The following is a 57,671-nucleotide window of genomic DNA, read 5'->3' as shown; positions in this document are numbered from 1 at the left end:
TTCGCGGTACCAGCAATCATTGCCTCTTCGCAAATGACCGCTACCGTCCTGAAACGAATCGCCCTCAGTTCACCTGCCGGGCGCAAGCTGGCCCTGTTCCCACCGCCAGTAGCATTACCGGAGATCGTTTTTCATCTTATCTGGCATCGTCGTGGCAATTTGAATCCGGCTCAACAATGGTTCAGGGAGGTGATTGAGTCCGTTGCGCTGGTGGTATGACAGACCAGCAGCAATCGGCCCGAGCTGCCGCTCGTAAGAATTGCCCATGAACGCTTCATTCAAAGCGAACATCGGGGGAAGAGCACCTTACTTCCCCAAAGTTTCGACCACTCCGTCAGCGACACCAATCAGGTGCGCGTGGTTGATGTTCATTGGCATGAGATTAGGGATGAGGGTAGAGATATTGTCTGGTAGTAAGCGGTAGTGGCTACTTCGGGGATGCTGAGCGCAAGCGACTACTGCCATCAGACAGGGTAATTTATTTCATTGTCACTGCTGTCATGCTAGGTCAGTCTTTTCGTAAACTATGCTTTCGATAAACCAGACGGCTTCGCCCGAAGGCGTCTGTACCGCTACTTCATCCCCCTCTTGCTTTTTCAGAAGAGCGCGAGCCATTGGCGAGTCAATCGAGATATAGTCGTTTCGGTGATAGATTTCATCGTAGCCGACGATTCGGAATCGCTTGCTTTCGCTTTTGTCATTTTCAATCTCTACCCAGGCACCAAAGAACACTCTCCCTTCTTGTTCCGGGGCATAGTTGACTACTCGAACATCCTCCAACCGCTTCCGAAGGTATCTGATCCGACGGTCAATTTCTCGAAGGAGCTTCTTATTGTATTGATAATCTGCGTTCTCACTTCGATCACCAAGGGAGGCAGCCCAAGCTACCTTTTGAGTGATCTCCGGACGATAGATGCGCCAGAGGTGATCCAACTCCTCTTTTAATGCGTTGTAGCCGGTGCGAGTGATGATGTTAGTTGGCAATACTAGCTCCAAAGTAATTAGGGCTGGCCTACTTTCACAGGTCAATGCGTTCGCAATGCCAGGGGGCCATAATTCATGTCAGATCGGGTGCCTGCGCAGGAACTGTAAGCTGAGGCTAACATGCAGGGGCTTGGTCGTAACAACCTAAGCCCATTCGTGCCGAAGTTTGCCTGGCGCTTATAGCGCAAAGTTCCAATGAAAGACGCTGCGAGGGAGAGGGTTATGCCAAAACCCCGGGAGGCCTAATCAATAAATATGGTCGTGGCGTCGGCCCACTTCTTGAGTTAAAGATGCTCAGGGCTTTCTCCATAGCCTTAAGGTGCCAGGCCAGAACAGTTATTCATCATTAGGCCCAGAATGTCGCTCCGTGACCCGCGTTTCAGATTATGTTTGCTGTGAAACTATCTGAATTCAGGTCTTCCAACGCGTCGCGCTCGCCGTCTGTGAGCTTGAAGGTCGCGGTGGAGGCAGACCGCCCATCAACCTCATATACCCTATTTCGGGGCAGTAACTCCCGGGTCTTTCGTTGCTCAGACTTTTGCGCAAGCGTCAGAGTACATGCGGGTAGTTGTATTCGCCCGAGCAAGAAAGTCGGGTCTATTTCGGTGATTGAATCGAATCGAAATCGAAAACGAACAGGGCGCTTTCCTGGGGTGGGTGAAATTTATGGGCGGATGGATTACATCTCCATCGATTCACCCACGGCCCGCGCCCTGCTCAAAAAAGTCGGCGACGATGTGATCGTGCCGACTCCGGGTGGTCCCATGAGTTGGTGGATCAACGTGATTGAGTATCTGAAATAAGCGTTAGCGGTTTAACGCTCGTACCAGGCAAGCATGTATGCAGTTTTTTACGATTGAGCTGCGCAGGGTCCAGTCGGTGTTGATGATGTGGAAACCCTGGATGTAGCTGTTCTCATCAACGGATTCAAACCACTCATCGATGGACGGACTGAAGTCATCTGGAGCGATGACGTACTTGGCGCATTGGATGGAGCGCAAGTAGTAATCGGACTTAGGTGCGTTGGCGCGGGTATCCATGAAGGCTTTCAAGGTCGTCGTATTCGGGAAGTTCTCTCCTATCCATTGGTGTTGAACGCTAGGCCAGAACTGCGGTGAGAGTCTGCCAGAATAAGCCAGCACAATATTTTTACCCGGGTGTTTGTACCAAAGCTGACTGACGCTTTGTTTGCGTAAATCCCAAGGAATCACTCGATGACCAATGCTGTGGGTGATTAATTGGTTGAGCTCGACGTGAGCGTCCGGGGTGAAATTTTTGAGGGTGTGGAAATCCAGAATGATGATCTCTCTCGCGGTATCACCAGCTTTTTTCACCCCGTTTAAAAACTCATTGAGTGGCTCGAAGATGTCAGTCGTCAAGGTCCTGCCGGTATAGGTGACATGAAAAAGTGTGAAGCGTTTTGGATGGCCAACCTCATGTTGCGGAAGGAATTCTACCCTCAAATCAAGCACGCGTACGCCGCCCTTCACTTGATCGATAGGAGATACATCCTGAGTCGTTTCGAAAAAATAACCACCCGGTGCCATCTTATCGGCAGCAGAGTCATGGGAGCCGGGAAGTATCAATTGATCGATGCGCAGCGTGGCAAAGGCCGCGTTCTGTCCCATCCAACTGTGCAGACGGGTGTTGGGGTTCACGTTCATTGTTCAATCATCCTTGATTGGGGTTTTAGGCAAACAGTCAGTTGTTTTCAAGCTGCAATCAGCTTGTGTCTTGACTCGTTCAATATTATTAAAATTGCCTAAAACTGCAATGATCCCTCCGTAGGAAAACGACATCACATAGTTGCGTTGCCCTCAGCGCATGTTGTAGTCCGGGAATATGACCTCCCGGACTTCAGATAGGCGCTTTTTAGTCAGCCTTCCCGCAGTACAGTCAACGGACTGACGTTCAATGCACGGCGGGTGCCGAATACACCTGCACCGCCCACCAGCGCCGCGCCAATCACCGGCAACAACAGCAGCCAAGCGTGTGGGTGCCATTGCAAACTGAAGGCGTAACGGTAAAGCGCAAAACTTACCAATTCGCAACCCAACGCCGCCAACACACCGCTTGCCGCACCTAATAAACCGAACTCAATGCGTCGCGCCTTGATCAGTAGCGCTCGCTCGGCGCCCAGCGCCCGGAGCAGGGCGCCTTGGCGGATACGTTCGTCAAGAGTCGCTTGTAGGCCGGAAAATAACACCGCAAGCCCGGCCGCAAGGACAAATAACAGCACGTATTCCACGGCTATCGTCACTTGGGCGAGGATGCTGCGTAGTTGCTCCAGTAAGGCTTCGACCTGAAGGATGGTGACCGCCGGAAACGCGCGTGATAGCTCGACGATTTGTTGGTCGTTACCCGGTGCCAGATAAAAACTGGTGAGGTAGGTGGTCGGCAGATCCTGGAGCGTGCCCGGTTGGAATATCATGAAAAAATTCGGCTGAAAGTTATCCCAGCTGACGTCGCGCAAGCTGGTGACCTGAGCTTCGCGTGTCATACCACCGACCACGAAACTCATGTGATCGCCGAGTTTAAGCTTTAGGCTTTCGGCGAGTTTGGATTCTACTGACACACCAGGGATTTTGTCGGCGGCGACGTTGCCGTCGGCTGTCCACCAGGTGCCAGCACTCAAGCTATTGCCTTGAGGCAACTCGGCAGCCCAGGTCAAGCTGAGGTCTCGTTCGGTGGCGTTTTCGCCCCGGGAGTCCTTGCTGACAATGTTGCGTACGGGCTCCTCATTAATGCTGACCAGGCGCCCAGGGATAATTGGGTACAGCGGCGACGCGTGAGTAGAGAGACCCGCTATGCGTTGGGTAAAGTTGTCTTTGTCCGCTGGCAGGATGTTGAGTACAAAGTAATTGGGTGCATCTTTGGGTAGCTGATTTTGCCAAGTGTCGAGCAACTCTCCACGCAGCAGCGCTATCAGCGCCATGGACAGCAGAATCAGTCCGAACGCCAGGGTTTGCCCCGCGGCGGCCAGCGGATGACGCAGCAGTTGCCCTAAACCCAATCGCCAAGGCAACGATGCACCGGCCAGTAGACGACGCAAGCTTTGCAGCGCCAACAGCAACGCGGCCCCCAGCAACACGGCGGTGATAATGCCTCCGCCGAGCAGGGCAAAGGTCAATATGAGGTCCAGGCTCAGACGCCACATGATCAAGCCTAACGCCAGTAGCGCTGCGCCATATACCAGCCATGAACTGGCCGGAATGGGGAGCATGTCTCGACGCAGCACCCGCAGCGGCGGAACCCGGCCAAGTGCAGCCAAGGGCGGTAAAGCGAAACCGGCGAGAGCCACAAGACCAGTGCCGATCCCGGCAATGGCGGGGAGTACCCCTCCTGGGGGGACATCGGTCGGTAGCAGATCCTGCAGCAGCGCAAATAAACCCAACTGCGCAAGCCAGCCTAATAAAGCGCCGCTGAGGCTGGCCAGAAGACCGAGTATGGCTAATTGAAGGCTAAACAACACCAGCGCTTCATTGCGTGACAAGCCCAGGCAACGCAGCAGTGCGCTAGCGTCAAAGCGCCGAGCAGCAAAGCGTGCGGCTGAGAGCGCCACCGCCACGCCAGACAACAACACGGCAACCAAGCTTGCCATGTTCAAGTAACGCTCGGCCTTGCCCAGCGCCCCGCCGATTTGCCGATTACCGTCGCGGGCATCCAACAGGCGTTGATTGGGGGCCAGTCCCGAGGTGATCTGTTGACGGTAGACTTCCAGCGAATTATAGCTGCCGCTCCATAATTCCTTGTAACTGACCCGGCTGCCAGGCTGGACGACGCCTGTGGCGGCGAGGTCTGCCAAGTTGATCATGACGCGTGGCGTCAGACTGTAAAAATTTCCGGCGCGGTCAGGTTCATAGGTCAGCACTCGGCTTAGGCGCAGGGTTTTTGAGCCGACGTCGATGTTGTCGCCGACTTTCAAATTCAATGCCGCAAACATCCGCGACTCGGCCCAGGCTTCGCCCGGTTGAGGTCTACTGCCCGGTTTTTCTGCTTGATAGGGTGCGGCGGCGCTTTTCAGCTCGCCGCGCAACGGGTATTCGTCGTCCACGGCTTTTACGCTCGCCAACTGAATACCGGCATCGGTGGCGATTACGCTGGAAAATTCGATGACTTGAGCGTGGTCCAGTTTTAGCGTTTTGCCGGCTTCAATCTGAGCAGGTAGCGCAGGGCTGGTGCCTTCGAGAATCAAATCAGCGCCTAAAAACTCGGTGGCTCGCAGCAGCATCGCACCGTTCAGGCGGGCACCAAAGTAGCCGATGGCAGTGCTAGCCGCCACCGCAATTAATAAGGCAAAGAACAACACCCGCAACTCTCCGGCACGTGCGTCACGCAAGAGTTGTCGTGTGGCAAGGCTTAGCAGACGTAGAAGCGGCAAACGTGCCATCAAGGCTCCAGAGGGGCGACCAATCGGCCACCTTCGAGACGAATCAGGCGTTGGCAGCGGTGAGCAAGACGCTCGTCGTGCGTCACCAAGACCAAGGTCGTGCGCCGCTCCTTGTTCAGTTCGAACAACAGATCGCTGATCCGTTCACCTGTGTGGCTGTCAAGATTGCCGGTAGGCTCATCAGCGAATAATACGTCGGGATCGGCAGCAAAGGCGCGGGCGATGGCTACGCGTTGCTGCTCGCCGCCTGATAGCTGACGCGGCGAATGGGTCAGTCGCTGGCCCAAGCCTACCCGCTCAAGCAACAGTCGAGCCTGCGCACGCGCATCTTTGCGGCCTTCCAACTCCATAGGCAGCATGACGTTTTCCAATGCATTGAGGCTGTCGAGCAACTGAAACGACTGGAACACAAAACCCACATGTTCAGCACGGATGCGGGCGCGCTGATCTTCATCCAGTTCGCTGAGGTTACACCCCGCCAGCGTCACCGTGCCAGCGCTGGGCAGGTCCAGTCCGGCTAGCAAACCGAGGAGGGTAGATTTGCCAGAACCTGAGGCGCCAACAATCGCCAAGCTGTCGCCCCTGTTCAGTTCCAGGGAGAGTTCGTGCAGGATAGTCAGGTCACCTTCTGTGCTGGGGACCACTTTGGTGAGGTTCCAAGCACTAAGAATACTTTCGCTCATGGAGAATCCGATGCGTGCGTGGCTTTTATGTGCTGGCCTGGGTTTGTTGTTGATCTCTCAAGGAGCTGCGGCAGGCACTGTTCTGATCGTTGGGGATAGTATCAGCGCAGCTTTCGGGCTGGATACCCGCTTGGGGTGGGTATCGTTACTGGATCAGCGTCTGCGTAAAGAGGGGATTACCGATAAAGTAGTCAATGCGTCCATCAGCGGCGACACCAGTGCGGGAGGGCAGGCACGGCTTCCAGCGCTGCTTTTAGAGCATAAACCCCAGTTAGTTATTCTGGAGTTGGGCGGCAACGACGGCTTGCGCGGGCAGCCACCAGCTAATTTGCAACAAAATCTTTCGTCGATGATCGATAGCGCTAGAGCCTCGGGTGCCAAGGTCCTACTGCTCGGCATGCGTATACCACCCAATTATGGCCCGCGTTACACCGAGGCATTTGCGGCGGTGTATGGCAATTTAGCGAAGCAGAAAAAAGTCGCTCTAGTACCGTTTTTTCTTGAAGGTGTGGGCGGGATCCCGGAGCTGATGCAGGCCGATGGCCTGCATCCTGCGGTCGCAGCTCAAGGCAAGTTACTGGACAATGTTTGGCCGACGCTAAGACCGCTGCTTTGATGCTGTTCTAACTGCAGGCTTTGGGCTAAGGTGTCGCCCCGATTTGGAGCGCCCGATGCCTCGTCCCGCTTGGTCTTTATTTGCTTACCAACTCATCGAACCTGATGACCAGCTTGACCTGTTCGCGTGTCAGGAGGCGCGAGTACATCTGGTTGCGCGACAGTTGGAGTTAGGCGGCACGATTGACCGAACCTTGTGCGGAACCTTGCTGCCTGCGCATCCACGCTGGCTAGGGGTCAATCGAGTGAGTCTGCGGGACGAGCGCCTGTGTTCGCTGTGTCGCGCGATCCTTGAAGCACAGAAACGTGGCACGCGACCAATCTGGCCAGAACTGCGTTTTAGTCAATAAATAGGGCATAAACGGTTAATCGTTAGGCAACTCCCGATTTCAAGGGTGGCAGTGTACAATTGCGCTACTTTTCCGTCGCATACACCAAGGATTTTCCGGATGTTGTCGCGTATTCCCGCCGTCGCCCGCTGTTTTTTGCTTGCTGCGCTTTGTGCGGCGGGCCCTGTCGCTGCATTAGAATTCCCTCTCCCACCGCCTGGCGAAGACATCGTGGGTCAAGTACAGACCATCACCGCCAAATACGAAGACACGTTTGCCGACCTTGGAACTCAGTACGATTTGGGTTACCTGGAAATGATCGCAGCCAACCCAGGCGTCGATCCGTGGTTACCGGGTGCAGGCACTCAAATTGTGTTGCCCACCCGCTTCGTGCTGCCTCCCGGCCCCCGTGAAGGGATAGTGATTAACTTGGCTGAGTATCGGTTGTATTACTATCCGAAAGGCAAAAACGTTGTCGATACCTACCCGCTTGGTATCGGTCGTGAGGGGTGGGGGTCGCCGGTCGCAGTCACCAAGATTACGGCAAAAACGCCGAACCCGACCTGGACCCCACCGGCCTCGGTTAAGGCTGAGCACCTGGCGGACGGTGACCCATTGCCTAACGTGGTGCCGGCAGGTGCGGATAATCCTTTAGGGCCGTTCAAGTTCGGTCTGGGTCTGCCTGGTTACTTGATTCACGGCTCTAACAAGAAATTCGGTATCGGCATGCGTACCAGCCACGGTTGCTTCCGCATGTACAACAACAATGTGCTGGAGTTAGCCGGCATCGTGCCAATCGGCACCACCGTGCGGATCATGAGCGACCCTTACAAGTTCGGTGTGAGTGCCGGCAAAGTCTACCTTGAGGCGCACGCGCCCCTTGACGGCAATGGCAATCCATCTGCGGATGACAAGCACACCGCAGTGATCAACGCGCTACTTAAGCGTGACGACCTGGCTGCAAATCTGCAGATGAATTGGGATGTCGTGCGGGACGTGGTCGCTGCTGAGAACGGTATGCCGGTTGAAATAGCGGTGCCGGGCAGCAGTGCGATAGTCTCAAAGGCTCCAACCGTGGCGCAATAGTTAGTCCTTTAGAAAGCCCGCACGCACCGCCATGAATATCAAGGCTGAGCGGACGGGCTTTTTAGTGTCTGGGCTAAAGTCCAGACCCTAAAAAGCCGATCCAGAACTGGATCGGCTTATCAATAATCTCGAGAGATTATTACTTGCGGCTAGCCTTGTCCAACATACGCAGAGCGCGCTCGTTGGCTTCGTCAGCAGTTTGCTGAGCTTTTTGAGCAGCAGCCATAGCTTCATCAGCCTTACGATAGGCTTCATCAGCACGTGCTTGCGAACGAGCTGCTGCGTCTTCAGTAGCAGTCAGACGAGCTTCGGTTTCTTTGGATACGCTGCTGCAACCGGTGGCCAATACTGCAGCCAGAGCCAGAGCAGAGAATTTCAGAACGTTGTTCATCGTGTTCCCCTTAAAGGACTTTCTAAAAATAGCCATCTCTCGAAAGTGAGAAAATGACCGGCGTACATACTACCCATTGTTTGTAGTAAGTAAACTGAGGAAGCGCAAGAAGTGGACAAATTTCTCAGGTTTGAAACTATTGCGTCCCACTTCTCCACGTTTTTGAAAAATGTTCGCCAGCACCGCATCAACTTCCAGTCGCTGTTCACGCTCGGGTCAAGGCTCAAGCGCACCCTTTACCGACGATTAAAAAGGATAGTTGATTTATTGTCGAGTCTATTGTGCCTGGCAATTGTTGATTATCCCTGGCCCTTCACAAGTCTGCTTCTATGCGCACAATTAGAGGTGACTTTTTCATCGCGGGCTCGTCTCAAACTCAGCAGCCGGCTATGAGCCTCAGAAGTGTCAGCATCATCCGGTGTAATTGTGACTATTGCAGTGTGGTTCCGGACTTTTTGTCGGGCCATTTGCAAGCTGCTTGAGCAAACACAGCAATGACGCCTACTATTTGGGAGTGCTTGTGTTGGTAAGTAACCAGTCCGATTTCGGTATCCATAACCAGCACAGGTGGCGTAGAGGTTCCTTCGCCGGAAAAACATCGGTAAGGTAGAGGTCTAATTTCAAGACCCGCGAGGAGTAGTGATGAGCGAGGCGTTGTCCATCCACCATGACCAGGCCGGTCATCAATTCGAGACCAACGTGGACGGTCATCGTGCTTACCTGACCTATATGGATCTGGGTAAGCAGACTCTGGATATCTATCGAACCTTCGTGCCAAACGCGCTTAGAGGTCGGGGTATTGCTGCCGCTTTAACCGAGCAAGCGCTCGCGTACGCTGACAGCGTGGGTTATACGGTGATTCCTTCATGTTCCTATGTCGAGCGCTACATGGAACGCCATCAGCGCCACATGGCCAAAATCTGATCGGCTATTGAAGCAGTTTGTTATGCCACAACGAAAAACGCCGAGCATATGCTCGGCGTTTTTGTGTGCGCTGCAAGACCACTTGGAAAGTTATCCGCGTTGGCGCTGTGGCAGCACGTCCTTGAGTTTTACGTGCATGCTGCGCAGAGTTTTCTCAGTGCTTTCCCAATCAATACAGGCGTCCGTAATTGACACGCCGTATTGCAGCTCTGCCAAATCTTTGGGTATAGACTGCGCGCCCCAGTTGATATGGCTCTCAACCATCAAGCCGATGATCGACTGATTACCTTCGAGAATCTGGTTGGCGACGTTTTCCATAACCAGCGGCTGCAGCGCCGGGTCCTTGTTAGAGTTGGCGTGGCTGCAATCGACCATGATGTTTGGACGAATGCCCGCCTTGTGTAGCGCTTGTTCGCACAGCGCAACGCTGACCGAATCGTAATTCGGTTTTCCGTTGCCACCGCGCAACACCACGTGACCGTAAGCGTTGCCTTTGGTGGTGACGATAGACACACCACCTTCCTGATTGATACCGAGGAACCGATGTGGGCTGGAGACCGATTGCAGTGCGTTGATCGCTACTGTCAAACCCCCATCAGTGCCGTTTTTAAAACCAACAGCAGAAGACAGCCCTGAAGCCATTTCGCGGTGAGTTTGCGATTCAGTAGTGCGCGCACCAATGGCCGACCAGCTAATCAAATCCTGTAGATACTGTGGGGAGATGGGGTCAAGCGCTTCGGTGGCGGTTGGCAGGCCCATTTCCGCCAGATCAAGTAATAGCTGACGACCAATGTGCAAGCCATCTTCGATTTTGAACGAGTCATCGAGATACGGGTCGTTAATCAAACCTTTCCAGCCGACGGTCGTGCGCGGCTTTTCAAAGTACACGCGCATCACCAGGTACAAAGTGTCGCCGACTTCGGCAGCCAATGCTTTAAGGCGGTTGGCATAATCGTGAGCGGCTTTGATGTCATGAATAGAGCAAGGGCCGATCACCACGAACAGGCGGTGATCCTTACCGTCGAGGATGTTGCGGATCACCTCGCGGCCTTTGGTCACCGTATGCAAGGCAGCGGCAGAGAACGGAATTTCGCGCTTGAGCTGATCCGGCGTGATCAGAGTCTCGTTGGAAGAAACGTTGAGGTCGTCAATCGGTAAATCAGCCATCGTGTTACTCATCAGGTCACGGGTGCCGGCCCCCAACGATTCCCCGTGCGGCGGAGCCGAGCATGATTGAGTGCGACGGGGGAGGAACCTTAGCGCGTTACTCGGTTGTTCGACAATGGGTAAACGCGGGTTTTATGCCGTTTTCAGTGATGCGAGCTACCTCGACCTCATCGGCAATTCGACCTCACCAGAGAAGATTCGATGCCAAATCTGTGAGATCTGGCGGGCCTACAAATACCCCTCCGTCGTTTATTTGCATCACCGCCGTCAACCATTTTACAAATGAGGCAGCGAAAACGGATAGTGTGTATTCCAACTTCAGAACTTTCTGTGTGAGCCCATTGGAACTGACAGATTTCGATATAGACCATCGTTTACTTGCGCTGCCGGGCGTTTCACTAGTGATTTTTACCGCGGCAGGTTGCGCTAGTTGCCGTTGGGCGCGACGTGAGTTGCCTGTCTTCAACTTGCCCATAGATCGTTTATGTTGGATTGATGCTGCGGACAACGGCGGCGCGGTACAGCGTTATCAGGTGTTTGGTTTGCCCGCAATGTTCGTGGTCCGAGACGGCAAATTCTATGGAGAGTTGCAATCACGGCTTACCGTGACCGAGCTGAGCGCAGGAGTGCAGCAGGCACTTAACTTGAATTCTGACGAACTGCCTTGATAGGAGTGCGCATGACGACTGAAACGGAAAAGCTTAGGATTGGCATCATTGGTACCGGAGCCATTGGTGGGTTTTACGGTGTGATGCTGGCACGCGCCGGGTTTGATGTGCACTTTCTGCTGCGTGGCGAGTTCAATGTGGTGCTGGAAAAAGGTCTGACAATCAATAGCGCCGAGCATGGCGTTTTAACGCTCAATCCCGTTCAGGCATATTCCTCGGCTGCGGATATGCCGCCTTGCGACTGGCTGCTGGTGAGCACCAAAACCACCGATAATGCCAGTCTTGCTCCCCTGATCATCCAGGCTGCAGCGCCTGGCGCTAAAGTGTTACTGCTGCAAAACGGTCTGGAGGTTGAGGACAGCTTGCGTCCATTGCTACCGGATTCACTGCATTTGCTAGGCGGGTTGTGCTTTATCTGTGTGCATCGCACTGCGCCTGGCGTTGTGATGCATCAGGCGTTTGGTGCGGTCACGCTTGGCTATCACAGCGGTTCAGTGTCCGATCCGGCCGCCGGGCAAATGATTGCCGAGCAGGGCGCTGAATTGTTTCGCAAGGCCGGTCTTGAGTCGCGCACGATGGCCAACGTGCATTTGGCGCGTTGGCAAAAACTGGTTTGGAATATTCCTTATAACGGTTTGTCGGTATTACTAAAGGCCAGTACTGCTGGGCTGATGGGTGATCCAAATAGCCGCGATCTGGTTCAGGCGCTTATGAATGAAGTCGTGCAAGGTGCGTTGGCGTGCGGGCAGATGTTACCTGACGGTTACGCCGAGCAACTGTTTGCCGCGACAGAGAAGATGCCCGATTACTGGCCTAGCATGTATCTCGATTATCAGGAGAAGCGACCATTGGAGCTGACTTCGATTTACGAAAGGCCTCTTTTGGCGGCGCTGACTGCGGGACATGACATGCCTAAAGTTCGGGCGCTCCATCAGGCGTTAGCATTTATTGATACGCATAACGGCTGAATCACCCAGGGGGCGACATGACCATCGGGCTAAGCAACAAATTGGTATTGGCCATTTCTTCGCGTGCACTTTTTGACTTGGGCGAAAGTCATGCGGTTTATGTGGCCGATGGGGTGGAAGCGTATCGGCAATATCAAATCGAGCACGAAGAGGAGATTCTCGAACAAGGTGACGCTTACTTGTTGGTGGAAAAACTTTTAAGCCTTAATGGGCAGTTAGATAAAGCCCGCGTCGAAGTGATCCTGGTATCGCGCAACAGTGCTGATACCGGCTTGCGGGTGTTCAATTCGATTCAATATTACGGCCTGGATATTACCCGGGCAGCTTTCGTTGGCGGACGCAGCCCTTATCCATACCTAGCTGCATTTGGCTGTCACCTGTTTCTCTCGACCCACGCCGATGATGTGCGCAGCGCGCTGGATGCCGGTTTTGCCGCCGCCACCATTTTGTCGGGAGGAGCACGGCGTGCCGCAAGCTCTGAGTTGCGTATCGCTTTCGACGGCGATGCGGTGTTGTTCTCCGATGAGTCAGAGCGAATTTATCAATCCGCAGGGCTGGAAGCGTTTCAGGCGAGCGAACGGGAATCAGCACGTGAGCCGTTAGGAGGCGGTCCATTCAAGCCTTTTTTGGCGGCACTGAATCTGTTGCAGCGCGAGTTCCCTGAGAATGCTTGCCCCATTCGCACGGCGCTGGTGACAGCGCGATCTGCGCCGGCCCATGAGCGAGTGATTCGCACCTTGCGCGAGTGGGATATTCGGCTGGATGAGTCGCTATTTCTCGGCGGCCTGGAAAAGTCAGCGTTTCTAGAAGCGTTCGCGGCAGACGTTTTTTTTGATGATCAACCAGGGCATTGTGAAAAGTCCCGGGAGGTTGTAGCGACGGGCCACGTGCCACACGGGATCAGCAATGAGCTAAAAATCTGACCATTGACGCCTCATGAGGTAACAGCCGTCGCAGTCGCTAACGCACTGCTAAGCTGAGTCAATCTCCGCCATATTGGCACTCGAGGAGGTCATATGATTCGCTCCATGCTCTATGCCACTGACCTCGGTATTTATGCTCCGTACGTCTTACAACATGCGTTGGCGCTGGCTAGAACATTTAACGCTGAGTTGTATGTCATCCATGTTGTCGAGCCTATGGGATTGTTCGCGGAGTCAGTCTTGCAGAGCTATCTTGATGAGGCAGCCTTGAAGGAGTTGCGCAGTCAGGGGCTGAATACCGTCATGCAGGGTATCGAACAGCGGGTGCTGGATGGTTTTCGGGATGAGTTGGGTGAAGGGCATCAGGATCTGGCGCTAATTCGCGCAGTTCTGGTCATTCAGGGAGACCCATCAAACATGATATTGGAACAGGCTCAGAAGCTGGCAGTAGATTTATTGATTGTTGGCAGCCACAGTCACGGCGCTCAAGGCGACACCCCTTTGGGGCGTACAGCCGCGAAGGTTCTGCAGCTATCCGAAGTTCCGGTGTACATGGTCCCGATGCTCCAGCGTCGGGTACGTTAGCGAACTCGCGTGATCCGACTTTCAAAATTGATAGAAAAGTTCTAGCTTTATTCTTCTGACCTTTAATATAGTTATATACCGTCGCTGACGACCGTGGCGTCTACTGCTTTGAGGGACACATATGAAGCTTCAACAATTGCGCTACATCTGGGAAGTGGCGCACCACGACCTCAACGTTTCTGCCACTGCTCAGAGTCTGTACACCTCTCAGCCGGGCATCAGCAAACAGATCCGTCTACTCGAAGACGAACTGGGTGTTGAAGTATTTGCTCGCAGTGGTAAACACCTGACGCGCGTGACCCCGGCCGGTGAACGAATCATCACAACTGCAGGCGAGATCTTGCGCAAGGTCGAGAGCATCAAGCAGATCGCTCAAGAATTTTCCAATGAGAAAAAAGGCACGCTGTCGATTGCCACCACCCACACCCAAGCTCGTTATGCGTTACCTCCGGTGATCAGCAATTTCATCAAGCAATACCCAGACGTGGCGTTACACATGCATCAAGGGTCGCCGATGCAGATTGCCGAAATGGCCGCTGACGGCACGGTAGATTTTGCTATTGCTACTGAAGCGCTGGAACTCTTCGGCGACTTGGTAATGATGCCTTGCTACCGCTGGAACCGCTGTGTCGTTGTGCCTCATGGCCACCCGCTGACCAAGGTCTCGAAACTCACTCTTGAAGTCCTCGCCGAATATCCTATTGTCACTTATGTGTTCGGTTTTACCGGACGTTCGAAGTTGGACGAGGCGTTCAGTCACCGGGGGCTGACTCCGAAAGTGGTGTTTACGGCGGCCGATGCCGACGTGATTAAAACTTACGTGCGCTTGGGCCTTGGCGTTGGAATCGTGGCGAAAATGGCGGTAGATGCCAAGCTCGATAGCGATCTTGTGATGCTGGATGCCAGCGATCTTTTCGAAGCCAGCGTAACCAAGATTGGCTTCCGTCGCGGTACGTTTTTGCGCGGTTTCATGTGCGACTTTATCGAAAAATTCGCACCTCACTTGACGCGGGAAGTGATGGCAAAAGCGATTCAATGTCATAACAAGCAGGAGTTGGAAGAACTGTTCGCCGGGGTGGAATTGCCCGTGCATTGACAGCTCCGGCCGGATATGAATTTTGTAGGGCTTACGTGTTAGCGAGGCGATGTGCATAGCGCCACTGCATTGAGCTTCTCGCCAACAAGTTGGCCCTACAAAAATTGCAGCAACTTCTTACACCTTGGCAATCAAATTTCCAGAATGCAGCCCGCATTCTTTTTGCGTGGCTTCTTCCCACCACCAGCGGCCTTCACGCTCATGTTGATTTGGTAGTACCGGGCGGGTGCAGGGTTCGCAGCCGATGCTGATGAAACCGCGCTCATGCAAGCTGTTATATGGAAGCTCCAGCATACGGATGTAGTTCCAAACTTCCTCGCTGGTCATCTGCGCCAGCGGGTTGAATTTATACAAAAGGCGCTCCGGCGTCGAAAACGCGCTGTCTATTTCCACCACCGCCACGTCACTGCGCGTGCTCGGACTCTGGTCCCGGCGTTGGCCTGTAGCCCAGGCGTTGACCCCGGAAAGTTTACGACGCAACGGCTCGATCTTGCGGATACCGCAGCATTCGCCGTGCCCATCTTTATAGAAGCTGAACAACCCCTTCTCTTTGACAAACGGCTCGAGCGCCTTCTGATCCGGCGCCATCAGCTCGATGTCTATTTTGTAGTGCTCGCGGGTATGTTCAATAAAACGATAAGTTTCCGGGTGCAGACGACCAGTATCGAGACTGAAGACCTTGACGTTTTTATTCAGCTTCCAGGCCATATCCACCAGCACCACATCTTCGGCACCGCTGAATGAGATCCAGACGTCGTCGCCAAAATGCTCAAAGGCCAGTTTTAAAATATCCTGCGCAGACTTTTTGGCGTAAGTCTCAGCGAGGGCGGCGACATCGAAGGGTTGGCTCATCAGGCGGCTTCCTGTAGTGGTGGCGCTTGGCGCGCTCGTATGGGCGCGATAGTAACAAAAACCCTCCATTAGTTCCCGGTTTGACGGGCTGGCGTCGCCGTGATCAAGCCGTTAGAGTGCCGCTTGTTTTGAAGTCGCCGGATGAAGTGGCCTAATTGAAGTGCTAGGAGTGATCTGTGGAAATTGCCTGTCTCGACCTTGAAGGTGTGTTGGTCCCTGAAATCTGGATCGCATTTGCCGAAAAAACCGGGATCGAGTCGCTGAGGGCGACTACTCGGGATATTCCCGACTACGACGTGCTGATGAGGCAGCGTCTGCGCATTCTCGATGAACACGATTTGAAACTCTCCGATATTCAGGCCGTGATTGCGACCTTAAAACCATTGGACGGGGCCGTCGAATTCGTCAATTGGCTGCGTGAGCGCTTTCAAGTGGTGATTCTATCCGACACGTTCTATGAGTTTTCACAGCCGTTGATGCGTCAGCTGGGCTTTCCCACGCTGCTGTGTCATCGCCTGATTACGGACGAGACAGATCGGGTTGTGAGCTACCAGTTGCGTCAGAAGGATCCAAAGCGTCAGTCAGTATTGGCTTTCAAGAGCTTGTACTATCGGGTGGTAGCGGCGGGTGATTCCTACAACGACACCACGATGCTCGGCGAAGCGGATGCAGGGATTTTGTTCCATGCGCCCGAGAACGTGATTGGAGAATTCCCGCAATTCCCGGCGGTGCATACGTTTGAAGACTTGAAAAAAGAATTTATCAAGGCATCGAACCGCGAGTTGAGTCTGTAAGACGTCTTCCCGAATGAGTCGGTCCCACAGGATGATCTGAACCCGGTAGGACCGAATATTCGCGAAAGTGCCAGTGAACCAACCAGCGTTCAAAGCTCCTGCAACGTCGTCAACAATATCCGCACTTTAGTTATCGATTCCTCATATTCCGCCTCGCAGTCTGAATCGGCCACGATTCCGCCGCCGCCCCAGCACGACACGGCCCCGTCTTTAGCCAGCAAGCTGCGAATAGCGATGGAACTGTCCATCTGGCCGCGTACATCCAGGTATAGCAACGACCCGCAATACACCCCACGGGGCGTAGGTTCCAATTCGTCAATGATTTGCATGGCCCGAATCTTAGGGGCTCCGGTAATGGAGCCACCGGGAAAACTGCCTGAAATAAGATCCAGCGCGTCGTTGCCCTCTGCCAGCTCCCCGGTAACGCTGCTGACCAAGTGATGCACATTTGGATAAGTTTCCAAGCTGAACAATTCCGGCACTTTCACCGATCCAATACGACACGTTCGCCCCAAATCATTGCGCAGCAGGTCGACGATCATCACGTTTTCCGCCCGATCTTTGGTACTGACTAATAACTCGGCGGCGTAGGCCGCATCTTCAGCAGGATCAGAGCCGCGGGGGCGGGTGCCTTTGATCGGGCGCGTTTCGACGTATTTGCCAGTGACACGGGCGAATCGTTCCGGCGAAAGGCTGAGCACAGCATTGTTCTCGGGTAGAGCCTGGAAACCGGAAAAAGGTGTTGGGCAAGCGCTACGCAAGGCGCAATAGGCCGCCCATGGATCTCCTGCATAGGTCGCTTGAAAACGCTGGGCGAAATTAACCTGATAGCAATCCCCGGCCTGAATGTAGGTCTGGATACGCAAAAACGCGCTGCGGTAATCATCGGCGCTTAGGTTGGCCTCAAACGGGGATGTGAGCGTGAAGGCCCTTGGTTCTGGGACGAATGGCTCGGCAAAAAGCGCCAATAAACGCTGACGTTCTCCGACAGCCACCGTCGGATGGAAAACCAGTTGGCTAGTGCACAGCACGTGATCGCTCATCAGGGCCCAGGTATAAACACCCAACCGTGCATCAGGTAGTTGTAGGTCATTGTGGGCGTGCGCGGGTAAGGGTTCCAACCGTCGGCCGAAGTCATAGGCGAGATACCCCATAAGCCCGCCCGCGAACGGCAGCTGCGATTCTTCGGGTAATTCGGCGTGACCCAAGGCGGCGAGACTATCGCGCAGGCGCTGGAGAAAGTCGCCCCCGGTTTCGTTGGGTTGCGGGAGCAATTCCGCGCAGGGCCAAGCGCTGAGTAAATCGAAGCGTCCCCGGTTGGCGGTCGGTCGACCGCTGTCGAGCAGCATTGCACCCGGTGCATGGCGCACACGTGAGAAATACTCAGCGGGGTCGGGGCAATAGGGCAGTGGATGTACGGCGCAAATGGGCATGCGTAGAGAATCAGTCAGCGGCTTGGGGCCGGGATTGTAATCTTCCCCAGAGCCGGCTCCTAGAGGGCAGCTGCCGGTACATGACCGAAAAGCTCTTGTACAAAGCGCACGCGCTCTTGCGGTGACTCATGCTCTTTGTTCAATGCGAGTTGGGCCAGACGCTCTTCGACGGCATGGGCGCGATGGGTCAAGCCACAGTCGTTGGCAATCTGAATGTTCAGACCGGGACGGGCGTTAATTTCCAGAATAAGCGGGCCCTTGTCCTGATCCAGTACCATGTCGACACCAATGTAGCCTAGCCCGCAAAGTTCATAGCAGCCTGCGGCAAGCTTCATGAAGCCATCCCAATTTGGAAGCTGCACGCCGTCCACGGCATTAGCAGTGTCGGGATGTTTGCGGATGATGTTGTTGAGCCAAGTGCCATGCAGCGTTAAACCCGTCGCCAAATCGACACCTACCCCAATGGCGCCTTGATGCAGGTTGGCTTTGCCGTTGGACTGACGTGTCGGCAACCTCAGCATGGCCATGATGGGATAACCCATCAGTACGATGATCCGGATATCGGGTACACCTTCAAAGCTTATGCTCTTGAAAATCTGGTCCGGCTTGACCCGGTATTCGATCAGTGCGCGATCTCGATTGCCACCCAGGGAGTACAGGCCTGTGAGAATGCTGGAAATCTGATATTCGATTTCTTCACGGCTGATGATCTTGCCTGAGACCGTGCGAAAGCGCTCTTCGAAGCGGTCGGCAATTACTAGAATCCCGTCTCCTCCTGCGCCTTTGGCAGGCTTGATTACAAAGTCGTCATGATCGCCGATGATGTCATCCAAGCGCGATATTTCCTTCTCGGTGGAAATCACCCCATACATTTCGGGCACATGAATACCCGCCAGGATTGCCCGCTCCTTGGTCACGATCTTGTCGTCAACAATGGGGTACAGGCTACGTTTGTTGTACTTGAGTACGTAATCCGCATTGCGACGGTTAATACCCATGATTCCACGGGTTTCAAGGGCCTGCCAGGTCTTCCAGAGGCCGATCATTTAACCTGGTCCTTCTCGTCCTTGAGTTCTTTACCAAGGAAAGCTTTGAAACGGATCAGCTCAGTCAGACGGTAGCCGCGATAACGCCCCATGGACAGCATGAAGCCCACCAAAATCAGCAGCATGGCGGGAAAGGTAAACACGAAATAAATCAGCTCCGGCACACTCATGATGATGTGCGCCAGGGAGGCGGCGAACAGTGTCCCGATGGCGACTTTCATTGCGTGGCCGCTGCCGCGCTCTTCCCAAGTAATCGATAACCGTTCGATGGTCATGGTCAGAATCACCATTGGGAAAAGTGCCACCGATAAGCCACGCTCCAGACCCAGTTTATGACTGAACAAACTGATCGCGGCAATCAGCACCACAACGAAGGTGAGTACCACAGACAACCGTGGCAGCATTTGCAGTTTCAGATGTTCAAGGTAAGAGCGCAGCGACAAGCCTAACGCAGTAATGATTGTGAACAGGACAATACCGAACCCCAGTTGTGTCTCGCGAAACGCCAGCGCGATCAGCACCGGCGTGAAGGTGCCTAGGGTTTCAAGGCCAACCAAGTTGCGCAGGATTAAAATAACCAGCACGCCAATCGGGATCATCACCATAATCATGAATGTCTGCTGGGTTTGCAGTGGCAATCCGTAAAGCGAATAGCTGAGAAAGTTGGCATCGGTATTGGCGTCTGTCATCTTCGCCAGGCGAATGGCGTTCATTTCACTGTTATTCAAGGTGAATTTGACCGTGACTTTTTTCCCGCCCTCGACGCTGATCAGGCTTTCGTCGCCAATCCACCAAAGCAGTCGGTCCGGCGGCATGCCCTGCTCGCCGGTGTCCGGGTTGAAATACAGCCAGGCCTTACCGTTAAAACTTCGTAACCACAGTTCCGGGGTTTGTGGCTGCCCGGCCACTAGAAGTAGCGTATGGATTTTTTCAATGGGGACATGGGCAATCGACAGTAGTAACTCGGTGATTCGTGCTTTGTTTAAGGTGGTGGTGTCACCCCCTAGCAATAGCTTCACGTTATCGTCGCTGAGGTTGTTGACCCGCTTTATGGCTTCAGTGATGAACGTCTCAGTGTCCGCAGAGTGCTGGCGAATGGGCGCAAGCAAGGCTTCAGCTGCGATTTTTTCTGGACCTTCGATGGCGATGCTGTCCCGAAATGTTGGGCCTTTGATCTTGAGTTTGTCGCTAATGTAACGTTTGGTTAGCACCAGGCGGTAATACAGGGTCTGGTTGCCAGTAGCCCGACGGGCCGACCAGGTCACTTTACGGTTGCCGTCTACGCGGTTAACGCTGAAGCCGTAATTGTTGGAGATGAAGCTCTCGTTGAGGCTGACGTAATCGTGGCTCAGCGGCGGCACGAACATTTGAATCTTGACCGGGTCTTTGGGGTTGGCGATGAACTCGACCTTGGCGTCGATGTTCCACAAGTTGTCGGTTTCGTTTTCAGTCACCGGAATGCCAAGCACAAAAATTTGATACGCGGTGATCGCTATCCCGAGCGCCACCAGCACGGCGATCAAAATTTTTAGATGAAGGGTGATAGAGCGCATCAGTATTACTCTGCAGTATGAGCGTCGGTAGCGCAGGCAGGTTTGCCGGCTGCGTATTTCAGACTAGGGTCAACCAGCGCATCAAAATGCTTCAGTGCTTCTGAGCCAATCAAAAGCGGGTATTGGAATGCACTTCTGTCAGTCAAGTTCACTTCGATGGTTCGTGACGCAGTACCCATGCACACAGCGAGGCTGATAACCGGGCGCGCCGTATATTTCTTGTCATCGTCAGAATCGTAGTCACTGGCACGGCGCTTAATCTTGCTGACCCGCGCCAATGGTTTTTCAATCGGATGTGTATGGGCGTCATCAATCGCCAGATAGAAGCGCACCCAGCGCTCACCATTACGTCTAAACCGTGTGATATCCCGAGCGCTCAAGGAAGCGGTTTTGGCACCGGTATCGAGTTTTGCGGCCACTTCCAAATCAATATCGGAAAGGGCTGCGTACTCGTTGAGGCCGTACAGGGTCTTATCAGCGGCCAAGCTAACGCAGGGCAGTGCTAAACAGAAGAAAAGAAGAGGTTTGAGTCTCATAAGTCCTGGCAATAAATGACGAACACTTGCAGCAACATTTGCGCAACCTCGCTGGCCTGAGATGCGGTTAAGGCGGGCCGTGGAACCGGTTCCAGTCGGTTAATGCGGGCGGCATTCTAGCATGAAGGTTTTAGCTTTTTCGCTAAGTACCTAAGCAGCAGGTGTTGTAGGAAATTTCTTCGGCAGTAAACGCTATGTTAGACGATTGTCGACAGTATCTTATTATTTGTTGACGTATACAGGCTTATTGGCTAGTTTTAACGCCAGTCGCGACCAAGGTGTTGACAATATGTTGGATGCAGTCGAAACAGCAGGCGCGGTGCAGGACGATTCCGAAACGTTATCCGAGAACGTCTTCCGACGCATCCAGGCGGCTATCGTTAAAGGCGATATCGCGCCGGGCAGCAAAATTTCCGAGCCCGAACTGGCGCGCACCTATGGCATCAGTCGCGGCCCCTTGCGTGAGGCTATCCATCGCTTAGAAGGTCAGCGGCTGTTAGTGCGTACTCCCCACGTGGGTGCTCGGGTGGTTTCCCTGAGCCATGCCGAGCTTATCGAGCTGTACGAGATTCGTGAATCGCTGGAAGGCATGGCGTGCCGCCTTGCCGCTGAACGCATGACCACTGAAGAAATCGATGAGCTGCGCCGGGTGCTCGACACCCATGAGCGTGACGCGGCATTCCAGGCGGGTGTCGGCTACTACCAGCAGGAAGGGGACTTCGACTTTCACTACCGGATCATTCAGGGCAGCGGCAACCAGACCCTGGCCCAGATGCTCTGCGGTGACATGTACCAACTGGTTCGGATGTACCGCATCCAGTTTTCCGCAACGCCCAATCGCCCGCGTCAGGCGTTTGCCGAACACCACCGAATTCTAGATGCCATCGCCGAGCGTGATGGCGAATTGGCCGAACTGCTGATGCGCCGCCATATCGGCGCATCGAAACGTAATATTGAGCGCCATTATCAGGCCGCTCCCCCATCGACCGCCCGAGGTGAAAAATGAGCAATAAAACTACTCCCGGCCAGCGTTTCCGTGATGCCGTTGCCAGTGAACATCCACTGCAAATCGTTGGCGCCATCAATGCTAACCATGCCTTGTTGGCGAAACGCGCTGGTTTCAAAGCTATTTATCTGTCGGGTGGCGGTGTGGCAGCAGGTTCGCTGGGCTTGCCAGACTTGGGCATTACCGGTCTGGACGATGTGCTGACTGACGTGCGTCGCATCACCGATGTTTGCGATCTGCCGCTGTTGGTCGATGTCGATACCGGTTTTGGTTCGTCGGCGTTCAACGTGGCGCGCACGGTTCGGTCAATGATCAAATTCGGCGCTGCGGCTATCCATATCGAAGACCAGGTCGGCGCCAAGCGCTGCGGCCATCGTCCGGGTAAAGAAATCGTTTCACTGCAAGAAATGGTCGACCGCATCAAAGCGGCGGTTGATGCCCGTACCGATGACAGCTTTGTGATCATGGCGCGGACCGATGCACTGGCTGTTGAAGGCTTGGAATCGGCATTGGATCGGGCTGCGGCCTGTATCGAAGCCGGTGCCGACATGGTGTTCCCGGAAGCGATCACCGAGCTGGACATGTACAAACTGTTCGCCGCTCGGGTAAAGGCGCCGATTCTAGCCAACATCACTGAATTTGGCGCGACGCCGCTGTTCACTGTCGACGAATTACGCTCTGCCGATGTTTCGCTGGTTCTGTACCCGCTATCTGCATTCCGCGCCATGAACAAAGCGGCTGAAAACGTTTACGGCGCGATCCGCCGTGATGGCAGCCAAAAGAACGTGGTGGACACCATGCAAACCCGCATGGAGTTGTATGACGCCATCGATTACCACACCTTCGAGCAAAAGCTCGATGCGTTGTTTGCCAACAAAAAGTGATCCTGATGTCGATCCAGGCCTAACCTTGTCTGGACGGCAATTGCCATGCAGTTCGATGGTGCTCCCCAATAATTTCAAGAGTGGAGAAAGCAATGGCTGAAGCAAAAGTATTGAGCGGCGCTGGCCTGCGTGGTCAGGTTGCCGGCCAAACGGCCTTGTCGACGGTGGGCCAGGAAGGCGCTGGGCTGACGTATCGCGGCTATGACGTTCGCGAACTGGCCGCTGAGGCGCGGTTCGAAGAAGTGGCTTATCTGCTGCTCTACGGCGAATTGCCGACCCACACCCAATTGGCTGCTTATATGAATAAGCTGCAAGGTCTGCGTGATTTGCCGCATGCTTTGAAGGAAGTGCTGGAACGCATTCCTGCCGATACCCACCCTATGGACGTGATGCGTACCGGCGCGTCAATGCTCGGCACGCTGGAGCCTGAAGCGAGCTTCGACCAGCAGCTTGACAGCACCGACCGTCTGCTCGCGGCGTTCCCGGCGATCATGTGTTACTGGTACCGTTTCAGCCACGACGGCGTGCGCCTCAATTGCGTGACCGAGGAAGCCTCCATCGGCGGCCACTTTCTGCACCTGCTGCTGGATAAAAAGCCTAGCGAACTGCACTGCAAAGTCATGGATGTGTCACTGATTCTGTACGCCGAACATGAGTTCAATGCCTCAACTTTTACCGCTCGGGTCTGTGCATCGACCCTGTCGGACCTGTATTCCTGCGTGACAGCGGCCATTGGCACCTTGCGCGGTCCGTTGCATGGCGGCGCTAACGAAGCGGCCATGGAAATGATCGAGCGGTTTAGCTCGGCTGAAGATGCGGTCAAAGGCACGCTGACCATGCTGGAACGCAAGGACAAGATCATGGGCTTTGGCCACGCGATCTATAAGGAGTCCGATCCGCGCAATGAGGTGATCAAGGGTTGGTCGAAGAAGCTTGCTGACGAATCCGGCGATACCGTGCTGTATCCGGTCTCCGAAGCCATCGACAAAACCATGTGGGAACAGAAAAAGCTGTTTCCGAATGCCGACTTCTACCATGCCTCGGCTTACCACTTCATGGGCATTCCGACCAAGCTTTTCACGCCAATTTTTGTCTGCTCGCGCCTGACTGGCTGGGCAGCGCACGTTTTTGAACAGCGCGCTAATAACCGCATCATCCGTCCGAGCGCCGAGTACATCGGCGTCGAGCAGCGCAAGTTCGTGCCAATCGAACAACGCTGATCAGGAGTAGGGGGAGTGGACACCGGTTTCACCACTCCCTGATTTTTTGTCCCCCGACCCTTTGAACAGCCCGTGATCGAGTCCCCATTGCCATGAACAGTGAATACCGCAAATCCCTGCCCGGCACCCGCCTGGATTTTTTCGACACGCGTGCTGCGGTTGAGGCCATCAAGCCGGGGTCCTACGACACGCTTCCGTACACCTCTCGCGTGTTTGCCGAGAACCTGGTGCGCCGCTGTGACCCGGCTACGCTGAAGGCATCGCTGGGTCAGTTGATTGATCGCAAGCGTGATCTCGACTTTCCGTGGTTCCCGGCGCGGGTGGTGTGCCACGACATTTTGGGCCAGACCGCGCTGGTCGACCTCGCCGGTTTGCGTGACGCGATTGCTGCCCAAGGTGGAGACCCGTCGTTGGTCAACCCAGTAGTGCCGACGCAGTTGGTGGTTGACCACTCACTGGCGGTCGAACACGGTGGTTTCGAAAAAGACGCTTTTGAAAAGAACCGCCAGATCGAAGATCGTCGCAACGAGGACCGGTTTCACTTCATCAACTGGACCAAAAAAGCGTTCAAGAACATCGACGTGATTCCACCGGGCAACGGCATCCTGCACCAGATCAACCTGGAGCGAATGTCACCGGTGATTCAGGTGCTCAACGGCGTGGCGTTCCCGGACACGCTGGTCGGAACCGATAGTCATACGCCCATGGTTGACGCATTGGGCGTGATCGCCATCGGTGTGGGCGGCCTTGAAGCTGAAAGCGTCATGCTCGGCCGAGCTTCGTGGATGCGCCTGCCGGACATCATTGGTGTGGAACTCAGCGGCAAGCCGCAGGAAGGCATTACTGCTACCGACATTGTTCTGGCGCTGACAGAATTCTTGCGCAGTCAAAAAGTCGTGTCCTCCTACCTGGAGTTCTATGGCATCGGCGCCGCACACCTGACCTTGGGCGACCGTGCAACGATTTCCAACATGACCCCGGAGTTTGGCGCCACGGCGGCCATGTTCTACATCGATAAACAAACCATCGATTACTTGAAACTCACCGGTCGCGATGACGAACAAGTGCGTTTGGTCGAACTATATGCCAAAGAATCCGGGCTTTGGGCTGACAGCTTAAAGAGCGCCGAATACGAGCGCGTGATCTCATTCGACCTTTCTAGCGTGGTGCGTAACATTGCCGGGCCGTCGAATCCACACAGCCGCGTTCCTACTTCCGAACTGGCTGCCCGCGGCATCAGCGGCATCGTCGAAAATGAACCCGGCCTGATGCCGGATGGCGCGGTGATCATTGCCGCGATCACCAGCTGCACCAACACCAACAACCCGCGCAACATGATTGCCGCCGGGCTGCTGGCGCGTAACGCGAACCGCTTGGGCCTGACCCGTAAGCCGTGGGTGAAAACCTCCCTGGCGCCAGGTTCCAAAACCGTAACGTTGTACCTGCAAGAAGGCGGGTTGCTCTCGGAACTGGAACAGCTGGGCTTCGGTGTCGTGGCCTATGCCTGCACCTCGTGCAACGGCATGTCCGGCGCGTTGGACCCGGTCATTCAACAGGAAGTGGTGGAGCGCAAGCTCTACGCCACCGCCGTGTTGTCCGGTAACCGCAACTTCGACGGGCGGATTCACCCTTACGCGCAGCAGGCATTCCTTGCCTCGCCGCCGTTGGTCGTGGCCTATGCCATTGCCGGCACCATCCGTTTTGACATTGAAAAAGATGTACTGGGCATCGACCCACAGGGCAATCCAGTCACCCTGAAAGACATCTGGCCGGCCGACGAAGAAATCGACGCGGTGTTCAAGACCAGCGTCAAGCCTGCGCAGTTCAATCAGGTGTACATCCCTATGTTCGCCATCCAGGAAGACGACGGCATCAAAGTCGGCCCTCTTTATAACTGGCGCCCGCAGAGCACTTACATCCGCCGTCCGCCGTATTGGGAAGGCGCACTGGCCGGCGAGCGCACCCTCACGGGCATGCGCCCACTGGCGGTGTTGCCGGACAACATCACCACTGACCACCTGTCGCCGTCCAACGCCATCATGCTCGACAGCGCGGCGGGTGAGTACCTGGCGAAAATGGGCTTGCCGGAAGTCGACTTCAACTCCTACGCCACCCACCGGGGCGACCATTTGACCGCGCAGCGTGCGACGTTTGCTAACCCTCGCCTGCGCAACGAAATGGCGATCGTCGACGGCAAGCTCAAGGAAGGCTCACTGACGCGCATTGAGCCTGAAGGCCAAGTGACGCGGATGTGGGAAGCCATCGAAACCTACATGGAGCGTAAGCAGCCGCTGATTATCATTGCCGGCGCTGACTACGGTCAGGGCTCGTCCCGGGACTGGGCGGCCAAAGGGGTACGTTTGGCCGGAGTAGAAGCCATCGCCGCAGAAGGTTTCGAGCGTATTCACCGGACCAATCTGGTGGGCATGGGCGTATTGCCGTTGGAGTTCAAACCGGGTGTCAATCGCACCACGTTGGGTATCGACGGCAGCGAGACCTTCGACGTGATCGGCGAACGTATTCCACGCACCACGTTGACCTTGGTGATCAATCGCAAGAATGGCGAGCGAGTCGAGGTGCCCGTCACCTGCCGCCTCGACACTGCCGAAGAAGTATCGATCTACGAAGCGGGCGGCGTGCTGCAACGTTTTGCACAAGACTTCTTAGAATCGGCCACGGCTTAAGCCAACAGGACACCACTTCATGGCTCATGCACCGCAAATCAAGATAGCCGCCACCTACATGCGTGGCGGCACCAGCAAAGGCGTGTTCTTTCGCCTGCAAGACCTACCCGAAGCGGCGCAGTTTCCCGGCGCGGCGCGGGATGCACTGCTGCTGCGGGTAATCGGCAGCCCCGATCCGTATGACAAGCAAATCGACGGCATGGGCGCGGCAACATCGAGCACCAGTAAGACAGTGATCCTGTCGAAAAGCCTCAAAGCGGATCACGATGTCGATTACTTGTTCGGTCAGGTCTCCATCGACAAGCCATTCGTGGACTGGAGCGGCAACTGCGGCAACCTGTCTGCCGCGGTCGGTCCGTTTGCCATCAGCAATGGTCTGGTCGACGCCATCCGTATCCCGCAGAACGGCGTGGCCATTGTGCGCATCTGGCAAGCCAACATCGGCAAGACGATTATTGCCCACGTGCCAATGACTGACGGCGCAGTGCAGGAAACCGGTGACTTCGAACTCGACGGCGTGACCTTTCCCGCCGCCGAGGTGCAGCTCGAATTCATGAACCCGGCAGCTGAGGAAGACGGAGCGGGGGGGGCGATGTTCCCCACCGGCAATCTGATCGACGAACTCGAAGTGCCCGGCGTTGGCACGCTGAAAGTAACGATGATCAATGCCGGCATTCCGACGATTTTCGTTAATGCTCAAGCCATCGGTTACACCGGCACTGAATTGCAGGGCGACATTAACAGCGACCCCAAGGCACTGGCGATGTTCGAAAGCATTCGTGCCCACGGCGCGCTTCGCATGGGGCTGATCCAGCACCTCGACGAAGCCGCCAAACGCCAGCACACGCCCAAGGTCGCGATTGTCGCGGCGCCTGCCGATTACACTGCGTCCAGCGGTAAACCCGTGGCGACCGGTGATGTTGACCTGTTGGTGCGGGCGATGTCCATGGGCAAACTGCACCACGCGATGATGGGCACGGCGGCCGTGGCTATCGGCACGGCGGCGGCGATTTCCGGTACTTTGGTCAACCTCGCTGCGGGTGGCATTAAGCGCAGCGCCGTGCGTTTTGGGCACCCTTCCGGCACTTTGCGCGTCGGCGCCGAAGCCACCCAGGAAAACGGCGAATGGAAAGTCACTAAAGCCATCATGAGCCGTAGTGCTCGGGTGTTGATGGAAGGCACGGTTCGAGTGCCACCGGGGCAAGCTTCAAGCTGCAAGCTATAAGATGACGCGCGGTGCTCTTGCTTGCCGCATGTAGCTTGTCACTTGAACTTTGCTATTTCCAACTAAGCGGAGAACTTGCAATGAGCGCCAACGTTGAACTGAACAACCGTCCTGACTACGACAAGGTCCTGCAGGACATTGCCGACTATGTACTGGATTACAAGATCGATTCCGACGAAGCGCTGAACACCGCGCGCAATTGTTTGATGGACACCTTGGGCTGTGGGTTGTTGGCGCTGCGTTTTCCGGAGTGCACCAAACATCTGGGACCGATCGTTGAAGGCACGGTTGTACCGTATGGCGCCCGTGTGCCGGGCACCAGTTTTCGTCTGGACCCGGTCAAGGCCGCCTGGGACATCGGTTGTATTGTGCGTTGGCTCGATTACAACGACACCTGGCTGGCAGCGGAGTGGGGCCATCCTTCCGATAATCTCGGCGGAATTCTTGCCATTGCTGATCATCTTTCGCAGAAGCGGGTAGCCAACGGCGAGGCGCCGCTGACGATGCGCGCGGTGTTGGAGGCGATGATCATGGCCCATGAGATTCAGGGCGTGATTGCGTTGGAAAACTCCTTTAATCGTGTTGGCCTTGATCACGTGTTGCTGGTGAAAGTGGCCTCAACGGCGGTGACCGCCAAACTGATGGGGGCCAATCGAGAACAACTGTTGGTCGCGCTGTCCCACGCGTTTGTCGACGGTCAGGCGCTACGGACGTATCGACATGCGCCGAACGCCGGCTCGCGTAAATCCTGGGCGGCGGGCGATGCTTCGAGTCGAGGGGTGCGTTTGGCTGACATTGCTATGCGCGGCGAGATGGGCATTCCGGGCGTATTGAGCGCGCCGCAATGGGGTTTTTACGACGTGCTGTTCAGTCACACCAACAAAGACCTGGCGCTTAAGGCCGAGGACAAGCGCCAATTTAGCCTGTCCCAGTCCTACGGCAGCTACGTGATGGAAAACGTGCTGTTCAAAATCAGCTTCCCGGCAGAGTTTCACGCGCAAACCGCGTGTGAAGCGGCAGTGTCCCTGCACCCGCAGGTGAAGAATCGTCTGCATGAGATCGATAAAATCGTTATCACTACCCATGAATCAGCGATTCGAATTATTTCAAAACAGGGCGCCTTGGCCAATGCGGCGGATCGTGACCATTGCATCCAGTACATGACCGCTGTGCCTTTAGTGTTTGGCAACTTGATTGCCGAGCAATATGAGGATGACTTTCATGCGGCTCACCCGATAATCGATGAGTTGCGCGAGAAGATGGTGATCGTCGAAGACCCGCTTTACACCCGTGAATACCTCGAAGCCGACAAACGTTCAATCGCCAACGCGATTCAGGTTTTTTTCACGGATGGCACCAGCACCGAGAAGGTGGTTGTGGAATACCCAATTGGCCACCGTCGCCGTCGGGCGGACGGCATTCCATTGCTGGAAGACAAATTCAAAGCCAACCTGGCGACACGGTTTACCGCTCAGCGCAGCGCTGAAATAGTGGCGCTATGCAAAGACCAGGCGACGTTAGAGGCGACACCGGTGAATAGGTTTGTGGATTTATTTGTTATTTAATCGGTTGCCAACTTGTTGGCTAGGCGTCAGGTCTGACATACCGCGTCGGGCCTTCTCGCCAACACGTTGGCTCCTACCGAGAAAATTATTTGAATCTGCGCTCCACGCCTTTTTCAACGAGGATTTTCGCGGAGATTTCTTCTACCGAAAAATGCGTGGAATTTATATGCGGGATATTTTCACGACGGAACAGGCTTTCTACTTCCCGTACTTCGAACTCGCATTGCGCGTAGCTGGAATAACGGCTGTTGGGTTTACGCTCGTGGCGAATGGCGGTGAGACGATCCGGGTCGATGGTCAGACCGAACAATTTGTTGCGATGTTCCTTGAGCGCAGCGGGTAATTGCAGGCGCTCCATGTCGTCTTCGGTCAGCGGATAGTTGGCGGCACGAATGCCGAATTGCATTGCCATATACAGGCAGGTAGGGGTTTTTCCGCAGCGTGAGACGCCGACCAGGATCAAGTCAGCCTTGTCGTAATAATGAGTACGAGCGCCGTCGTCGTTATCGAGGGCGAAATTCACGGCTTCGATGCGCTCCATATAGTTTGAGTTGTGACCAATGGAGTGGGATTTTCCCACTGAATAGGACGAGTGTGAACTAAGCTCCAGCTCTAACGGGGAAAGGAATGTCGAAAAAATATCGATCATGAAGCCGTTAGATGTCGCCAGTATTTCGCGAATTTCCTGATTGACGATGGTGTCGAAAATGATGGGTCGCAGCTCATCCTTATCGGCGGCGGCGTTGATTTGTTGTACCATTGCGCGCGCCTTTTCGACACTGTCGATATAAGGACGCGTGAACTTGCTGAACGTAATGTTTTCGAATTGAGCCAACAGGCTTTGGCCGAGGGTCTCAGCGGTGATACCTGTGCCGTCGGAGATAAAGAAGGCAGATCGTTTCATTTGCGCCGGGGCCTTAAGCTGATGATGAATGTTAGATATGATAGGCCCGCTGGCGGTCCTTGAGAGCCGGCATTTTCACTCATTTTGCAGGTCCAGGCCACACACGCTCGAGACCGCTCCTGTAGTTTCAGCGCCCTGAGCTTTTCCCAACACAGTTAGTGGAGAGATCACCTTGGTAGAGTACGTAGTTTCCCTCGATAAGCTCGGCGTCCATGATGTAGAGCACGTGGGGGGCAAGAACGCATCCCTCGGCGAGATGATCAGCAACCTCGCGGGCGCCGGCGTTTCGGTTCCCGGTGGCTTCGCCACTACGGCTCAAGCGTATCGTGATTTTCTTGAGTTAAGCGGTTTGAACGATCAGATCCATGCCGCGCTTGATGCGCTTGACGTCGATGACGTCAACGCATTGGCCAGGACCGGTGCGCAAATCCGCGCCTGGATCATGGAAGCCGAGTTTCCCGAGAAGCTCAACGCGGAAATTCGCACGGCTTTCGCTGAATTGTCTGCCGGTAATCCCAACTTGGCCGTAGCTGTGCGATCTTCAGCCACCGCCGAAGACTTGCCGGACGCCTCGTTTGCCGGCCAGCAAGAAACCTTCCTGAATATTCGCGGCGTTGAAAACGTCATCCGTGCGGCCAAGGAAGTATTTGCGTCGTTGTTCAACGACCGTGCCATTTCTTATCGTGTGCACCAAGGCTTCGATCACAAGTTGGTCGCCTTGTCGGCGGGCGTGCAGCGCATGGTCCGGTCTGAAACCGGTACGGCCGGCGTGATGTTCACCCTGGACACCGAATCCGGCTTCCGTGACGTGGTGTTCATCACCGGTGCTTACGGTCTGGGCGAAACCGTTGTCCAGGGAGCGGTTAACCCGGACGAGTTCTACGTTCACAAAAATACCCTCGCAGCCGGTCGCCCAGCCATCTTGCGCCGCAACTTGGGCAGCAAAGCGATCATGATGATTTATGGCGACGAAGCCAAAGCCGGTAAATCGGTGAAGGTTATCGATGTCGCCCCCGCAGATCGCGCACGCTTTTGCTTGAGCGATGCGGAAGTCAGCGAGCTGGCCAAACAAGCGATGATCATCGAAAAGCACTACAAGTGCCCGATGGACATTGAGTGGGCCAAAGACGGTGACGACGGCAAGCTGTACATCGTTCAGGCCCGTCCTGAAACGGTGAAAAGTCGGACCTCGGCCAACGTCATGGAGCGTTACCTTCTTAAGGAAACCGGCACGGTGCTGGTGGAAGGTCGCGCCATTGGCCAGCGCATCGGCGCGGGTAAAGTGCGGATCATCAAAGATGTGTCCGAGATGGACAAGGTTCAGCCGGGCGACGTGCTGGTGTCCGACATGACCGACCCCGATTGGGAACCGGTCATGAAGCGCGCCAGCGCCATTGTCACCAACCGTGGTGGCCGTACTTGCCACGCGGCGATCATCGCTCGCGAGCTGGGTATCCCGGCAGTCGTGGGCTGCGGCAACGCGACTGAATTGTTGAAAGACGGGCAGGGCGTCACTGTTTCTTGTGCAGAAGGCGATACCGGGTACATCTTCGAAGGTGAGCTGGGCTTTGACATCAAGAAAAACTCTGTCGATGCCATGCCTGATCTGCCGTTCAAAATCATGATGAACGTCGGCAATCCTGACCGTGCCTTCGATTTTGCCCAGTTGCCCAATGCCGGTGTCGGCTTGGCGCGACTGGAATTCATCATCAACCGCATGATCGGCGTGCATCCCAAGGCGTTGTTGAATTACGCCGGTTTGCCGCAGGACATCAAAGACAGCGTTGACAAGCGCATCGCTGGCTATGACGATCCGGTAGGTTTCTATGTGGAAAAACTGGTCGAAGGCATCAGCACCTTGGCCGCAGCGTTCACGCCGAAGAAAGTCATCGTGCGTTTGTCGGACTTCAAGTCCAACGAATACGCCAACCTGATCGGCGGCAAGTTGTACGAGCCGGAAGAAGAAAACCCAATGCTGGGTTTCCGTGGCGCATCGCGTTACATCAGCGAAAGTTTCCGCGATTGCTTCGAGCTCGAATGCCGCGCCCTCAAGCGTGTACGCAACGAGATGGGCCTGACCAACGTCGAAATCATGGTGCCGTTCGTGCGGACCTTAGGTGAAGCGAGTCAGGTCATTGACCTGCTGGCCGCTAATGGCCTGACACGCGGTGAAAATGGTCTACGCATCATCATGATGTGCGAATTACCATCCAACGCGATCCTGGCTGAAGAGTTCCTTGAGTTCTTCGACGGCTTCTCGATTGGTTCCAACGACCTGACCCAGCTGACGTTGGGTCTGGACCGCGACTCGGGGATCATCGCGCACCTGTTTGACGAGCGTAACCCCGCAGTGAAAAAGCTGCTGTCGAACGCGATTCAGGCGTGTAACAAGGCCGGCAAATACATCGGCATCTGCGGTCAGGGACCATCCGATCACCCGGATCTGGCTCGTTGGCTGATGGATCAGGGCATTGAAAGCGTATCGTTGAACCCGGATTCGGTATTGGAAACCTGGTTCTTCCTCGCCGAGGCGCAAGCGCCGGTCTGATGTGAAACGCTAAAGCGCTGACCCACTTCGGTGGGTCGGTCATTTTTCAGCAGGGCGGTTTCCTCGAAGCCGCCTTTTTTGTGCAAGAGCAATATGCAAAGCAGCAGCGACCTCTTTCCTGTGGCCTTGATCAGCGCCGAACGTCGTGGCGATCTTATCGAGGATGTTTACCGTTTAAAACCAGCCAATAGCCCGGACATCAGCGTCGAGCTGGCCGTGACCCGTCTCGGCCGAGCCGACAGCACGGACGTGCGAGGCGTGCCGGTCATTTTGTTACATGGCAGTTTTTCCAATAGACGTTTCTGGTATTCGCCCAAGGGCGTCGGCCTGGGGGCGTATTTGGCCCGAACGGGTTTCGACGTCTGGATACCCGAAATGCGCGGTCACGGTCTTTCGTCGCGCAATCAGCGCTACCGACACAATCGTGTGGCGGATTACGCACGCTACGACTTGCCAGCGATCGCGGCTTTTGTGTGCGAGCAAACCGGGCAGGTCCCGCACTGGATCGGCCATTCCCTGGGTGGCACCACGCTCGCCGCTGCGCTGGGTGGTCATTACCTAGGTTCAGAGGACGTGGCCTCGGTGGCATTGTTCGGCAGTCAAATCAGTCGCGTTCATTGGCCGCTGAAAGTGCCGCTGGTGGAATGGGGCGCTCGCTTGATACTTAGCCGTTTTGCGCACATTTCCGGTTCGCGCTTAAAGCGCGGTCCGGAAGATGAGCCTATTGGCCTAGCAGTGGAAAGCATGCGTTGGTTCGGGTTGTTCAAGCATTTCGGCGACAAAGACCGCAACTGGTGGTCGGGCTTGAGCGACGTGCAGGTGCCAGTGCTGGTTGTTGCTGCTGTTGCAGACCAGCAAGATCCAGCCTGGGCCTGTCGCGCACTGTATGAACAATTCGGATCTGCGCAACGGCAGTTCCTCTGCCTCGGTCGCGCCCAGGGTTTTAGCGATGACTTCGGTCATGTTGACATGCTGGTGAGCAAAGGCGCACAAACCCAGGTTTGGCCGTTGGTGGTTAGCTGGTTGCAGGACCAGATTGTCCCGCTAGCCGCTCAGGCACAGCCGCAATCTGCCGCAAGCGAGGTCGGCGTCGGCATTTGAATCGTTTCGCCAGTGCGGAGATGCGGCTAAGCTATGGCGCATTAGGTATTCATTCATTTTCGAATCGCGGCCCTTTTTATGTTTGTGCCACTTGAGCGCCTGATTAATCTAAACGACGGTTACCGGCAAACGTTTAAGGTCGGCGGACGCGACCTGTTGTTATTGGTGGTCGACAACCAGCCGCTACTGCTCGAAGACAGCTGCCCGCATCAAGGCGCGGCGTTGAGAACGGGAACGCTCGTGGGTAGGGTATTGCGGTGCCAGCGCCATGGCATAGAGTTCCTGTTGCCCAGCGGGAAAGCCTTGGGAGCTTTATGCCCGGGCTTGAAAATGTTTGCCCTTAGCTACGACGGCGATCGGATCGGCGTCGATGTTTAATTCGTCATTCCATATCCTATGAAATGGTCGTTCTTTCACTGAAAGGAGTTCACCCATGCATTACATCACCCCTGATCTGTGCGACGCCTATCCGGAACTGGTGCAGGTCGTTGAGCCGATGTTCAGCAATTTTGGCGGTCGTGATTCGTTTGGTGGCCAGATCGTTACCATAAAATGCTTCGAGGACAACTCGTTGGTCAAGGACCAGGTCGAACTCGACGGAAAGGGTAAAGTGTTGGTGGTCGACGGCGGCGGGTCGCTACGTCGGGCGTTGCTGGGTGACATGCTTGCCGAAAAAGCCGCAAAAAACGGCTGGGAAGGTTTGGTCATTTATGGCTGCATCCGCGACGTTGACGTGATTGCGCAAACCGATCTGGGTGTTCAGGCGTTGGCCAGCCACCCGATGAAAACCGACAAACGCGGTATCGGTGATCTGAACGTAGCGGTGACCTTCGCTGGCGTGACCTTCCGACCAGGCGAATACGTGTACGCTGACAACAATGGCGTGATCGTTTCGCCATCTATGCTGAAAATGCCGGAATAACGGGACAACGAATGTTCGACGAAACAAACGCGCAGTGGGGACTGGTACATGCCCTGGTGCTAGATGGTCAGGGTGGAGCGCGTTTCATTGCTCGAACCGAGTTGGAAGGTCTTCAGTTGCAGCCGCACGAAAGTGTGTGGCTGCATTGGGATCGCGGGCACCCGCAGACCCAAAACTGGTTGCGTACTGCCAGCGGTTTGAGTGAGTTCAGTTGTGACTTGTTATTGGAAGAAAATACCCGTCCGCGTCTGGTGCCATTACCTGACGCCGAACTTCTGCTGTTTTTGCGCGGGGTCAATCTGAATCCTGACGCCGAGCCCGAAGACATGGTGTCGGTCCGTATTTTTGCCGCGCCACAGCAGGTTATCTCGCTACGGCTGCGTCAATTGCGCGCCACCGATGAACTAATCGAATGCCTCACTGCTGGTGTTGGCCCTAAAACCGCCTCCGAATTAATTCTCTATCTGGCTCAATACCTCACCGATAAGGTTCAGGCACTCATCGGCGAGTTGTCAGAGCTGGTCGATGTGGAGGAAGAAAAGATAGACGCTGACGAGCGGTATTCAGCTGACCATGGCGATATGTTGCATATCCGTCGTCGCGCTGCGGGGTTGCGCCGGTTTCTAGCGCCGCAACGCGAGGTGTACGCGCAACTGACCCGCAATAAAGTGCCGTGGTTTGTCGTAGATGATGCTAATTACTGGAACGAACTTAACAACAGTTTGACTCGCTACCTTGAAGAGCTTGAACTGACCCGCGAGCGTGTGGGATTGGTCTTGGAAACCGAGGACAGGCGCCTCAGCGAGCGCATGAATCGGGTCATGTACCGGTTCGGTATTATTACCGGAATCTTTCTGCCGATGAGCTTTCTGACAGGGTTGTTGGGCGTGAACGTTGGGGGTGTTCCCGGCTCAACTAATCCTTACGGGTTTCTGATCGCCTGTTCAATTATGGGCGCCGTGGGAATTGGTCAGTACTGGCTATTTCGGCGATTACGCTGGGTGTAAATGTTCGATTTTTTCGCTACCGAATGACCCATTTGTGACTCAAACAAATTCCATTGCGTCATTCAGTGACATTGCGTGAGGTTACCTATGCACGACCCTTTCGAAAAATCACTGCGCGACATGCTCAACGCCTCATCCTCTAACAGGGATGACGATGCTTGCCTGGGCCGCGTTTTGAAAACTGCGAACCGTCAGGTAGGTGCTGGTGATTTATTCAAACTGTTAGGTCGCTGGTCCCAAGCTCTAATGATTGGCGTGAACAATGGTTCACCGCATGTAAGTCCGGTTTCCCGCCGTACCCTTTCTTCTGCTCGCCCTGCTGATAAGGCTGATTGAACATGGAACTCAACCTCTGGACGCAGAGCCTAGTCACCGCTATGACGGTGTTGTGGACTAAAGTCGCTAATTTCATTCCAAACCTTTTCGGCGCCCTAATTGTGGTGCTGCTCGGGTTTGTTGTCGCCAAGCTGCTGGACACCCTGCTATCGAAACTGCTGGCTAAACTCGGTCTTGATCGGTTGATGGGCGGTACAGGCCTGACCAAGTTGATTGCGCGAGCTGGCGTACAGGTGCCGATATCAACGCTGATTGGCAAAATCGTCTATTGGTTCGTGCTGCTTATTTTCCTTGTCTCGGCTGCTGAGTCGCTCGGTCTTGAACGGGTATCGGCGACGTTGGATATGTTGGCGTTGTATCTGCCAAAGGTATTCGGCGCTGCGTTGGTATTGCTGGTAGGGGTACTCTTGGCCCAACTGGCCAATGGACTTGTACGCGGTGCCGCTGAGGGTGTAGGGCTTGATTACTCCGCTGGCTTGGGACGAATCGCCCAAGGGCTCGTTATTATCATCAGTATTTCGGTCGCGATCAGTCAGTTAGAGGTTAAAACCGACCTGCTCAACCATGTAATTGTGATCGGCTTGATTACCGTTGGTCTGGCATTCGCGCTGGCAATGGGCTTGGGCAGTCGTGAAATTGCAGGCCAAATTCTTGCGGGAATATATGTGCGTGAGTTATATCAAGTGGGGCAACAAGTGCGGGTGGGTGAAGTCGAAGGGCAGATTGAAGAAATGGGTACGGTAAAAACGACGCTGCTGACCGATGAAGGGGAGTTGGTATCCTTGTCCAACCGAATTCTGCTCGAACAGCAAGTGTTCAGCCGCTAACCCGGCAAATTCTGCTACCCTGTGCCGCCACAAATTGCTGGAAGTATGGCAGTGGCGGACATTGACCTGATAGACCTTACTGTCGGCATGAGTTTTTTTGAATAAGCCCCAATCGCTGTCCATGCGCTACGATCCCCGCGAACTCTCTGATGAGGAGTTGGTGGCGCGGTCGCACGTCGAGCTGTTTCATGTGACTCGGGCATATGAAGAGTTGATGCGACGCTACCAGCGAACACTTTTTAACGTATGTGCACGTTATTTAGGGAACGATCGCGATGCTGATGATGTCTGTCAGGAAGTGATGCTTAAAGTGTTGTATGGCTTGAAAAATTTCGAAGGAAAGTCGAAGTTCAAAACCTGGCTCTACAGCATCACTTACAACGAATGTATTACGCAGTACAGGAAGGAACGGCGGAAGCGTCGCTTAATGGACGCGTTGAGTCTGGACCCACTTGAGGAGGCGGCAGATGACAAGTCGCCTGCACCTGAAGAGCAGGGCGGGCTTGATCGCTGGCTTGTGCATGTGAATCCAATCGATCGGGAAATTCTGGTGCTACGATTTGTCGCAGAGCTAGAATTTCAAGAAATTGCGGACATCATGCACATGGGCCTGAGTGCCACAAAAATGCGCTACAAACGCGCGCTTGATAAACTACGTGAGAAATTTGCGGGCATTACCGAAACTTAACTCGGGGCAAATATCTCTAACGTGCAGACAAGTTCTGATAGACTTGTCGTCGAGTTGTCCTTCAGTACGAAGGGCTTCTTAACAATCACCAGATGGGGATTTAACGGATGAAACTGAAAAACACCTTGGGCATTGCCATTGGTTCTGTTGTTGCCGTAGCTTCGTTCGGCGTTCTGGCGCAAGGCCAAGGCGCGGTCGAGGGTGAGGCCTTCTACCAGAAGAACTACAACGACAGCGTCAACCACGTAGAAGACGGCCGCACCGCTGGTGCTTCCATCGGCTACTTCTTGACCGACGACGTTGAAGTTATCCTGGGCTATGGCAAAACTAATTACACGCGTTCCAACGGCGATACCGGCAACCAGAAGATTCATGGCGACACTAGCTCCCTGGCCGGTATGTACCACTTCGGTACCGTTGGTGATGCTATCCGTCCATACGTTTCCGGCGGCTTTGCTCACCAGAGCATGACCGGCGTTGAAGCTGACGGTTACAAGGGTCGTGACTCGTCCACCTTCGCAACCATCGGTGCTGGTGCCAAGTGGTACATCACAGACAACTTGTATGCACGTGCTGGCGTAGACGCTGACTACAAGCTGGATAACGGCAAGTGGGACTACGCTCCTACCATCGGCTTGGGCGTTAACTTTGGTGGTGGCTCCAAGCCAGCACCGGCTCCAGCACCGGCTCCACAGCCAGTTGCTGAAGCGCCTGTAGAAGCTCCAATGGAAGCTGCTCCACAAGTCGTACGTGTTCAGTTGGACGTCAAATTTGACTTCAACAAAGCTGTCGTTAAGCCTAACAGCTACGCCGACATCAAGAACCTCGCTGACTTCATGAAGCAGTACCCACAAACCAGCACCACTGTTGAAGGTCACACTGACTCCGTCGGTCCTGACGCTTACAACCAAAAACTGTCTGAGAAGCGCGCTAACGCTGTCAAACAAGTTTTGGTTAGCCAGTACGGTGTTGGCGCTGGTCGCGTGAGCTCGGTTGGTTACGGCAAAACCCGTCCAGTTGCAGACAACAAAACTGAAGCTGGCCGCGCAATCAACCGTCGCGTAGAAGCTGCAGTCGAAGCAAAAGCTGCTCAGTAATTTGTAGCTAAAGCCTCGTAGAAAAGCCCGGCTCAGGCCGGGCTTTTCTTTGCGTGCGATTTGATGAATACAAAGGTACTGCGGACTTATCGCAGCCTTCGACAACTCCTACAGAATCTGTGCATCGCCATCATCTGTGGGACCGAATTTATTCGGGAAGCGGGTAAAGGGTCTCCAACCAAATTGCAATTTGTTGGCGATATAACAAACACCGCAGCGCTTCAAGCACGCCGTGGTGCCCGCCTCGCCATCAGGTTGGCTATAGAATCGTCCCGCAAGACGTTATGGACGCATTAACCAAACTGAGCCTGTTCGACCAATGCCGCCGCACTCGCCGCGACTTCACCAATCACTAATATCGCCGGGCTTTTGAGCTCAAAAGCGAGGGCGTCTGTTTGCATTTCGGCCAGAGTGCTACGGCATTCGCGCTGATGGGGCAGAGAGGCGTTTTCGATCATTGCCACCGGCGTGTTCGCCGACAAGCCACCGGCCATCAGGTTGTCGCGGATTTCCGAGAGCTTGGCGACGCCCATGTATACCACCAGCGTGGTGCCGCTTTGCGCCAAGGCCTGCCAGTTGAGGCTGCTGCCGTCCTGAGTGTGAGCCGTGACCAGCGTAACGCCCCGGCTAACGCCGCGCAGTGTCAGTGAAATACCACATTGAGTTGCCCCCGCCAGTCCGGCCGTTATGCCGTTGACCAGTTCGACTTCAATGCCTTGAGCCCGAAGCCAATCAGCCTCTTCGCCACCGCGTCCAAAAATACATGGATCACCCCCTTTCAGTCGGACCACGCATTTACCCTGGCGGGCGTAACGCAGCATCAGTCGGTGGATGAACGCTTGCGGCGTAGAGCGACAGCCGCCGCGTTTGCCGACCGCAATGACCCGGGCTGAAGCGCAGTGCTCAAGGATCGCGACGTTGACCAGATCATCGATCAGTACCACATCCGCTTCGCGCAGTGCGCGCACAGCTTTGAGTGTCAACAACTCAGGGTCGCCGGGACCTGCACCTACCAGCCAGACTTTTGCGCTCATGCCGTCACCCCTCATTGGTGGACCGCGACCGCTAGCGGGTTGACCGCCAGCAGCCGTTTGATTTCCGGTACGCAGGAGCCACATTGGCTGCCGCACCCCAGCTGTGTTTTCAGTTGAATCAAATCCAGCCCGCGACCAATGCCCCCCACTACCGCGCTTTCGCTGACGTTCATGCAGTTGCACACGACCTTGCTGCTGTGCGGCATGGCGGCGGCGTTACCGGGTGGAGTGCTGATCGGTGCCAACAGCCAGCGGCGTAATTGCTCGTCGGCGCGGCCTTCGAGCCAAAGGCTTTGCAGCCAATGCCGGGCGATGGTCTCTCCGGCCAAGCGAATGGCAATAATGCGGCCGTGTTCAATCCGCACCCGTTTGCCAATCGAGCGGCGAGGGTCGTCGTAAGACAGCACCGGACCTTCATTCAGGCCCAGTAGTTGATCAATCTGGGTCAGCAATTGATTGTCGGGTGCCTGAGCGCCTGCGGCTCGAATCAGCAGCGCTGGACGTTCACGTCCGGCCAAACTGAGGCTGACGTAGGCAAATGCCTCACACAGGGGTCTGAGTGCCTCAATTTTGGTTTGCACGTCACCTTCCACCAATGCAAACAGCTGCCACGACAAACTCACGGCTTCGATGCGCACGCCGGTGTGTTTCAGTTCCGGCTGTTTCGACAAGGGGTCGAAGGCCGGTTGGGTCAGAATGTTCACACCGCCCTTGAGGAAACGATCACCCCAATGCATGGGCAAGAATGCTTGGCCGGGACGAATACTGTCATCAATGGTGACCGGCACGATCAGGCTGCCACGGCGGCTTTTCAGACTGACCAGATCGCCTGCCTGTAGACGATGGCGGCGTAATTCATCCGGGTGCAGGCTTAAAACCGCTTCGCTGACATGGCCGAACAACTGCGCAGCGGTGCCGGTGCGGCTCATGCCGTGCCATTGATCACGCAGGCGTCCGGTGTTCAGGGTCAGCGGAAAGCGCGCATCACGCAGCTCCTTTGCTGCACGGTAGGGTTCGGTTACGAACGTGGCGCGGCCGGACTCCGTCGGGAAAATCCCATCAAGGTATAAGCGCGCTGTCCCGGTTTCGGCGCCCACCGGGAAGGGCCATTGTTGGGGGCCACGCTGTTCAAGCAGCGCATAGCTGATGCCTGACAGGTCCAGATCGCGCTCACGGGTCAGCTGTTTGTATTCATCGAACAATGCTTGAGGCCCATCGAAAGCAAACAGGCTGGTTTTTCCAGGGCGCAGGCGTTGCTCTAGCCGCTGAGCAAAATCAACCGTAATTGCCCAGTCCGAGCGTGCTTGACCCGGCGCAGCTATCGCTTTGCGGACACGGGAAATGCGTCGTTCCGAATTAGTCGCAGTGCCGTCTTTTTCGCCCCAACTGGCGGCGGGTAACAGCAGGTCGGCAAACGTGCAGGTTTCGGTAGTTCTATACGCTTCTTGCAAGACCACAAATGGGCAGGTGGTCAGGGCTTCGCGGATTTTCTGCTGATCCGGTAGCGACTGTGCAGGGTTAGTGCAGGCGATCCACAACGCTTTGATTTTGCCGGTTTGCAGCTGTTCGAATAGCTCGATAGCTGACAATCCGGGTGTTTCGGGCAATGCATCGACGCCCCAGTAGGCTGCGACTTCCTCGCGATGCGCGGCGTTGCCGGCTTCGCGGTGGCCCGGCAACAGGTTCGACAGGCTGCCGGTTTCGCGTCCGCCCATGGCGTTAGGCTGACCGGTTAGTGAGAACGGCCCTGCGCCAGGGCGCCCGATCTGACCGGTAGCAAGGTGTAAATTGATCAGCGCGCTGTTCTTCGCGCTGCCTGAGGTGGACTGGTTTAATCCCATGCACCACAGCGACAAAAAACTTGGCGCGGTGCCGACCCATTGTGCGCAGGCGTGCAGTTGCTCAACCGGTATACCGCATATCTCCGAGACCATCTGTGGGGTGTAATCGCGGACCAGGCTTTTCAGCTCGGCGTAGCCTTGGGTGTGGGCACTGATGAAGCTGCGGTCAACCCAGTCTTCCCATAGCAGCAAGTGCAAAATACCGTGAAACAGCGCGACGTCGGTGCCGGGCTGAATCGCCAGGTGCATATCGGCCAAATCGCAGGTGTCGGTGCGGCGCGGATCAACGACGATGATTTTCATCTCGGGCCGTAAGCTTTTTGCTTCTTCCAACCGGCGAAACAACACCGGGTGGGCGTAGGCCATATTGCTGCCGACGATCATCACGCAATCGCTGAGTTCGATGTCTTCGTAATTGCACGGCGGTGAGTCCGCGCCCAGGCTGCGCTTGTAGCCGACCACGGCGGAGGACATGCACAGCCGCGAATTACTGTCGATATTGTTGGTGCCGACCAAGGCCCGCGCGAGCTTGTTGAATGCGTAATAGTCTTCGGTCAGGAGTTGCCCTGACACATAGAACGCAACGCTGTCTGGGCCGTGCTCACGAATGGTCTCGGCGAAGACATTGGCCGCATGCTCCAGTGCGGTGTCCCAATCTGTTGGGCTGCGCGCGAGGGTTTTGCCCAAGCGCAATTCCGGGTACAGCGCTCGGGCCGTGACGTCGCCAGTCAGGTGCAGGCTCGCGCCTTTGCTGCAGAGCTTGCCGAAGTTGGCGGGGTGTTGCGGATCACCGCTGACACCGAGAATGCGCTCGCCATCGTGTTCGATCAGTACGCCGCAACCGACACCGCAATAGCAGCAGGTCGAGGCCGTAATCTGCGTGGCGGATTCTGTCGCAGCAGGCGGGCGCATCAGCCCGCTTCCTTGAGGGATAACAGCACCCGGCCATTTTCAACTCGGGCCAAGTGCTTGTGTGCGCAGCCGATGTCAGGCGCTTGTGCATCACCGGTTTCCAGGTCGATTTGCCAGTTATGCAACGGGCACGAAACACGCTTGCCGTAGATCAAGCCTTGGGACAGCGGACCACCCTTGTGCGGGCAACGGTCGTCGAGGGCAAACACGTCGTCGTCGCTGGTGCGAAAGATGGCGATGTCGCCCTTGGGGCCTTCGACGATGCGCGAACCCAGTGGGTTGATGTCTTCAAGGGCGCAGATGTCAAACCAGTTCATGCCAGCAGCTCCACGGGAATACGTTCGAATTCTTTCTTCAGCAGCGGCTGAGAAATGCGTTCCTTCCAAGGGTCTTGTTCGAACGACAGCGAGAACTGCAAGCGCGCGTTCAGCGCCTGGCGTTTATCAGCGTCTTCCAGCACGGCTTTCTTGATGTAGTCCATGCCGACGCGTTGCAGGAAATGCACGGTGCGTTCGAGGTAGAACGCTTCTTCGCGGTACAGCTGCAGGAACGCGCCGTTGTATTCGCGGACTTCTTCGGCGGTCTTGAGTTTGACAAAAAACTCCGCGACTTCGGTTTTGATCCCGCCGTTGCCGCCGATGTACATCTCCCAACCGGAATCGACACCGATGATGCCGACGTCTTTGATGCCGGCTTCCGAACAGTTGCGTGGGCACCCGGAGACGGCCAGCTTGACCTTGTGCGGTGACCACATGTTGAACAGGTCGTGTTCCAGTTCAATGCCCAGTTGCGTCGAGTTCTGCGTGCCGAAGCGGCAAAACTCGCTGCCGACACAGGTTTTTACCGTGCGGATCGATTTGCCATACGCATGGCCGGATGGCATGTCGAGGTCTTTCCAGACTCCCGGCAAGTCCTCCTTCTTGATCCCCAACAAGTCGATGCGTTGACCGCCGGTGACCTTGACCATAGGCACGTTGTATTTGTCGGCCACGTCAGCGATACGCCGCAGTTCGGACGGGTTGGTCACGCCGCCCCACATCCGTGGAACCACCGAGTAGGTGCCGTCTTTCTGAATGTTGGCGTGGGCGCGCTCGTTGATCAGGCGCGACTGTGGATCGTCCTTCGCTTCCCCCGGCCAAGTAGAAATCAGGTAGTAGTTCAGCGCTGGGCGGCAGGTAGCGCAGCCGTTGGGAGTGCGCCAGTTCATGTAGCTCATCGCACTGGCGATGGTCAGTAAATGCTGCTCGCGGATCGCCGCGCGGATCAGGCCGTGGTTTAAGTCGCTGCAACCGCAGATGGCTTTTTCGCTTTTCGGTTTTACATCCGCTGCGCCGCCGACGGTGTTGATCAAAATCTGTTCCACCAGCCCTGCGCAGGAACCGCAGGAGCTGGCGGCTTTGGTGTGTTTTTTCACGTCGTCGACGCTAAACAGCCCGTGTTCCTGAATCGCTTTGACGATGGTGCCTTTACACACGCCGTTGCAGCCGCAGACTTCAGCGGTGTCTGCCATGCCCATGGCTTTATCTTGGCCTTGGTGGCCGACGTCACCCAAGGCGTTTTCACCAAACATCAAGTGATCGCGAATTTCATTGATCTGCGCGTTTTCCCGAATTTGCCGGAAATACCAGCCGCCATCTGCCGTGTCGCCATACAAGCAGGCGCCTACAAGCACGTCATCCTTGATCACCAGTTTTTTATAGACCCGGCCAATCGGGTCAGAGAGGGTGATGGTTTCTGTGCCTTCGCCGCCCATGAAGTCGCCAGCGGAAAACAAATCGACGCCTGTCACTTTTAATTTGGTTGAGGTAACCGAGCCTTGGTAACGGGCAAAGCCTAGCTGCGCCAAATGGTTCGCACAGACTTTTGCCTGTTCAAACAGTGGAGCGACCAGCCCGTATGCGATGCCGCGATGGCTGGCGCACTCGCCAATGGCGTAGACCCGTGGGTCGTAGGTTTGCATCGTATCGCTGACCAAGACGCCGCGATTACACGGGATGCCTGACTGCTCAGCGAGTTCGGTGGCGGGGCGGATACCGGCCGCCATGACCACCAGGTCTGCGGGGATCACGTCGCCATTTTTGAATTGCACTGACTTCACGCGGCCTTTGCCGTCGTCGAGCAACGCTTGGGTCGATTCTTCCAGGCGGAACGACAGTCCGCGTGTTTCCAGTTCAGTTTGCAGCAATTGCCCGGAAACTTTGTCCAGCTGACGCTCCATCAGCCATTCGCCGATGTGCACCACGGTCACGTCCATGCCGCGCAACCTGAGGCCGTTGGCTGCTTCAAGACCCAGCAGTCCGCCGCCAATCACCACGGCATGGGTGTGGGTTTTGGCGGTATTGATCATGGTTTGGGTGTCGGCGATGTCACGGTAGCCAATCACGCCCTGCAAGGTGTTGCCCGGAATCGGCAATATGAATGGTATCGAGCCGGTGGCAATCAGCAGGCGATCGTAATGGGCCTCGGTGCCATCGTCGGCGATGACCAAGCGTTTGGTCCGGTCGATCTTCACGGCCTTGCGGTTTAGCAGGAGGTGGATGTTGTTTTCCAAGTACCAGCTCAGGTCGTTGAGCACGATGTCTTCAAAGTTTTGCTCACCGGCCAGGACCGGCGACAGCAGGATTCGGTTGTAGTTTGGGTGCGGCTCGGCGCCGAATACGGTGATGTCGTATAGGTCCGGACTCAGTTTGATCAGCTCTTCAAGGGTGCGGACACCCGCCATACCATTCCCAATCATCACCAGCTTGAGTCGTTTCATGTGGCCTCCGAGAACCGCTAGGGGTAAGCTCGACAATTCCGCGCAAACAAAAAAAGGCGTCCCGCCAGTTAATGGCGAGGACACCTTTGTCCGGTCCCGTTCTCTCGGGAAGTGCAGCCTTCGACGTTGAAAGCTGCAACGATGTAATTACTTACTGCAACCTATGCAGCGGTTGTGCCAAGTCGGGTTATCCTATTTTTATTGGGGCGGGTGATAGATTTTTCGCAATTTTTTGCACCTTTTTGAAGCCCACTGCGCGGAGTTGGTGCGAATAAAAACGCCCTCTCATCAAACAAGACATTTATTGAAATATCGACACTTGGACTGGATGAGCGCGCTCGCCCGCGACGGGCCCCTTGTCGAAGACGTGGTGACCCTTCTTATCAAACAGAAACATCTCAACAGTCGACCAGAGCGACACCAAGGAAAATTTTGTCAGCGGTACTCACACTCATTTACCAGCCTCCAAACCCATGACAAAAAGCGTTAGACAATACCAATTTTTATTAACACAAAAAGCCCGAATATTACCGATAACAGCCCCCAGCCGACCCACAGCAATACCGCCAGTTTGTGTTTCAATGGGACAGGGAAATTTTTTAAATTCTCGGTGCTAACAGCTCCTTTTCGGACAAAAACACCAGGCATCACCATAAGTCCCATTATTAACCCAAAGACATGTATCCGCCCCCAAGGACCAGCATTTATCAAAAATGCTCGAATCATAACTGCGGAACTGTTTTTAAAGTGCCTTAGCATCAGGTCCATTTTGGTATAGGCGATATATAGCGCTATAGCGATCCAAATTATAATACCTCCAAAATTTACTAGACCTACACAAAGGAAAATTTTGTCAGCGGTACTCACACTCATTTACTGACCTCGTAAATCACTTTGCCTGCCGTTTCAATCCCTTTCCAGCAGATCTGTGCTGCAAAGCCCCCTCGCCAATAATTAAAACGCCACCTACAAACGCTCCTCTATTAGTCTCCATTTAATATTTGCGGGCAACCCACTGAGATCCTCAGCACTAATACTGCCTCGCTTAATATAAAAATCGGAAAAGGTAACGAAGCCAGAAATCCCTCCAACTATTAATAGTCGCCCCCACCCCTCCGAAACGTAGAGGCGTTAGAGCTTTGACAGCAGGGCTATTTCTGAAGCAATCCAATAGCATATCCATTTTTGTATAGGCGATATGTACTGCAACCCCAATACAAATCACAGCTCCACTGAAATCTATTAACCCAACAGTGAGGAATATTTTGTCAGCAGTACCCAAGCTCATTCTGATCTCGTAATTCACTTCGCTTATCGCTTCAACGCGGTTGACGAGGGCGAGTAACTAACCGCAAAGCTAGGCATTACCGAATTTTGCATATGCTGCAAGTGCACACATAACCAAAAGCAGCCCCCAACCAAGCCACTGCATCACAATCAGTTTGCGCTTCAGATCGGCAGGAAAATTCTTCAGATCCTCGGCGCTAACCGCCCCCCTCCGAAGAGCCATACCAGGCGTGACCATCATCCCCATTATTACCCCAAAGAGATGCATCCGCCCCCAAGGACCCGCGTGTATCAGAAACCTGCGAATCATAATTATCGGACTATTCTTCATGTGGCCCAACATCAGGTCCATTTTGGTGTAGGCGAGATACATCGCTGCCCCAATCCAAGCAAGCATGCTTGCAAAATAAACTAACCAAATACAGAGGTAAATTTTATCGGCGGTACTAACGCTCATTTTCTGACCTCGTAAATCAACTCGCCTGCCTTTTCACCACCCATTCCCCCTAAATAACCTGAGGCGAAAGAAACTCCCCCCACGACCACAACACCGCATACAAGCGCTCCCACCCCAGCAGTCGGAACCCCGATAGCAAAGCAGATCGCTCCAGTCCCGACGGCGCTTAAAACTCCGCCTGCGACAAAACCGCCCGCAGCCCCTCCTGCGAACCCTCCGGTCTCCGTATATTTCACCTTCTCACACGCCTCAGCATCCCCCGCCCGGCATACATCCTGCACTTTCATATAAGAAGCCCCGCCGCCAATAGCGGTGCCCACCCAACCACCGTAATTTATGTACTTGGAGGCCTTGGCCACTTTGGCCAGATGAGTGGCATATCCAGGGTTCATGTCATGGGCACCGGCCCGGCCCCAGCGATGCACCAAACTACGGCTGGAAATACCCAGGGCGGTTTTCAGTTTCGGGTGGTCAGGGTAGTCGATGGTATTTTTGGTCAGCTTGGTGAGGTGGGTGTCGAGTTGAGCAAACAGTTCTTTGCGTTCAGCAAAGAACTCGGGGGATCGCAGGTGCCCGTGTTGGTTGAAGGTGCGCTTGTGCAGGTCTTCAATGGCTTCCAGGATTTCTCCTACCGCGTCTATGTTGTCCTTGTAAACCGCCGCCGCCATGCTGGTCCCAATAGAGCCGTACTTGATTAAAGACTCGATTTCGTCGCGGTGGCGAACCATGAAGTCGGCTTCTTCAGGACTAAGATCCTCCAACGCCATATTCACCACTTTTGCCGCGTCCATCAGGCGCGCTTCTTCCTCAGTGCATTGTCCATTATTGGGATCACTGAGCACGATCATTTGCCCGGCTTTTATCTGATCCAACCCAGGGTTTAGGATCCTGAATTTAGCAATGACCGCAGAACTGGCTGAGGTGAACAACTGCGCTTCCAGTCGTTCAACCGTGGTGCTTCTGGGGACAATATAGAACCCGGGGTCGTGCAGTTCGATGGGTTCTGATTGCAGCTCTGGAGGAAAAAGCCTGTAACGTTTATAAATGGACGTCGGGACGGGCAGGTGCAGGGTAGCCAGGGTCTTTTCATTGCTCACCTTGAGATGTTGAGCAAAGACATAACGCAGTAAGCGCTCGGGATCAGGTCGCATAACCGGTTGGGTGAGCCGTGGCCCCGGGATGCGTTTGACGCTGTCGCTTATGGCACGCTGGCGATTGCGCGCCAACGCTTGCGATTGACTCGCGAGACTGCGGTGCTCTTTCAATAGGGCGTCTATGCCCTGGGTGGGGGTTTTACGACCGAGTTCAACGTCATCAATAATATGCTTGGCGTAATAGGACACTTCCCGAATAAACCACACGCGCCCATTACCTTGATCAAGGTGTCGGGCGCTAACACTAATGGCTTGTCCTTGCAGTTGTCCTGCTGCTTGGTGGACATCCCAGATATCATCACGGCTGGCGCTCATCGTTATTCACCCCAAAAGCTATAGCCGCTGGTAGCCGCGGGCGTTGTTTGATAAAAATCAAACGTGCAGTCCAACTCTTCTCTTCGGGTCAGTGCTTGTTCCAATAAGGGCGAAAATTTATCAATGTATTTGGAGATAATGATAAAGCCATGAGTTGACTGGTTGTTATTTTCAAAATTGGCCAGGTTACGAGTATAAGAAAGCACCATTATTTCGTCGGTATGTGCTGACTGGTGTTTGTTGCCGATCGACTCTTTACTGGAGCAGCCTGCCAAATCAATCCTTGAGCCTTGCCGGTAATTGTCATGTATGCAGGCTTAGCCATAACTACCTCTCCTTTTGATGGGAGGGTAGTTTATTGGAAAGTGAATCCGGCAGGATGTAGGACGCGTCTGAAAATCAAGCAATTGCAGAATAAAACCAGACTTATATTGCCTTGATTGTTCGAGCGCATGTTGCGCAGCTTTTGTTTTATTGCATCGCGCAACTTCTTGCGCAAGTTTAATCCCTCAGGGGATCACCGATGCAACATCATCACAACCACTACCAAATTCACCAACAACGACACTAACGCCACGGTCCTCCAGACCTTCAGCGGTTCTCGCTCCAGCAGTGGGCGCGGACGGGTATTGGCAGGGTTTAACTCCGCTTTTTCGAGGTTTATTAACCACTCTTCGGCGGTTTCATAGCGCTGCGCCGGGTCGGTTTGCAGGGCTTTGCTCAGGCAATGTTCCAGCCAGTCCGGCACGTCCGGTCGGTAGCGGCTGGCGGGTACTGCGTTGCCGAAGCGCGGGTGTTGAAACGCTTCGATTTCGCCGTAGGGGTAATGCCCGGTAAGCAAGAAGTACAACGTCACCCCGGCGCTGTACAAATCCTGTTGCGCGCTGGGAGCGGCGCCGCCGAACGCCTCGGGGGCAATGAAGCTCGGAGTGCCCGGCAGATCGTTAGCGGTGTCCACCGACAACCCTGGACAAAAAGCCAAGCCAAAATCCAGAATTCGCAGGTCGCCGTTATCGTCGAGTAGCAGGTTTTCCGGCTTGATGTCGCGGTGAAAAATGTTGCGCCGATGCAACAAGCCCACGGCACGCAACAAGTGGGTCGCTACGCCTTGCCATTGAGCCATTGGCAGCGGGCCATGGTTACTGAACAGCTCTGCCAAGGTCTGGCCGGGGTATTGGCGCATCAGGTAATACAGGTGCTGACGTTCGGTGGCGGTATGAACTTGCGGGAAGTATCGCCCCGCGACCCGGCGTAAGAACCATTCTTCCAGCAACAGGCTTTGCTCGGCGTTAGCTTCGGCATGACGGCTGGCGGGCAGGGTTTTCAACAGCCAGGGTTGCTGCTGCCGATCACGCACCCGATACAACAACGACTGTCGCGACTGCGCGAGCAGGGTTTCCACCTGCCAGCCCTCGAACAGCTGGTCCGGTCGCAGGACAGGGGGCAGCGGCCATTGTTGCAACTGGACCAAGGTATCGCCGAGGTTATCTTCACCCAAGCCGTCGACTTGAATCAGCAGCGCGCTGGCGTTGTCCTGACTGCCCGCCAGGTGCGCAGCGGCGACCAAGGTGTTGACTGCGCTCTGCAGGTCATGTTGCTCGCGCAGAATCGAGGTAATTGTGGCGTCACCCAAGGTCGCCCACACACCGTCGCTTAGCAGCAACCAGCGTTCACCCTCGCGCAATTCCCCGTCCAGGTAGTCCATGACCAAATGCTGATCAAGCCCCAGCGCGCGCTTGAGCACATGCTGCATCTCGGGCTGATCCCAGACGTGGTCTTCGCTCACTCGTTGCAATTGGCCAGCATGCCAACGGTAGGCTCGGCAATCGCCAACGTGGGCGAGGGTAAACCGGCGCCCGCGCAGCACTAATGCACTCAACGTAGTGAGTAACCCGTTGGCTTGCAGCCAGCGATTTTGCGCCAGCAGCAAGCGGTCCAGGGACTGTGCAACGCCCCAGGTTTCAGGCGTTGCGTAGTAATCCAGCGCCAATGCCTGCAAGGTCGAGCGCGCCGCCAATCCGCCATCGACGCACTGACTTACCCCATCGGCGAGGGCGAACAAGTAACCCTTGCTCGCGGCCAGCGCCGGCATCGGAGTTATCTGACGGCTCGCGTCCTGATTCTCGGCGCGAGGACCGTTGGCGCTGAAATGGGCGAAACTCAGTTGCAAGCTCATTGACCGGTTATACCCGAGCAGCGGTCACAGCCGCCGAACCCCAAGTGGTTCTCCAGCGACGCTTAACGTTGTGCAAGCCGAACCAGGCCAAGACGCCCAGGCTGGCAAATAACCACAAGCCCATTTGATAGCCGCCGGTGTTTTGTTTGATTGCACCCAGACCCGCCGCCAGTAGAAAACCACCGACGCCGCCTGCCATGCCGATCAGGCCGGTCATGACACCGATCTCTTGACGAAAGCGTTGAGGTACCAATTGAAACACTGCACCATTCCCCGCGCCAAGGCCAAGCATCGCGGCAACAAACAGCGCCAGCGCGGCCCAGGAGCTTGGCAGGTTGAAGCCAACAGCAGCGATGCAGACTGCGGCTACGCCATACATGCCCGACAAGGTCCGAATCCCGCCAAAACGGTCCGCCAAAGCGCCGCCCAAAGGGCGCATCATGCTGCCGCCGAACACACAGGCTGCCGTGTAATAACCCGCTGTTACGGGGCTCAGGCCGTATTGATCGTTGAAGTAGCCGGGCAGGGCGCTGGCCAAACCGATGAAGCCACCAAAGGTCACTGCGTAAAAGAACATGAACCACCAAGTGTCGCGGTCACCCAACGCTTTTGAGTAGTCGGCCATGGATTTAGGTTTTGCTCGCTGTGGTGAGTTGCGCGCCATTAAGCTGAAGGCGATCAGAACAAGTGCCAGTGGGATCAATGCAAAACCGAAGACGTTGGTCCAACCAAATGCCACGGCCAATGCCGGCGCGATCAGTGCGGCGAACACGGTGCCGGAGTTGCCTGCACCGGCGATGCCCATCGCTTTGCCTTGATGCTCTGGCGGGTACCATTGTGAAGCTAGCGGAAGGGCGACAGAGAACGAAGCGCCAGCCATTCCTAGGAACAAGCCCAGCAACAGCGCTTGCTCATAGCTGTGAACCCCCAGTTGCCAGGCAGCAAGCAACGCGCCAATTACGATGACCTGGCCCACGATTCCGGCGGTCTTTGGCGACAGTTTGTCCGCCAACAGACCCATCAGCACTCGCAAAAACGCGCCGGCCAGAATCGGCGTAGCAACCATTAAGCCGCGTTGTTGAGTGGTCAAGTGCAAGTCCGCGGCGATTTGCACCGACATTGGGCCAAGCAGGTACCAGACCATGAAGCTCAGGTCGAAATACAGAAAGGCTGCGAACAGCGTTGGTCGGTGACCCGCTTTCCAGAAGCTTGCATTCATAGAACACCTCATCTGCATACAAAGAATCGCGGCCTATGGGCCAAAACGCAAAAAACGCCGCTACCCGATTCGCCTGAGCGAGAAGGGAATGCGACGTCTTTGTCGTGTAAGGGGTAACCGCCTTTGGCTACCGGTGCGAGGATATAAGCAAGTTGCGAGCCATAACGACGATCCAAGGTGGCGAGCTTTTGCGCAATGAAGGGCAACAAGGTCTAAAAATATTCAAATAGATATCAACTAAGAAACCGAATCGCCCATTTTCGAGGGTTATGTAGCTGATCACTGCCAGACGCGCTCTTACTGAGTTATCTTTCCATTTCAGTCGCTTATAGGGCACGTTTCTACCCCAGTAACTCACTCATTGCGATGATTTGCTCAGCCACCTGGATAAGCTTTTGCTGACGGCTCATGGCTTGGCGACGCATCAGGGTGTAGGCCTCTTCTTCTTTACAATTCTTCATCTTCATCAGCAGGCCCTTGGCTAATTCGATGCGCTTGCGCTCAGCCAGCTGCTGATCCCGTGCCTGTATCTGGGCACGAAGTTCCTGATCGCTCTCAAAACGGGCCATTGCCACATCCAAAATCGGTTGCAGGCGCTGAGCGAGAATGCCTTCGACGATGTAGGCGCTGACGCCGGATTTTATTGCTTGGCGCATTACCAGCGGGTCATGTTCGTCAGTGAACATCAAAATGGGTCTGGGCTGATCACGGCTGACGAGCACCACTTGCTCCATGACGTCGCGGCCCGGTGATTCGGTGTCAATCAGAATTACATCGGGTTGAACTGCTTCTACCCGGGCGGGCAAGTCAATAATCAAACCGGACTCATCAATGACCTCAAAACCTGCCTCTATAAGGGCGGCCTTGAGGCGACCTACTTTCTTGGGCGTGTCGTTTATCAGCAGGATACGCAGCATGTTCGCAGGCTCCTTCAACGACGGATGAAAGTGGGGGCAGCATCAACCAGCGCATGTAGTTTGAAACTGTGGGCGTATGCCGTCGGGTCACTGCCATCCCAGATTTTTCCATCGATCAGTTGGCTGCTGCGCATGGCCGACTCAGGTACCTTGACGCCCACTGCCTCGGCGGCCTGTTCGTAGAGCTCTAGTCGATGCACCTGAGTGGCGATCGCCACATAATCAGGTTCTTCGCGCAGCAAACCCCAGCGACGGAATTGCGTCATGAACCACATTCCGTCCGACAGGTAAGGCATGTTTACTTCGCCAGCGCCGTGGAAGCGCACCGCGTGGTGATCGTGCCATTCATGGTTGAGGCCGTCTGTGTAATCGCCCATCAACCGCGGCTCGATATGGCCCACTGGCGTATTCAAGTAGTCGCTGCCGCTGAGCAGTTGAGCGGTGCTACGTCGATTTTCGTCGTTTTGTTCGATGAACTTGCTGGCTTCGAGCACCGCCATTACTAGCGCGCGGGCGGTGTTCGGATTTTGTTCGACAAACTCCCGGGTGCAACCCAGAACTTTTTCCGGGTGATCCGGCCAGATGGCCTGAGTAGTTGCAAGGGTAAATCCGAGCCCTTGATTAACCGCGCTAGCACCCCAGGGCTCGCCAACGCAAAAGCCGTCAATACGCCCGGCCTGCAAATGCGCGACCATTTGCGAAGGAGGCACCACAACGCTGTCAACGTCATTCAAGGGGTGGATGCCCTGACTTGCCAGCCAGTAATACAGCCACATAGCATGATTGCCAGTGGGGAAAGTTTGAGCGAAGGTCAGTTTTGTACGGCTTTGGTGCACGCGTTTGTCTAATGCGTCAGGACTGACCACGCGGGCTTCTTTTAGGGCCTTTGAAAGATTGATGCTTTGTCCGTTTTGATTCAGGCCCATTAGTACCGCCATGTCGACCTGGCCGGTGCCGCCGATCCCCAACTGTACGGCGTAGATCAGCCCATAGAGGCTGTGGGCAGCGTCTAGTTCACCGCTAACCAACTTGTCGCGTAGATTGGACCACGATGACTGCCGTTTCAGGTTCATCGTGAGTCCATAAGGTTGACCGAATCCCTGAGTGGCAGCGACTACCAGTGGTGCGCAATCAGTCAGGGCGATAAAGCCTAAGTCGATAGTGTTTTTTTCCGGTGCATCGCTGCCTGCGACCCAATCCAGAGCGTTATTAGGTGATTTATTCATAGCGCGTCTCTTTATTCATCCGCGTCTTGAAGCAATGCATATGCCACTCTCGGCGCGAGCGTCGGCAAACATTACAGCATGTCTCGCCTCCTATGCCGGGTCCGTCTATAATCTCGTCCCTGAATTCAGCCGCTCACGAGCCACTCCCGCCCATGTATAACCTGGCACGCCAGTTATTGTTCAAACTTTCCCCGGAAACTTCCCATGACCTGTCGCTGGATTTAATAGGCGCGGGTGGGCGGTTGGGTCTCAATGGTTTGTTAAGCAAAGCGCCTGCTCAGTTACCTGTCAGGGTGATGGGTTTGAACTTTCCAAACCCGGTTGGCTTGGCAGCGGGGCTGGACAAAAACGGTACGGCCATCGTTGGTTTTGCGCAGTTAGGTTTTGGCTTTGTTGAGGTCGGTACAGTGACGCCACGCCCTCAGCCGGGTAATCCGAAACCACGAATTTTTCGTTTGCCTCACGCCGAGGCAATTATTAACCGCATGGGGTTTAACAACCTGGGCGTCGATCACCTGATCACTCGCGTCAAGGCCGCTCGGTACGGCGGAATACTCGGAATCAACATCGGCAAGAACGTTGACACGCCCGTCGAGCGGGCCGTGGACGACTACCTGATCTGCCTGGATAAGGTCTACGAGCACGCGAGTTACGTGACGGTAAACGTTAGCTCGCCTAACACCCCAGGCCTGCGCAGTTTGCAGTTTGGAGATTCGCTAAAACAATTGCTCGAAGCACTGCGCCTGCGCCAGGAAGACCTCGCCATGAAATACGGCCGCCGTGTTCCGCTGGCGATCAAGATCGCACCGGACATGACCGACGAAGAAACTGTTCTAGTGGCCGCTGCGTTAATTGATTCGGGCATGGACGCGGTGATTGCTACCAACACTACGCTCAGCCGCAAAGGGGTGGAAGGCATGCCCTACGCCGATGAGGTCGGTGGACTGTCGGGAGCGCCGGTTCGCGAAAAAAGTACCCATACGGTCAAGGTTTTGGCAGGGGAACTGGCTGGACGATTACCAATCATCGCCGCGGGCGGGATTACCGAAGGCAGGCATGCTGCGGAAAAAATCGCGGCAGGGGCGAGTTTGGTGCAGATTTATTCTGGTTTCATTTATAAAGGGCCGGCGCTAATTGGGCAGTCGGTTGATGCGATTGCGGCAATAAATCGCCGCTGATCAGTAGTGCGAGGTCAACGCCGGATAAAAATAGGGACTCCTGAGAAGGAGCCCCTGGGCGCAAGCCCGCCGCCCGGATGGGGCGTGCATGTTTAGTCAAATGTGCAACATATTTAAAAAATCTGGTCGGAGTGTGCCTGGTTAGCCGACCGCATGAAGTTCGTTAAGTCTGTGGATGCCCGCAGTGCCGGTCATACCGTCCCAGTTGTCGCCGCGTCCTTCTCGCCAGCCATTGATCCAGGCTTGGCGTACTGACGGTAGAGTAAAGGGGCAAAGCTCACGGGATTTACCATGAACACCAAATTGATATCCGCGTAAAAATGCTCTTTCCAACGGATCACGTTTAAGTCTTCTCATAGGGTATTGCCCTCGTCTGTTGACTGTTATGTCCCTGGAGACCTCATGTCGAGGTCGGGCAGAATCTTCTGCCGTGAGTACCCGCTGCCGGCGTCGCGGGCTTAGGGCTGTCGCCATTGCGGTGACAACCTGTGTTGAGTTCTAACGAATGCGTAAGACGCTGTGAATGACCGTTTTGTCATAACAACGTAACGAAAAGGGTGTTCGGGCCATAAGCAGCCCAGTTGCTGGCACTGTATTTTTTCCACAGCCCCCCTGAACCGAGGCTTTGATTGGGAATGGGAGGCGCTTTTATCGTTTAAAAGATGTCGGATCGACGCCAATTTTTAATCGACGAAGGGTCACGAAATATAAGGTATTGCTGCAACGTTTTAGTTTTCGCTGGGTCGACGCAATCGAATCTATTGGTAAGCGGACGACGCGGTTTATCTGATATACAGCAGTACTGCCTTGCGAATGAATTCGTTTCTGCAGGGTGGATCGGCACAATTTGTGTGCCTGGCAGGCGTTCTCCAAGAAAGGCGCTTGTTTAAAATCTGGTGAAGCAACGCGTTGCTCACCGCTACTCGCCAAAGGCGTTGGATTATCATGTCGGACCGTTTTGAACTCTTCCTTACTTGTCCCAAAGGCCTGGAGGGCTTGCTCGCTGAAGAAGCGACTGGGCTTGGTCTAGAGGAAACCCGCGAACATACTTCGGCCATTCGCGGCTTGGCAGACATGGAAACTGCCTACAGGCTGTGCCTCTGGTCGCGCTTGGCTAACCGCGTGTTGCTGGTCATCAAGCGTTTTCCCATGAAAGACGCCGAGGATTTGTATCACGGTGTGCTGGACGTTGAATGGGAAGATCACCTGGACGCCGAAGGCAGCCTTGCGGTGGAGTTCAGCGGAAACGGTTCGGGGATTGATAACACCCACTTTGGTGCATTAAAGGTCAAGGATGCGATCGTTGACAAACTGCGTACGCCCTCAGGCCTACGCCCGTCGGTGGATAAACTCAATCCGGACTTACGCGTTCACCTGCGCCTTGATCGCGGCGAAGCTATTTTGTCGCTTGATCTGTCCGGGCACAGCCTGCATCAACGTGGTTATCGTTTGCAGCAGGGGGCCGCACCGCTGAAAGAAAACCTTGCGGCGGCGATTTTGATTCGTGCCGGTTGGCCGCGCATCGCTGCTCAAGGCGGGGCGTTGACTGACCCGATGTGCGGCGTCGGAACCTTCCTGGTGGAAGGTGCAATGATCGCGGCGGACATCGCGCCGAACCTCAAGCGCGAACGCTGGGGCTTTTCTGCCTGGCTGGGGCACATTCCGGCGACATGGAAAAAACTGCACGACGAAGCACAGGCACGGGCTGACATCGGCTTGGCCAAGCCACCTTTGTGGATTCGTGGTTATGAAGCTGATCCCCGTTTGATCCAGCCTGCGCGCAATAACATTGACCGCGCGGGTTTAAGCGAATGGATCAAGGTTTATCAAGGTGAAGTCGCGACTTTTGAGCCGCGTCCTGACCAGAACCAGAAAGGTCTGGTGATCTGCAACCCTCCTTACGGTGAACGTTTGGGCGATGAAGCCAGCCTGCTTTATCTCTACCAGAACCTTGGTGAGCGTTTGCGTCAGGCGTGCCTAAATTGGGAAGCTGCGGTGTTTACCGGTGCGCCTGACCTGGGCAAGCGCATGGGCATCCGCAGTCACAAGCAATACGCGTTTTGGAACGGTGCATTGCCGTGCAAATTGCTGCTGATCAAGGTGGTGCCCGATCAATTCGTCACTGGAGAGCGCCGAACGCCCGAGCAGCGTCAGGTCGAG

General features: G+C 55.1%; 54 protein-coding genes (2 of these 54 running past the window's edge). 29 read left to right on the top strand and 25 right to left on the bottom strand.

Annotated elements, in window-relative coordinates; translation table 11 throughout:
* Positions 1-219, top strand: the 3' portion of a protein-coding gene (locus QN378_RS07380; protein ID WP_323546527.1) for a LysR family transcriptional regulator. It extends 693 nt beyond the left edge of the window; the window shows 219 of its 912 coding nt (coding positions 694-912); the start codon falls outside the window, past its left edge; the stop codon is at positions 217-219.
* Positions 220-498: 279 nt separating this feature from the next.
* Here QN378_RS07380 and greB read toward each other — a convergent pair whose 3' ends face one another.
* The gene (greB, locus tag QN378_RS07375) at positions 499-984 is read right to left on the bottom strand and encodes a transcription elongation factor GreB (protein ID WP_322203740.1); all 486 of its coding nucleotides are present in this window, start codon (positions 982-984) and stop codon (positions 499-501) included.
* A gap of 653 nt (positions 985-1,637) precedes the next feature.
* Between greB and QN378_RS07370 the strand changes: the two genes are divergently transcribed.
* Positions 1,638-1,787, top strand: a complete 150-nt coding sequence (locus QN378_RS07370; protein WP_322203739.1) for a GreA/GreB family elongation factor — start codon at positions 1,638-1,640, stop codon at positions 1,785-1,787.
* A gap of 3 nt (positions 1,788-1,790) precedes the next feature.
* On the opposite strand, the gene QN378_RS07365 is transcribed toward QN378_RS07370, so the two are convergent.
* The 3 genes from QN378_RS07365 to QN378_RS07355 form a co-directional block, all read right to left on the bottom strand.
* On the bottom strand, positions 1,791-2,648 hold the full coding sequence (locus QN378_RS07365; protein WP_322203738.1) for a hypothetical protein: 858 nt from the start codon (positions 2,646-2,648) through the stop codon (positions 1,791-1,793).
* A 212-nt stretch (positions 2,649-2,860) separates the two neighbouring features.
* The gene (locus QN378_RS07360; protein ID WP_323546531.1) at positions 2,861-5,374 is read right to left on the bottom strand and encodes an ABC transporter permease; all 2,514 of its coding nucleotides are present in this window, start codon (positions 5,372-5,374) and stop codon (positions 2,861-2,863) included.
* A complete protein-coding gene (locus QN378_RS07355) occupies positions 5,374-6,057 on the bottom strand; it encodes an ABC transporter ATP-binding protein (RefSeq protein WP_322203735.1) in 684 nt (227 codons plus the stop codon). The genes QN378_RS07360 and QN378_RS07355 overlap by 1 nt, the downstream gene beginning before the upstream one ends.
* 10 nt (positions 6,058-6,067) lie before the next feature.
* On the opposite strand from QN378_RS07355, the gene QN378_RS07350 reads away from it, so the two are divergent.
* The 3 genes from QN378_RS07350 to QN378_RS07340 all read left to right on the top strand — a co-directional run bounded on the left by QN378_RS07350 (position 6,068) and on the right by QN378_RS07340 (position 8,087).
* A complete protein-coding gene (locus QN378_RS07350; RefSeq protein WP_322203734.1) occupies positions 6,068-6,673 on the top strand; it encodes an arylesterase in 606 nt (201 codons plus the stop codon).
* A 55-nt stretch (positions 6,674-6,728) separates the two neighbouring features.
* Positions 6,729-7,022 (top strand): hypothetical protein, encoded by a 294-nt coding sequence (locus tag QN378_RS07345; protein ID WP_322203732.1) that lies wholly within the window; start codon positions 6,729-6,731, stop codon positions 7,020-7,022.
* Between the two features lie 99 nt (positions 7,023-7,121).
* The gene (locus tag QN378_RS07340; RefSeq protein ID WP_322203730.1) at positions 7,122-8,087 is read left to right on the top strand and encodes a L,D-transpeptidase family protein; all 966 of its coding nucleotides are present in this window, start codon (positions 7,122-7,124) and stop codon (positions 8,085-8,087) included.
* 139 nt (positions 8,088-8,226) lie between these two features.
* On the opposite strand, the gene QN378_RS07335 is transcribed toward QN378_RS07340, so the two are convergent.
* On the bottom strand, positions 8,227-8,478 hold the full coding sequence (locus QN378_RS07335; RefSeq protein WP_003347084.1) for an Lpp/OprI family alanine-zipper lipoprotein: 252 nt from the start codon (positions 8,476-8,478) through the stop codon (positions 8,227-8,229).
* 642 nt (positions 8,479-9,120) lie between these two features.
* Between QN378_RS07335 and QN378_RS07330 the strand changes: the two genes are divergently transcribed.
* Positions 9,121-9,402, top strand: a complete 282-nt coding sequence (locus QN378_RS07330; protein WP_322203728.1) for a GNAT family N-acetyltransferase — start codon at positions 9,121-9,123, stop codon at positions 9,400-9,402.
* Positions 9,403-9,492: 90 nt separating this feature from the next.
* Here QN378_RS07330 and QN378_RS07325 read toward each other — a convergent pair whose 3' ends face one another.
* The gene (locus QN378_RS07325; RefSeq protein ID WP_322203726.1) at positions 9,493-10,569 is read right to left on the bottom strand and encodes a 3-deoxy-7-phosphoheptulonate synthase; all 1,077 of its coding nucleotides are present in this window, start codon (positions 10,567-10,569) and stop codon (positions 9,493-9,495) included.
* 332 nt (positions 10,570-10,901) lie between these two features.
* Here QN378_RS07325 and QN378_RS07320 point away from each other — a divergent pair, with 332 nt between their 5' ends.
* From QN378_RS07320 to cysB, 5 genes are all read left to right on the top strand, one after another.
* Positions 10,902-11,237: a thioredoxin gene (locus QN378_RS07320; protein WP_322206872.1), complete on the top strand. Its 336-nt coding sequence runs from the start codon at positions 10,902-10,904 to the stop codon at positions 11,235-11,237.
* Between the two features lie 11 nt (positions 11,238-11,248).
* Positions 11,249-12,205 carry a putative 2-dehydropantoate 2-reductase gene (locus QN378_RS07315; RefSeq protein WP_322203724.1) on the top strand — a complete coding sequence of 319 codons (957 nt, stop codon included), beginning with the start codon at positions 11,249-11,251 and terminating at the stop codon, positions 12,203-12,205.
* 17 nt (positions 12,206-12,222) lie between these two features.
* The gene (locus tag QN378_RS07310; protein ID WP_322203722.1) at positions 12,223-13,128 is read left to right on the top strand and encodes a 5'-nucleotidase; all 906 of its coding nucleotides are present in this window, start codon (positions 12,223-12,225) and stop codon (positions 13,126-13,128) included.
* Between the two features lie 93 nt (positions 13,129-13,221).
* Positions 13,222-13,713, top strand: coding sequence for a universal stress protein (locus QN378_RS07305; protein ID WP_322203720.1), 492 nt, complete (start codon positions 13,222-13,224; stop codon positions 13,711-13,713).
* Positions 13,714-13,834: 121 nt separating this feature from the next.
* Entirely contained in the window at positions 13,835-14,809 is a 975-nt protein-coding gene (gene cysB, locus QN378_RS07300) for an HTH-type transcriptional regulator CysB (protein WP_322203718.1), read from the top strand.
* Between the two features lie 117 nt (positions 14,810-14,926).
* Here the strand turns inward: cysB and QN378_RS07295 are convergent, their stop codons facing one another.
* The gene (locus tag QN378_RS07295; protein ID WP_322203716.1) at positions 14,927-15,661 is read right to left on the bottom strand and encodes a phosphoadenylyl-sulfate reductase; all 735 of its coding nucleotides are present in this window, start codon (positions 15,659-15,661) and stop codon (positions 14,927-14,929) included.
* A gap of 176 nt (positions 15,662-15,837) precedes the next feature.
* Here QN378_RS07295 and thrH point away from each other — a divergent pair, with 176 nt between their 5' ends.
* Complete coding sequence (gene thrH / locus QN378_RS07290) at positions 15,838-16,455, top strand: bifunctional phosphoserine phosphatase/homoserine phosphotransferase ThrH (protein WP_322203714.1); 618 nt, start codon at positions 15,838-15,840, stop codon at positions 16,453-16,455.
* Positions 16,456-16,544: 89 nt separating this feature from the next.
* Here thrH and pabB read toward each other — a convergent pair whose 3' ends face one another.
* The 4 genes from pabB to QN378_RS07270 are packed head-to-tail and all read right to left on the bottom strand — an operon-like array spanning position 16,545 to position 21,023.
* On the bottom strand, positions 16,545-17,888 hold the full coding sequence (pabB, locus tag QN378_RS07285; protein WP_322203712.1) for an aminodeoxychorismate synthase component I: 1,344 nt from the start codon (positions 17,886-17,888) through the stop codon (positions 16,545-16,547).
* Between the two features lie 59 nt (positions 17,889-17,947).
* Positions 17,948-18,931: an alpha-L-glutamate ligase-like protein gene (locus tag QN378_RS07280; RefSeq protein ID WP_322206871.1), complete on the bottom strand. Its 984-nt coding sequence runs from the start codon at positions 18,929-18,931 to the stop codon at positions 17,948-17,950.
* Positions 18,931-20,487, bottom strand: coding sequence for an inactive transglutaminase family protein (locus tag QN378_RS07275; RefSeq protein WP_322203710.1), 1,557 nt, complete (start codon positions 20,485-20,487; stop codon positions 18,931-18,933). Before QN378_RS07275 ends, QN378_RS07280 begins: the two co-directional genes overlap by 1 nt.
* Positions 20,488-20,492: 5 nt before the next feature.
* Complete coding sequence (locus QN378_RS07270; RefSeq protein WP_322203708.1) at positions 20,493-21,023, bottom strand: ATP-dependent zinc protease; 531 nt, start codon at positions 21,021-21,023, stop codon at positions 20,493-20,495.
* Positions 21,024-21,312: 289 nt separating this feature from the next.
* Here QN378_RS07270 and QN378_RS07265 point away from each other — a divergent pair, with 289 nt between their 5' ends.
* From QN378_RS07265 to prpD, 6 genes are all read left to right on the top strand, one after another.
* A complete protein-coding gene (locus tag QN378_RS07265) occupies positions 21,313-22,029 on the top strand; it encodes a GntR family transcriptional regulator (RefSeq protein WP_322203707.1) in 717 nt (238 codons plus the stop codon).
* The gene (prpB, locus tag QN378_RS07260) at positions 22,026-22,913 is read left to right on the top strand and encodes a methylisocitrate lyase (RefSeq protein ID WP_322203705.1); all 888 of its coding nucleotides are present in this window, start codon (positions 22,026-22,028) and stop codon (positions 22,911-22,913) included. The genes QN378_RS07265 and prpB overlap by 4 nt, the downstream gene beginning before the upstream one ends.
* A 92-nt stretch (positions 22,914-23,005) precedes the next feature.
* Complete coding sequence (gene prpC / locus QN378_RS07255; protein WP_323546577.1) at positions 23,006-24,133, top strand: 2-methylcitrate synthase; 1,128 nt, start codon at positions 23,006-23,008, stop codon at positions 24,131-24,133.
* Positions 24,134-24,225: 92 nt separating this feature from the next.
* Entirely contained in the window at positions 24,226-26,817 is a 2,592-nt protein-coding gene (acnD, locus tag QN378_RS07250; protein WP_322203701.1) for a Fe/S-dependent 2-methylisocitrate dehydratase AcnD, read from the top strand.
* A 19-nt stretch (positions 26,818-26,836) separates the two neighbouring features.
* Positions 26,837-28,042, top strand: a complete 1,206-nt coding sequence (gene prpF, locus QN378_RS07245) for a 2-methylaconitate cis-trans isomerase PrpF (RefSeq protein ID WP_322203699.1) — start codon at positions 26,837-26,839, stop codon at positions 28,040-28,042.
* 80 nt (positions 28,043-28,122) lie between these two features.
* On the top strand, positions 28,123-29,607 hold the full coding sequence (gene prpD / locus QN378_RS07240; RefSeq protein WP_322203697.1) for a 2-methylcitrate dehydratase: 1,485 nt from the start codon (positions 28,123-28,125) through the stop codon (positions 29,605-29,607).
* An 85-nt stretch (positions 29,608-29,692) separates the two neighbouring features.
* On the opposite strand, the gene QN378_RS07235 is transcribed toward prpD, so the two are convergent.
* Positions 29,693-30,511 carry a pyruvate, water dikinase regulatory protein gene (locus QN378_RS07235; RefSeq protein WP_322203695.1) on the bottom strand — a complete coding sequence of 273 codons (819 nt, stop codon included), beginning with the start codon at positions 30,509-30,511 and terminating at the stop codon, positions 29,693-29,695.
* A 172-nt stretch (positions 30,512-30,683) separates the two neighbouring features.
* On the opposite strand from QN378_RS07235, the gene ppsA reads away from it, so the two are divergent.
* From ppsA to QN378_RS07190, 9 genes are all read left to right on the top strand, one after another.
* Complete coding sequence (gene ppsA / locus QN378_RS07230) at positions 30,684-33,059, top strand: phosphoenolpyruvate synthase (protein WP_322203693.1); 2,376 nt, start codon at positions 30,684-30,686, stop codon at positions 33,057-33,059.
* A 93-nt stretch (positions 33,060-33,152) separates the two neighbouring features.
* Complete coding sequence (locus QN378_RS07225) at positions 33,153-34,160, top strand: alpha/beta fold hydrolase (RefSeq protein ID WP_322203691.1); 1,008 nt, start codon at positions 33,153-33,155, stop codon at positions 34,158-34,160.
* 78 nt (positions 34,161-34,238) lie between these two features.
* Positions 34,239-34,538: a Rieske (2Fe-2S) protein gene (locus QN378_RS07220; protein WP_322203689.1), complete on the top strand. Its 300-nt coding sequence runs from the start codon at positions 34,239-34,241 to the stop codon at positions 34,536-34,538.
* Between the two features lie 55 nt (positions 34,539-34,593).
* Positions 34,594-35,082: a ribonuclease E activity regulator RraA gene (gene rraA / locus QN378_RS07215; protein WP_322203687.1), complete on the top strand. Its 489-nt coding sequence runs from the start codon at positions 34,594-34,596 to the stop codon at positions 35,080-35,082.
* A gap of 11 nt (positions 35,083-35,093) precedes the next feature.
* On the top strand, positions 35,094-36,089 hold the full coding sequence (locus QN378_RS07210; RefSeq protein WP_322203685.1) for a zinc transporter ZntB: 996 nt from the start codon (positions 35,094-35,096) through the stop codon (positions 36,087-36,089).
* A gap of 87 nt (positions 36,090-36,176) precedes the next feature.
* A complete protein-coding gene (locus QN378_RS07205; RefSeq protein WP_323546583.1) occupies positions 36,177-36,425 on the top strand; it encodes a CrfX protein in 249 nt (82 codons plus the stop codon).
* A 2-nt stretch (positions 36,426-36,427) separates the two neighbouring features.
* Positions 36,428-37,252 (top strand): mechanosensitive ion channel family protein, encoded by an 825-nt coding sequence (locus QN378_RS07200; RefSeq protein WP_322203681.1) that lies wholly within the window; start codon positions 36,428-36,430, stop codon positions 37,250-37,252.
* 97 nt (positions 37,253-37,349) lie between these two features.
* Positions 37,350-37,940 (top strand): RNA polymerase sigma factor SigX, encoded by a 591-nt coding sequence (gene sigX / locus QN378_RS07195; protein ID WP_322203679.1) that lies wholly within the window; start codon positions 37,350-37,352, stop codon positions 37,938-37,940.
* Positions 37,941-38,047: 107 nt separating this feature from the next.
* Positions 38,048-39,037, top strand: a complete 990-nt coding sequence (locus QN378_RS07190; RefSeq protein WP_322203677.1) for an OmpA family protein — start codon at positions 38,048-38,050, stop codon at positions 39,035-39,037.
* Positions 39,038-39,330: 293 nt separating this feature from the next.
* Here the strand turns inward: QN378_RS07190 and cobA are convergent, their stop codons facing one another.
* From cobA to QN378_RS07130, 12 genes are all read right to left on the bottom strand, one after another.
* Complete coding sequence (cobA, locus tag QN378_RS07185; protein WP_323546585.1) at positions 39,331-40,071, bottom strand: uroporphyrinogen-III C-methyltransferase; 741 nt, start codon at positions 40,069-40,071, stop codon at positions 39,331-39,333.
* Between the two features lie 11 nt (positions 40,072-40,082).
* Positions 40,083-42,824, bottom strand: a complete 2,742-nt coding sequence (locus tag QN378_RS07180) for a molybdopterin-dependent oxidoreductase (RefSeq protein ID WP_323546587.1) — start codon at positions 42,822-42,824, stop codon at positions 40,083-40,085.
* Positions 42,824-43,141, bottom strand: coding sequence for a nitrite reductase small subunit NirD (gene nirD / locus QN378_RS07175; RefSeq protein WP_322203671.1), 318 nt, complete (start codon positions 43,139-43,141; stop codon positions 42,824-42,826). The genes QN378_RS07180 and nirD overlap by 1 nt, the downstream gene beginning before the upstream one ends.
* Positions 43,138-45,582: a nitrite reductase large subunit NirB gene (gene nirB, locus QN378_RS07170; protein ID WP_322203669.1), complete on the bottom strand. Its 2,445-nt coding sequence runs from the start codon at positions 45,580-45,582 to the stop codon at positions 43,138-43,140. Before nirB ends, nirD begins: the two co-directional genes overlap by 4 nt.
* Before the next feature lie 486 nt (positions 45,583-46,068).
* Positions 46,069-46,455, bottom strand: coding sequence for a hypothetical protein (locus QN378_RS07165; protein ID WP_323546589.1), 387 nt, complete (start codon positions 46,453-46,455; stop codon positions 46,069-46,071).
* A gap of 484 nt (positions 46,456-46,939) precedes the next feature.
* Entirely contained in the window at positions 46,940-47,326 is a 387-nt protein-coding gene (locus QN378_RS07160) for a hypothetical protein (protein ID WP_322203668.1), read from the bottom strand.
* Positions 47,323-48,795, bottom strand: coding sequence for a hypothetical protein (locus QN378_RS07155; protein WP_323546591.1), 1,473 nt, complete (start codon positions 48,793-48,795; stop codon positions 47,323-47,325). Before QN378_RS07155 ends, QN378_RS07160 begins: the two co-directional genes overlap by 4 nt.
* 2 nt (positions 48,796-48,797) lie before the next feature.
* Positions 48,798-49,070: a type VI secretion system tube protein TssD gene (tssD, locus tag QN378_RS07150; RefSeq protein WP_322203665.1), complete on the bottom strand. Its 273-nt coding sequence runs from the start codon at positions 49,068-49,070 to the stop codon at positions 48,798-48,800.
* A gap of 242 nt (positions 49,071-49,312) precedes the next feature.
* Entirely contained in the window at positions 49,313-50,971 is a 1,659-nt protein-coding gene (locus QN378_RS07145) for a bifunctional protein-serine/threonine kinase/phosphatase (protein ID WP_322203663.1), read from the bottom strand.
* A 7-nt stretch (positions 50,972-50,978) separates the two neighbouring features.
* The gene (locus tag QN378_RS07140) at positions 50,979-52,190 is read right to left on the bottom strand and encodes a nitrate/nitrite transporter (protein ID WP_322203661.1); all 1,212 of its coding nucleotides are present in this window, start codon (positions 52,188-52,190) and stop codon (positions 50,979-50,981) included.
* Positions 52,191-52,531: 341 nt separating this feature from the next.
* Positions 52,532-53,107 carry an ANTAR domain-containing response regulator gene (locus QN378_RS07135; protein WP_323546594.1) on the bottom strand — a complete coding sequence of 192 codons (576 nt, stop codon included), beginning with the start codon at positions 53,105-53,107 and terminating at the stop codon, positions 52,532-52,534.
* Positions 53,108-53,121: 14 nt separating this feature from the next.
* Complete coding sequence (locus QN378_RS07130; protein WP_323546596.1) at positions 53,122-54,333, bottom strand: CmpA/NrtA family ABC transporter substrate-binding protein; 1,212 nt, start codon at positions 54,331-54,333, stop codon at positions 53,122-53,124.
* A 152-nt stretch (positions 54,334-54,485) separates the two neighbouring features.
* Here QN378_RS07130 and QN378_RS07125 point away from each other — a divergent pair, with 152 nt between their 5' ends.
* Positions 54,486-55,511 carry a quinone-dependent dihydroorotate dehydrogenase gene (locus QN378_RS07125; RefSeq protein WP_322203657.1) on the top strand — a complete coding sequence of 342 codons (1,026 nt, stop codon included), beginning with the start codon at positions 54,486-54,488 and terminating at the stop codon, positions 55,509-55,511.
* A gap of 141 nt (positions 55,512-55,652) precedes the next feature.
* On the opposite strand, the gene rmf is transcribed toward QN378_RS07125, so the two are convergent.
* Positions 55,653-55,868, bottom strand: coding sequence for a ribosome modulation factor (rmf, locus tag QN378_RS07120; protein WP_080290409.1), 216 nt, complete (start codon positions 55,866-55,868; stop codon positions 55,653-55,655).
* A gap of 588 nt (positions 55,869-56,456) precedes the next feature.
* On the opposite strand from rmf, the gene rlmKL reads away from it, so the two are divergent.
* Positions 56,457-57,671, top strand: partial view of a bifunctional 23S rRNA (guanine(2069)-N(7))-methyltransferase RlmK/23S rRNA (guanine(2445)-N(2))-methyltransferase RlmL gene (gene rlmKL, locus QN378_RS07115; RefSeq protein WP_322203655.1) — the 5' portion only. It continues 1,062 nt past the right edge of the window; 1,215 of the gene's 2,277 nt are visible here — the first part of the coding sequence; its start codon is at positions 56,457-56,459; the stop codon falls past the right edge of the window.

It is taken from the genome of Pseudomonas sp. 10S5, from assembly GCF_035019745.1.
In the GTDB taxonomy this organism is placed as follows: domain Bacteria; phylum Pseudomonadota; class Gammaproteobacteria; order Pseudomonadales; family Pseudomonadaceae; genus Aquipseudomonas.
The sequence above is the reverse complement of the archived record's forward strand: the minus strand, read 5'-3'. Positions and strand labels throughout refer to the sequence as shown.

Bases quoted from the DNA above. Each gene is read 5' to 3' on its own strand.
- QN378_RS07205 (WP_323546583.1), top strand. From the start codon at position 36,177: ATGCACGACCCTTTCGAAAAATCACTGCGCGACATGCTCAACGCCTCA.
- cobA (WP_323546585.1), bottom strand. From the start codon at position 40,071: ATGAGCGCAAAAGTCTGGCTGGTAGGTGCAGGTCCCGGCGACCCTGAG.
- prpC (WP_323546577.1), top strand. From the start codon at position 23,006: ATGGCTGAAGCAAAAGTATTGAGCGGCGCTGGCCTGCGTGGTCAGGTT.
- prpF (WP_322203699.1), top strand. From the start codon at position 26,837: ATGGCTCATGCACCGCAAATCAAGATAGCCGCCACCTACATGCGTGGC.
- QN378_RS07220 (WP_322203689.1), top strand. From the start codon at position 34,239: ATGTTTGTGCCACTTGAGCGCCTGATTAATCTAAACGACGGTTACCGG.
- QN378_RS07340 (WP_322203730.1), top strand. From the start codon at position 7,122: ATGTTGTCGCGTATTCCCGCCGTCGCCCGCTGTTTTTTGCTTGCTGCG.
- QN378_RS07210 (WP_322203685.1), top strand. From the start codon at position 35,094: ATGTTCGACGAAACAAACGCGCAGTGGGGACTGGTACATGCCCTGGTG.
- rmf (WP_080290409.1), bottom strand. From the start codon at position 55,868: ATGAGAAGACTTAAACGTGATCCGTTGGAAAGAGCATTTTTACGCGGA.
- QN378_RS07160 (WP_322203668.1), bottom strand. From the start codon at position 47,326: ATGAGCGTTAGTACCGCCGATAAAATTTACCTCTGTATTTGGTTAGTT.
- nirD (WP_322203671.1), bottom strand. From the start codon at position 43,141: ATGAACTGGTTTGACATCTGCGCCCTTGAAGACATCAACCCACTGGGT.
- QN378_RS07360 (WP_323546531.1), bottom strand. From the start codon at position 5,374: ATGGCACGTTTGCCGCTTCTACGTCTGCTAAGCCTTGCCACACGACAA.
- prpB (WP_322203705.1), top strand. From the start codon at position 22,026: ATGAGCAATAAAACTACTCCCGGCCAGCGTTTCCGTGATGCCGTTGCC.
- QN378_RS07145 (WP_322203663.1), bottom strand. From the start codon at position 50,971: ATGAGCTTGCAACTGAGTTTCGCCCATTTCAGCGCCAACGGTCCTCGC.
- QN378_RS07315 (WP_322203724.1), top strand. From the start codon at position 11,249: ATGACGACTGAAACGGAAAAGCTTAGGATTGGCATCATTGGTACCGGA.
- QN378_RS07155 (WP_323546591.1), bottom strand. From the start codon at position 48,795: ATGAGCGCCAGCCGTGATGATATCTGGGATGTCCACCAAGCAGCAGGA.
- QN378_RS07295 (WP_322203716.1), bottom strand. From the start codon at position 15,661: ATGAGCCAACCCTTCGATGTCGCCGCCCTCGCTGAGACTTACGCCAAA.
- QN378_RS07335 (WP_003347084.1), bottom strand. From the start codon at position 8,478: ATGAACAACGTTCTGAAATTCTCTGCTCTGGCTCTGGCTGCAGTATTG.
- QN378_RS07140 (WP_322203661.1), bottom strand. From the start codon at position 52,190: ATGAATGCAAGCTTCTGGAAAGCGGGTCACCGACCAACGCTGTTCGCA.
- QN378_RS07200 (WP_322203681.1), top strand. From the start codon at position 36,428: ATGGAACTCAACCTCTGGACGCAGAGCCTAGTCACCGCTATGACGGTG.
- QN378_RS07225 (WP_322203691.1), top strand. From the start codon at position 33,153: ATGCAAAGCAGCAGCGACCTCTTTCCTGTGGCCTTGATCAGCGCCGAA.
- QN378_RS07235 (WP_322203695.1), bottom strand. From the start codon at position 30,511: ATGAAACGATCTGCCTTCTTTATCTCCGACGGCACAGGTATCACCGCT.
- QN378_RS07345 (WP_322203732.1), top strand. From the start codon at position 6,729: ATGCCTCGTCCCGCTTGGTCTTTATTTGCTTACCAACTCATCGAACCT.
- QN378_RS07265 (WP_322203707.1), top strand. From the start codon at position 21,313: ATGTTGGATGCAGTCGAAACAGCAGGCGCGGTGCAGGACGATTCCGAA.
- QN378_RS07355 (WP_322203735.1), bottom strand. From the start codon at position 6,057: ATGAGCGAAAGTATTCTTAGTGCTTGGAACCTCACCAAAGTGGTCCCC.
- QN378_RS07165 (WP_323546589.1), bottom strand. From the start codon at position 46,455: ATGAGTGTGAGTACCGCTGACAAAATTTTCCTTTGTGTAGGTCTAGTA.
- nirB (WP_322203669.1), bottom strand. From the start codon at position 45,582: ATGAAACGACTCAAGCTGGTGATGATTGGGAATGGTATGGCGGGTGTC.
- QN378_RS07350 (WP_322203734.1), top strand. From the start codon at position 6,068: ATGCGTGCGTGGCTTTTATGTGCTGGCCTGGGTTTGTTGTTGATCTCT.
- QN378_RS07190 (WP_322203677.1), top strand. From the start codon at position 38,048: ATGAAACTGAAAAACACCTTGGGCATTGCCATTGGTTCTGTTGTTGCC.
- prpD (WP_322203697.1), top strand. From the start codon at position 28,123: ATGAGCGCCAACGTTGAACTGAACAACCGTCCTGACTACGACAAGGTC.
- QN378_RS07305 (WP_322203720.1), top strand. From the start codon at position 13,222: ATGATTCGCTCCATGCTCTATGCCACTGACCTCGGTATTTATGCTCCG.
- QN378_RS07270 (WP_322203708.1), bottom strand. From the start codon at position 21,023: ATGAGACTCAAACCTCTTCTTTTCTTCTGTTTAGCACTGCCCTGCGTT.
- QN378_RS07180 (WP_323546587.1), bottom strand. From the start codon at position 42,824: ATGCGCCCGCCTGCTGCGACAGAATCCGCCACGCAGATTACGGCCTCG.
- QN378_RS07365 (WP_322203738.1), bottom strand. From the start codon at position 2,648: ATGAACGTGAACCCCAACACCCGTCTGCACAGTTGGATGGGACAGAAC.
- QN378_RS07310 (WP_322203722.1), top strand. From the start codon at position 12,223: ATGACCATCGGGCTAAGCAACAAATTGGTATTGGCCATTTCTTCGCGT.
- QN378_RS07325 (WP_322203726.1), bottom strand. From the start codon at position 10,569: ATGGCTGATTTACCGATTGACGACCTCAACGTTTCTTCCAACGAGACT.
- acnD (WP_322203701.1), top strand. From the start codon at position 24,226: ATGAACAGTGAATACCGCAAATCCCTGCCCGGCACCCGCCTGGATTTT.
- QN378_RS07125 (WP_322203657.1), top strand. From the start codon at position 54,486: ATGTATAACCTGGCACGCCAGTTATTGTTCAAACTTTCCCCGGAAACT.
- QN378_RS07130 (WP_323546596.1), bottom strand. From the start codon at position 54,333: ATGAATAAATCACCTAATAACGCTCTGGATTGGGTCGCAGGCAGCGAT.
- QN378_RS07135 (WP_323546594.1), bottom strand. From the start codon at position 53,107: ATGCTGCGTATCCTGCTGATAAACGACACGCCCAAGAAAGTAGGTCGC.
- QN378_RS07330 (WP_322203728.1), top strand. From the start codon at position 9,121: ATGAGCGAGGCGTTGTCCATCCACCATGACCAGGCCGGTCATCAATTC.
- pabB (WP_322203712.1), bottom strand. From the start codon at position 17,888: ATGCCCATTTGCGCCGTACATCCACTGCCCTATTGCCCCGACCCCGCT.
- cysB (WP_322203718.1), top strand. From the start codon at position 13,835: ATGAAGCTTCAACAATTGCGCTACATCTGGGAAGTGGCGCACCACGAC.
- QN378_RS07275 (WP_322203710.1), bottom strand. From the start codon at position 20,487: ATGCGCTCTATCACCCTTCATCTAAAAATTTTGATCGCCGTGCTGGTG.
- rraA (WP_322203687.1), top strand. From the start codon at position 34,594: ATGCATTACATCACCCCTGATCTGTGCGACGCCTATCCGGAACTGGTG.